General features: G+C 61.7%; 60 protein-coding genes, 1 tRNA gene and 1 riboswitch (2 of these 62 cut by a window edge). Of the genes, 33 read left to right on the forward strand and 28 right to left on the reverse strand.

Annotation, left to right across the window (positions count from 1 at the left end; all coding sequences use genetic code 11):
• The 3 genes from PO860_RS09535 to PO860_RS09545 all read left to right on the forward strand — a co-directional run.
• Positions 1-141 carry the 3' end of a peptide deformylase gene (locus PO860_RS09535; protein WP_272782524.1) on the forward strand. The gene continues 354 nt to the left of window position 1, outside the view, so only the last 141 of its 495 coding nucleotides appear in the window; the start codon falls outside the window, past its left edge; the stop codon is at positions 139-141.
• A gap of 106 nt (positions 142-247) precedes the next feature.
• Entirely contained in the window at positions 248-757 is a 510-nt protein-coding gene (locus PO860_RS09540; RefSeq protein ID WP_183607247.1) for a BON domain-containing protein, read from the forward strand.
• Between the two features lie 329 nt (positions 758-1,086).
• The gene (locus tag PO860_RS09545) at positions 1,087-1,452 is read left to right on the forward strand and encodes a hypothetical protein (protein WP_183607246.1); all 366 of its coding nucleotides are present in this window, start codon (positions 1,087-1,089) and stop codon (positions 1,450-1,452) included.
• A 61-nt stretch (positions 1,453-1,513) separates the two neighbouring features.
• Here PO860_RS09545 and PO860_RS09550 read toward each other — a convergent pair whose 3' ends face one another.
• Together PO860_RS09550 and lipB are read right to left on the reverse strand one after the other, a co-directional pair.
• Positions 1,514-2,158 carry a methyltransferase family protein gene (locus PO860_RS09550; RefSeq protein ID WP_183607245.1) on the reverse strand — a complete coding sequence of 215 codons (645 nt, stop codon included), beginning with the start codon at positions 2,156-2,158 and terminating at the stop codon, positions 1,514-1,516.
• Positions 2,159-2,429: 271 nt separating this feature from the next.
• Entirely contained in the window at positions 2,430-3,149 is a 720-nt protein-coding gene (gene lipB, locus PO860_RS09555; RefSeq protein WP_183607244.1) for a lipoyl(octanoyl) transferase LipB, read from the reverse strand.
• A gap of 184 nt (positions 3,150-3,333) precedes the next feature.
• On the opposite strand from lipB, the gene PO860_RS09560 reads away from it, so the two are divergent.
• The 8 genes from PO860_RS09560 (at position 3,334) to sugE (ending at position 10,027) form a co-directional block, all read left to right on the forward strand.
• Positions 3,334-3,418 (forward strand) — tRNA-Leu (locus PO860_RS09560).
• 98 nt (positions 3,419-3,516) lie between these two features.
• Positions 3,517-4,467 carry a DMT family transporter gene (locus PO860_RS09565; protein WP_183607243.1) on the forward strand — a complete coding sequence of 317 codons (951 nt, stop codon included), beginning with the start codon at positions 3,517-3,519 and terminating at the stop codon, positions 4,465-4,467.
• Positions 4,468-4,564: 97 nt separating this feature from the next.
• Positions 4,565-5,269 (forward strand): hypothetical protein, encoded by a 705-nt coding sequence (locus PO860_RS09570; protein ID WP_183607242.1) that lies wholly within the window; start codon positions 4,565-4,567, stop codon positions 5,267-5,269.
• Positions 5,270-5,344: 75 nt separating this feature from the next.
• On the forward strand, positions 5,345-7,354 hold the full coding sequence (locus tag PO860_RS09575; RefSeq protein ID WP_273882776.1) for an acetyl-CoA carboxylase biotin carboxylase subunit: 2,010 nt from the start codon (positions 5,345-5,347) through the stop codon (positions 7,352-7,354).
• 112 nt (positions 7,355-7,466) lie between these two features.
• Positions 7,467-8,594: an S-(hydroxymethyl)glutathione dehydrogenase/class III alcohol dehydrogenase gene (locus PO860_RS09580; protein WP_275038259.1), complete on the forward strand. Its 1,128-nt coding sequence runs from the start codon at positions 7,467-7,469 to the stop codon at positions 8,592-8,594.
• Positions 8,594-9,055, forward strand: a complete 462-nt coding sequence (locus tag PO860_RS09585; RefSeq protein ID WP_275038260.1) for a GNAT family N-acetyltransferase — start codon at positions 8,594-8,596, stop codon at positions 9,053-9,055. The genes PO860_RS09580 and PO860_RS09585 overlap by 1 nt, the downstream gene beginning before the upstream one ends.
• Before the next feature lie 10 nt (positions 9,056-9,065).
• A complete protein-coding gene (locus tag PO860_RS09590) occupies positions 9,066-9,533 on the forward strand; it encodes a YaiI/YqxD family protein (protein ID WP_183607238.1) in 468 nt (155 codons plus the stop codon).
• 179 nt (positions 9,534-9,712) lie between these two features.
• Positions 9,713-10,027, forward strand: a complete 315-nt coding sequence (gene sugE / locus PO860_RS09595; RefSeq protein ID WP_275038261.1) for a quaternary ammonium compound efflux SMR transporter SugE — start codon at positions 9,713-9,715, stop codon at positions 10,025-10,027.
• Between the two features lie 42 nt (positions 10,028-10,069).
• Here the strand turns inward: sugE and PO860_RS09600 are convergent, their stop codons facing one another.
• From PO860_RS09600 to crcB, 7 genes are all read right to left on the reverse strand, one after another.
• Positions 10,070-10,462, reverse strand: a complete 393-nt coding sequence (locus PO860_RS09600; RefSeq protein WP_183607237.1) for a DoxX family protein — start codon at positions 10,460-10,462, stop codon at positions 10,070-10,072.
• A gap of 139 nt (positions 10,463-10,601) precedes the next feature.
• A complete protein-coding gene (locus tag PO860_RS09605; protein ID WP_183607236.1) occupies positions 10,602-12,134 on the reverse strand; it encodes an acyl-CoA carboxylase subunit beta in 1,533 nt (510 codons plus the stop codon).
• A 141-nt stretch (positions 12,135-12,275) separates the two neighbouring features.
• On the reverse strand, positions 12,276-12,734 hold the full coding sequence (locus PO860_RS09610; RefSeq protein WP_183607235.1) for a calponin homology domain-containing protein: 459 nt from the start codon (positions 12,732-12,734) through the stop codon (positions 12,276-12,278).
• Positions 12,735-12,801: 67 nt separating this feature from the next.
• The gene (locus PO860_RS09615) at positions 12,802-13,587 is read right to left on the reverse strand and encodes an ATP12 family chaperone protein (protein ID WP_272782518.1); all 786 of its coding nucleotides are present in this window, start codon (positions 13,585-13,587) and stop codon (positions 12,802-12,804) included.
• A gap of 9 nt (positions 13,588-13,596) precedes the next feature.
• Positions 13,597-14,250 (reverse strand): HAD-IA family hydrolase, encoded by a 654-nt coding sequence (locus PO860_RS09620; protein WP_183607233.1) that lies wholly within the window; start codon positions 14,248-14,250, stop codon positions 13,597-13,599.
• Complete coding sequence (locus PO860_RS09625) at positions 14,247-15,239, reverse strand: RluA family pseudouridine synthase (RefSeq protein WP_183607232.1); 993 nt, start codon at positions 15,237-15,239, stop codon at positions 14,247-14,249. Before PO860_RS09625 ends, PO860_RS09620 begins: the two co-directional genes overlap by 4 nt.
• Before the next feature lie 94 nt (positions 15,240-15,333).
• Entirely contained in the window at positions 15,334-15,711 is a 378-nt protein-coding gene (crcB, locus tag PO860_RS09630; protein ID WP_275038262.1) for a fluoride efflux transporter CrcB, read from the reverse strand.
• A 121-nt stretch (positions 15,712-15,832) separates the two neighbouring features.
• On the opposite strand from crcB, the gene PO860_RS09635 reads away from it, so the two are divergent.
• Positions 15,833-16,099 carry a hypothetical protein gene (locus PO860_RS09635; protein ID WP_097619630.1) on the forward strand — a complete coding sequence of 89 codons (267 nt, stop codon included), beginning with the start codon at positions 15,833-15,835 and terminating at the stop codon, positions 16,097-16,099.
• A gap of 73 nt (positions 16,100-16,172) precedes the next feature.
• On the opposite strand, the gene PO860_RS09640 is transcribed toward PO860_RS09635, so the two are convergent.
• Both PO860_RS09640 and PO860_RS09645 read right to left on the reverse strand, forming a co-directional pair.
• The gene (locus tag PO860_RS09640; protein WP_275038263.1) at positions 16,173-17,192 is read right to left on the reverse strand and encodes a copper chaperone PCu(A)C domain-containing protein; all 1,020 of its coding nucleotides are present in this window, start codon (positions 17,190-17,192) and stop codon (positions 16,173-16,175) included.
• Between the two features lie 73 nt (positions 17,193-17,265).
• Complete coding sequence (locus PO860_RS09645; protein WP_183607228.1) at positions 17,266-17,646, reverse strand: hypothetical protein; 381 nt, start codon at positions 17,644-17,646, stop codon at positions 17,266-17,268.
• A gap of 157 nt (positions 17,647-17,803) precedes the next feature.
• A riboswitch (glycine riboswitch) is annotated at positions 17,804-17,896 on the forward strand.
• A gap of 158 nt (positions 17,897-18,054) precedes the next feature.
• Here PO860_RS09645 and gcvT point away from each other — a divergent pair.
• The 4 genes from gcvT to PO860_RS09665 all read left to right on the forward strand — a co-directional run bounded on the left by gcvT (position 18,055) and on the right by PO860_RS09665 (position 22,818).
• Positions 18,055-19,191 carry a glycine cleavage system aminomethyltransferase GcvT gene (gene gcvT, locus PO860_RS09650; RefSeq protein WP_273883763.1) on the forward strand — a complete coding sequence of 379 codons (1,137 nt, stop codon included), beginning with the start codon at positions 18,055-18,057 and terminating at the stop codon, positions 19,189-19,191.
• 22 nt (positions 19,192-19,213) lie between these two features.
• Positions 19,214-19,576, forward strand: coding sequence for a glycine cleavage system protein GcvH (gene gcvH / locus PO860_RS09655; RefSeq protein WP_183607226.1), 363 nt, complete (start codon positions 19,214-19,216; stop codon positions 19,574-19,576).
• Positions 19,576-22,440 (forward strand): aminomethyl-transferring glycine dehydrogenase, encoded by a 2,865-nt coding sequence (gene gcvP / locus PO860_RS09660; protein ID WP_275038264.1) that lies wholly within the window; start codon positions 19,576-19,578, stop codon positions 22,438-22,440. Before gcvH ends, gcvP begins: the two co-directional genes overlap by 1 nt.
• A 132-nt stretch (positions 22,441-22,572) precedes the next feature.
• On the forward strand, positions 22,573-22,818 hold the full coding sequence (locus PO860_RS09665; protein WP_183607696.1) for a DUF982 domain-containing protein: 246 nt from the start codon (positions 22,573-22,575) through the stop codon (positions 22,816-22,818).
• 143 nt (positions 22,819-22,961) lie between these two features.
• Here PO860_RS09665 and PO860_RS09670 read toward each other — a convergent pair whose 3' ends face one another.
• On the reverse strand, positions 22,962-23,924 hold the full coding sequence (locus tag PO860_RS09670; RefSeq protein ID WP_275038265.1) for an SDR family NAD(P)-dependent oxidoreductase: 963 nt from the start codon (positions 23,922-23,924) through the stop codon (positions 22,962-22,964).
• Between the two features lie 134 nt (positions 23,925-24,058).
• On the opposite strand from PO860_RS09670, the gene PO860_RS09675 reads away from it, so the two are divergent.
• The 3 genes from PO860_RS09675 to PO860_RS09685 all read left to right on the forward strand — a co-directional run bounded on the left by PO860_RS09675 (position 24,059) and on the right by PO860_RS09685 (position 26,344).
• On the forward strand, positions 24,059-24,643 hold the full coding sequence (locus tag PO860_RS09675) for a TetR/AcrR family transcriptional regulator (protein WP_275038266.1): 585 nt from the start codon (positions 24,059-24,061) through the stop codon (positions 24,641-24,643).
• A 187-nt stretch (positions 24,644-24,830) separates the two neighbouring features.
• Entirely contained in the window at positions 24,831-25,871 is a 1,041-nt protein-coding gene (locus PO860_RS09680; protein WP_273880792.1) for a glycoside hydrolase family 25 protein, read from the forward strand.
• Between the two features lie 167 nt (positions 25,872-26,038).
• Positions 26,039-26,344 carry a flagellar basal body rod protein FlgC gene (locus PO860_RS09685; protein ID WP_183607221.1) on the forward strand — a complete coding sequence of 102 codons (306 nt, stop codon included), beginning with the start codon at positions 26,039-26,041 and terminating at the stop codon, positions 26,342-26,344.
• 63 nt (positions 26,345-26,407) lie between these two features.
• Here PO860_RS09685 and sufA read toward each other — a convergent pair whose 3' ends face one another.
• From sufA to PO860_RS09725, 8 genes are all read right to left on the reverse strand, one after another.
• A complete protein-coding gene (sufA, locus tag PO860_RS09690) occupies positions 26,408-26,797 on the reverse strand; it encodes a Fe-S cluster assembly scaffold SufA (RefSeq protein ID WP_183607220.1) in 390 nt (129 codons plus the stop codon).
• 93 nt (positions 26,798-26,890) lie between these two features.
• Positions 26,891-27,271, reverse strand: a complete 381-nt coding sequence (locus PO860_RS09695; protein WP_003559708.1) for an SUF system Fe-S cluster assembly protein — start codon at positions 27,269-27,271, stop codon at positions 26,891-26,893.
• Between the two features lie 12 nt (positions 27,272-27,283).
• On the reverse strand, positions 27,284-28,525 hold the full coding sequence (locus PO860_RS09700; RefSeq protein WP_273880794.1) for a cysteine desulfurase: 1,242 nt from the start codon (positions 28,523-28,525) through the stop codon (positions 27,284-27,286).
• Between the two features lie 12 nt (positions 28,526-28,537).
• On the reverse strand, positions 28,538-29,812 hold the full coding sequence (sufD, locus tag PO860_RS09705; protein WP_275038267.1) for a Fe-S cluster assembly protein SufD: 1,275 nt from the start codon (positions 29,810-29,812) through the stop codon (positions 28,538-28,540).
• A gap of 24 nt (positions 29,813-29,836) precedes the next feature.
• A complete protein-coding gene (gene sufC, locus PO860_RS09710) occupies positions 29,837-30,592 on the reverse strand; it encodes a Fe-S cluster assembly ATPase SufC (RefSeq protein ID WP_183607217.1) in 756 nt (251 codons plus the stop codon).
• 80 nt (positions 30,593-30,672) lie between these two features.
• Entirely contained in the window at positions 30,673-30,918 is a 246-nt protein-coding gene (locus PO860_RS09715) for a hypothetical protein (protein ID WP_275038268.1), read from the reverse strand.
• Between the two features lies 1 nt (position 30,919).
• Positions 30,920-32,389, reverse strand: coding sequence for a Fe-S cluster assembly protein SufB (sufB, locus tag PO860_RS09720; protein WP_183607216.1), 1,470 nt, complete (start codon positions 32,387-32,389; stop codon positions 30,920-30,922).
• 167 nt (positions 32,390-32,556) lie between these two features.
• Positions 32,557-33,723, reverse strand: a complete 1,167-nt coding sequence (locus PO860_RS09725) for a cysteine desulfurase family protein (protein WP_275038269.1) — start codon at positions 33,721-33,723, stop codon at positions 32,557-32,559.
• A gap of 216 nt (positions 33,724-33,939) precedes the next feature.
• Here PO860_RS09725 and PO860_RS09730 point away from each other — a divergent pair, with 216 nt between their 5' ends.
• Complete coding sequence (locus PO860_RS09730; protein ID WP_275038270.1) at positions 33,940-34,617, forward strand: alpha/beta hydrolase; 678 nt, start codon at positions 33,940-33,942, stop codon at positions 34,615-34,617.
• A gap of 145 nt (positions 34,618-34,762) precedes the next feature.
• The gene (locus PO860_RS09735; RefSeq protein ID WP_273883772.1) at positions 34,763-35,938 is read left to right on the forward strand and encodes an acyltransferase family protein; all 1,176 of its coding nucleotides are present in this window, start codon (positions 34,763-34,765) and stop codon (positions 35,936-35,938) included.
• Here PO860_RS09735 and PO860_RS09740 read toward each other — a convergent pair.
• On the reverse strand, positions 35,935-36,456 hold the full coding sequence (locus PO860_RS09740; protein ID WP_273883773.1) for a GNAT family N-acetyltransferase: 522 nt from the start codon (positions 36,454-36,456) through the stop codon (positions 35,935-35,937). The genes PO860_RS09735 and PO860_RS09740 overlap by 4 nt on opposite strands.
• Positions 36,453-37,571 carry an anhydro-N-acetylmuramic acid kinase gene (locus tag PO860_RS09745; RefSeq protein WP_273883774.1) on the reverse strand — a complete coding sequence of 373 codons (1,119 nt, stop codon included), beginning with the start codon at positions 37,569-37,571 and terminating at the stop codon, positions 36,453-36,455. The genes PO860_RS09740 and PO860_RS09745 overlap by 4 nt, the downstream gene beginning before the upstream one ends.
• Positions 37,572-37,701: 130 nt before the next feature.
• Here PO860_RS09745 and tyrS point away from each other — a divergent pair, with 130 nt between their 5' ends.
• Positions 37,702-38,958, forward strand: a complete 1,257-nt coding sequence (tyrS, locus tag PO860_RS09750) for a tyrosine--tRNA ligase (protein WP_183607211.1) — start codon at positions 37,702-37,704, stop codon at positions 38,956-38,958.
• Positions 38,959-39,036: 78 nt separating this feature from the next.
• Here the strand turns inward: tyrS and PO860_RS09755 are convergent, their stop codons facing one another.
• Both PO860_RS09755 and PO860_RS09760 read right to left on the reverse strand, forming a co-directional pair.
• On the reverse strand, positions 39,037-39,321 hold the full coding sequence (locus PO860_RS09755) for a hypothetical protein (RefSeq protein ID WP_273880800.1): 285 nt from the start codon (positions 39,319-39,321) through the stop codon (positions 39,037-39,039).
• Between the two features lie 147 nt (positions 39,322-39,468).
• Positions 39,469-42,867: a YhdP family protein gene (locus PO860_RS09760; RefSeq protein WP_273883775.1), complete on the reverse strand. Its 3,399-nt coding sequence runs from the start codon at positions 42,865-42,867 to the stop codon at positions 39,469-39,471.
• 124 nt (positions 42,868-42,991) lie between these two features.
• On the opposite strand from PO860_RS09760, the gene PO860_RS09765 reads away from it, so the two are divergent.
• From PO860_RS09765 to PO860_RS09785, 5 genes are all read left to right on the forward strand, one after another.
• Positions 42,992-43,465 (forward strand): peroxiredoxin, encoded by a 474-nt coding sequence (locus PO860_RS09765; RefSeq protein WP_183607208.1) that lies wholly within the window; start codon positions 42,992-42,994, stop codon positions 43,463-43,465.
• The gene (locus PO860_RS09770) at positions 43,462-44,289 is read left to right on the forward strand and encodes a ferritin-like domain-containing protein (RefSeq protein ID WP_275038271.1); all 828 of its coding nucleotides are present in this window, start codon (positions 43,462-43,464) and stop codon (positions 44,287-44,289) included. The genes PO860_RS09765 and PO860_RS09770 overlap by 4 nt, the downstream gene beginning before the upstream one ends.
• Before the next feature lie 105 nt (positions 44,290-44,394).
• On the forward strand, positions 44,395-45,708 hold the full coding sequence (locus PO860_RS09775; protein WP_275038272.1) for a M23 family metallopeptidase: 1,314 nt from the start codon (positions 44,395-44,397) through the stop codon (positions 45,706-45,708).
• Positions 45,709-45,865: 157 nt separating this feature from the next.
• Positions 45,866-47,383 carry a DEAD/DEAH box helicase gene (locus PO860_RS09780; protein WP_272782499.1) on the forward strand — a complete coding sequence of 506 codons (1,518 nt, stop codon included), beginning with the start codon at positions 45,866-45,868 and terminating at the stop codon, positions 47,381-47,383.
• Between the two features lie 7 nt (positions 47,384-47,390).
• On the forward strand, positions 47,391-47,816 hold the full coding sequence (locus PO860_RS09785) for an NUDIX domain-containing protein (RefSeq protein WP_275038273.1): 426 nt from the start codon (positions 47,391-47,393) through the stop codon (positions 47,814-47,816).
• On the opposite strand, the gene PO860_RS09790 is transcribed toward PO860_RS09785, so the two are convergent.
• Both PO860_RS09790 and PO860_RS09795 read right to left on the reverse strand, forming a co-directional pair.
• A complete protein-coding gene (locus tag PO860_RS09790) occupies positions 47,817-48,134 on the reverse strand; it encodes a TfoX/Sxy family protein (RefSeq protein WP_183607203.1) in 318 nt (105 codons plus the stop codon).
• Positions 48,135-48,165: 31 nt separating this feature from the next.
• Positions 48,166-48,660 (reverse strand): flavin reductase, encoded by a 495-nt coding sequence (locus PO860_RS09795; protein WP_183607202.1) that lies wholly within the window; start codon positions 48,658-48,660, stop codon positions 48,166-48,168.
• Positions 48,661-48,843: 183 nt separating this feature from the next.
• On the opposite strand from PO860_RS09795, the gene PO860_RS09800 reads away from it, so the two are divergent.
• The 5 genes from PO860_RS09800 (at position 48,844) to purB (ending at position 53,289) form a co-directional block, all read left to right on the forward strand.
• Positions 48,844-49,926, forward strand: coding sequence for an ABC transporter substrate-binding protein (locus tag PO860_RS09800; protein ID WP_272782496.1), 1,083 nt, complete (start codon positions 48,844-48,846; stop codon positions 49,924-49,926).
• 67 nt (positions 49,927-49,993) lie between these two features.
• Complete coding sequence (gene rpe, locus PO860_RS09805; RefSeq protein WP_275038274.1) at positions 49,994-50,671, forward strand: ribulose-phosphate 3-epimerase; 678 nt, start codon at positions 49,994-49,996, stop codon at positions 50,669-50,671.
• A complete protein-coding gene (locus tag PO860_RS09810; protein ID WP_097619599.1) occupies positions 50,668-51,396 on the forward strand; it encodes a DUF2259 domain-containing protein in 729 nt (242 codons plus the stop codon). The genes rpe and PO860_RS09810 overlap by 4 nt, the downstream gene beginning before the upstream one ends.
• Positions 51,397-51,425: 29 nt before the next feature.
• Positions 51,426-51,911, forward strand: a complete 486-nt coding sequence (locus PO860_RS09815; RefSeq protein WP_183607199.1) for a hypothetical protein — start codon at positions 51,426-51,428, stop codon at positions 51,909-51,911.
• Positions 51,912-51,981: 70 nt separating this feature from the next.
• Complete coding sequence (gene purB / locus PO860_RS09820; protein WP_097619597.1) at positions 51,982-53,289, forward strand: adenylosuccinate lyase; 1,308 nt, start codon at positions 51,982-51,984, stop codon at positions 53,287-53,289.
• Positions 53,290-53,401: 112 nt separating this feature from the next.
• Here the strand turns inward: purB and PO860_RS09825 are convergent, their stop codons facing one another.
• On the reverse strand, positions 53,402-53,881 hold the full coding sequence (locus PO860_RS09825) for a low affinity iron permease family protein (RefSeq protein ID WP_183607197.1): 480 nt from the start codon (positions 53,879-53,881) through the stop codon (positions 53,402-53,404).
• A gap of 102 nt (positions 53,882-53,983) precedes the next feature.
• Positions 53,984-54,787, reverse strand: a complete 804-nt coding sequence (locus tag PO860_RS09830) for a DUF2189 domain-containing protein (protein ID WP_097619595.1) — start codon at positions 54,785-54,787, stop codon at positions 53,984-53,986.
• Positions 54,788-54,964: 177 nt separating this feature from the next.
• Between PO860_RS09830 and PO860_RS09835 the strand changes: the two genes are divergently transcribed.
• On the forward strand, positions 54,965-55,011 hold the start of the coding sequence (locus tag PO860_RS09835) for an RBBP9/YdeN family alpha/beta hydrolase (RefSeq protein WP_097619594.1). 508 nt of this gene lie beyond the right edge of the window; only the first 47 of its 555 coding nucleotides appear in the window; the start codon lies at positions 54,965-54,967; its stop codon lies beyond the right edge, outside the window.

Here is a 55,011-nt window from a genome sequence, read left to right on the forward strand (position 1 = left end):
CACGAGGAAGCCGCCGAAGGTTTCCACGCCATCTGCATCCAGCACGAGGTCGACCAGCTCGACGGCATTTTCTGGCTGCAGCGCCTCTCCCGGCTGAAACGCGACCGTCTCGTGAAACGATGGGAGAAGGCCCAGAACTGACAATCAGAGCGGACTATCACGGCTGACAATCCCTCTGCACACCGAACCATTCGCCGCGGACGGCGTTTCCAGCAAAGAACCCGCAAAGAAACGAGGAGCGACCGCCATGGTAGAGATCGGTGACAAGACGAAGTTTGCCCGGGAGAAGCCTGAGCTTTCCCGGGAGGAAGATTATCGTGACCTCGAGGAACGAAATCTCGACGACGGCTGGCCCTATGCCGACGGCGTCGGCGCCGACCCGTCCAACCGCCCCTATGGCGAGACGGCGGCAAATTTCGACAGCGACCCCAACAAGGGCTTCCGGATCGACGGCACGGATGAAGATGGCAACGAGAACCGCCTCAAGGATTCGCTGCGCCCCGATAGCATCGACCGGGATGAAAGCGACGACCTCGAAGCACGGGTGAACGATCACCTCGAAAACATCCCCGAGGTCGACATCGACAGCCTCGAGGTTCACGCAGATGGCCACGTCGTCACCCTGGAAGGTTCGGTGGAGACGATCGGTATTGCCCGCAAGGTCGAACTCAGCGCGCTTTCGGTCGAGGGCGTGCGCCATGTCCGCAACAAACTGCAGCTGACCGGAGTCGACGCGCATATCCCGAACGAGGACTGATTCACCCACAAGATACGGATATTCCGCGGGAGGCACCCAATGCCTCTCGCCCACCTCCGTCAATTCCGTCCGCCAACATTACCAAAAGTTAACAATTTCAGATTGCATCACAAGATGCTTTTACAGACGCCATATTTTGTCATTTTGCTTAGGCGGCTTCTGTAACGTGAACGTCAATTTCGTTGACAACACTGTGATTTCATTTGGACAAAAGGTCGCGGCCACGCCGCCGTTTGTTCACAAAATTGCCTGAATTGGGGCGCGAACTTGGATGTGCCGAGGGTTAGTTTATGTTGTGAAATTCAACAACAGATTGAGGAGATAGACCCATGCGCATCAAATTTGCCCTTGCCGCGTCGCTGTTCGCCGTCAGCCTTGCAGGCGCTGCCTTCGCCCAGCCGACCTATTCCGACGACTATACCAACGACAGCGACGGTTTCTCCCCGAGCCCGGTGTCGAAGCCGGCCCCGGTCCACTACAGCAACCGCAAGGCCCCGGCCTATTCCAGCGACTACACCAATGACAGCGACGGCTTCGCCCCGAGCGCCATGGCAGCTCCTGCCGTCGACAAGACCGCCACGGCGAGTATCGCCCCCCTGCCTCCGTGCCACAGCATGATTGGCCCGAAGGGCTCCCACACCAAGGGTGCCGACAGCGGCGCCTCCCGCACCGAAGCATGCCGGGCAACGCATTGATCCGACATAAGAGAAGGGCCGGAAATCGGCCCTTCTCTTTTTCAATTACTTGTTCGCCGCTTCAGAAGAGAAATGGAACGAGGCGGTAACGGGTTCTGCCCATGAAAGCCTGGTAAGCAGGATCTTGGCTGAGCAGACGCTCCTCCGCCAGGAGGCGGAAACATTGTGCGGTCAGCGCCGTCGCATAGATGGCAAAATTCCAAAGGCTCGGATGCGCCAGGAAGAAGCCGATATGTGTCATCAGATAACCCGCATACATCGGATGGCGGACAAATTTGTAGGGCCCGCCGATCTTGATCCCGCGATTGGCCGGCACAAGGCCGAAGCTTCGCCGCAATGACAGCTTTGCCGATATCTGCAACACAAAACCGAGCGCCATCACTGTCCCGCAGAGTGCGAGCGGTGCAAGCGGTTGTGTCGCGGAGGGGACGACAAGCAGCGGGAAGAGCGTGCCGATGGCGGTGACCATCCAGTCAAACACACGAAGCGACGCATTTTTCGTCGGCCGGCGCGTCAGGATGAGGAAGGCGGCGGCTCCTTCCGAAACGATCAGCAGGAAGTCGATGATCGCTCGATTGTCCTGCATCTGCGGCAGAATACGCAAGACGATCGCGACAAAGAAATAACCGATGACGACTTTTTCGATGATATCGAGAACGAAATACACATCGAAGAACGACCAGCTTGCCGTTGTCTTTTTTTTCATTGTTCGCAAGTCTTCCGCATCATAAGATTGTGATAACCTATATCTGCGCAATCGCTAATTATCGGTTAAGGCGTGTGCTGACGGGGCGGCGGTTCTTGCTGGCCGATCCTCACGGCAGAATGCGGCAGCAGTGACTGGCCAACGGGTTTCTGCAAGCGATATCAACGCCGTGCGCCTGCCCATTCCGCCGCGACGCATTGGCTCCTGCAAGGCCGAAGCCGGCCATTTCTTCAGATGCAGATTGCCGGAGACAGGTCGCCGTCCTGAACAATCAGGTTTCGCCGGTCGTTTCGCCGAAAACCGCCTCGAAGGCGGTGCGCAGCCGGATATCGACATCAGCCATCATCACAGGCAAGCCGAGATCGACGAGGCTGGTCACGCCATAGGCCGATATCCCGCAGGGCACGATGCCGCTGAAATGGTCGAGATCCGGATCGACGTTGAGCGACAGTCCGTGGAAGGTAACCCATTTCCGCAATCTTATGCCGAGGGCGGCGATCTTGTCCTCGGCCATCGTCCCATCGGCAAGCAACGGCTTTTCCGGACGGCGCACCCAGACGCCGACGCGGTCTTCACGCCGCTCGCCGCGCACATTCATCATGTCGAGCGTGCGGATGACGACATCTTCAAGGGCAGCGACGAAGGCGCGCACGTCCTGGCGTCTGCGCTTCAGGTCGAGCATCACATAGGCGACGCGCTGGCCGGGTCCATGATAGGTATATTCACCGCCGCGCCCCGTCGCAAAGACCGGAAAACGGTCTGGCTGGACGAGGTCGCCGGCATTGGCGCTGGTGCCGGCAGTATAGAGCGGCGGATGTTCGACGAGCCAGACGAGCTCGTCTCCGCCATCCGATATCATCGCCACCTCGCGCTCCATCGTCTCCACGGCCTCCTCATAGGCAACGAGGCCATCGGCGATGCGCCAGCGTACCGGCCGAGTGCCGGGTTGGGGAAGCATGGAGAATTCGAGATCGGTGCGAAGCATGGCCATTCCTTGCCGCTCTCCCCGAAATGCCTGCGAAATTGGAGGGCGGCAGGACAGCTATATGGACCCGTTCCGGGAGCAATTCAAATGCGATGACCGGTTTTTAAAAAAACTGTCATACCGCCCTTGTGCACCCCAAATGCTTTTGCTACATGCTGCCCCGCCGACGCAAATCGGCACCTACCACGATGCGGTCGTGGCGGAATTGGTAGACGCGCAGCGTTGAGGTCGCTGTGGGGCAACCCGTGGAAGTTCGAGTCTTCTCGACCGCACCATTTCCCTTCAGGGAAACGCTTTCTAAGCGACGATTTCGATTTCACCCTCGAAGTTATTTGCGGTTGCTCGGCTTGATCGCCAAGCCATCTCATGGTTGATGGCGTCATCCCCGCAAGAATCGGCAGCCATGTCAGAGCCCCATCAAAATTCCCTGCAGGGCATGGCCATCATGTCGGGCGCCATGCTCATCCTGCCGACCATGGATGCGATCGCCAAATACATGGCGACCTTCGAGGCGATGTCGCCGGGTCAGGTGACCTTCTACCGATTCTTCTTCCAGATTGCCTGCACCCTGCCGATTCTTTTCGCCCTTTTCGGGCTGAAGGCGCTCTCGGCCAAACGGCCATGGATGAATCTGCTGCGCGGTGTGCTGCATGGTGCTGCAAGCCTGCTCTTCTTCGTCGCCGTCAAATACATGCCGCTCGCCGATGTCTTCGCCATCTATTTCGTCGAGCCCTTCATGCTGACCGCCCTGTCGGCGCTGTTTCTCGGTGACAAGGTCGGCTGGCGGCGCTGGACGGCGATCGTCGTCGGTTTCGGCGGCGCGATGATCGTCATTCAACCGAGCTATGAAATCTTCGGCCTGAAGGCGCTGCTGCCGGTCGCCTGCGCCTTCCTGTTCTCACTCTATCTCTTCCTCAACCGCGCCATCGGCGAGGCCGATTCGCCGCTGACCATGCAGACGATGGCCGGCATCGGCGGAACGGTCTTCATGGCGGCCGCCCTTCTCGTCGGCAGCAGTTCCGGCAATGCCGATTTTGCCGTCTCCCTACCCTCCTCCGGCCTCGGCCTTGTCCTGCTTCTCGCCCTCGGCTCGATCTCGGGATATGCACATATGCTCGTGGTCCGGGCTTTCCGGCTTGCGCCGCTGTCGCTGCTTGCGCCGTTCCAGTACTTCGAGATCATCTCGGCGACCGTTCTCGGCTATGCGCTTTTCAACGATTTCCCGAGCTTTTCCAAATGGATCGGCATCTTCATCATCGTTGCTTCAGGGCTCTTCATCATCTGGCGGGAGCGGCTGCAGGCGCAATCGTTAAAATCTTCCTGACCCCGGGAATATCGGATTAACTCCTCTTCTTGAGGGATCGTCAATTCGCAGGCGATAAAACTGTCTCCGGCTTCATGATGAAGCCTGGAGCTAAAACATGAGCGAATTTCGTCTCGCTTTTCCGGCCTGTGTGGTGGCCGGCAAGCATCGGCTGACGGCCGAAGATATATTGCTATTGCGTAAACATGCTTTTCCGGAAGGCATCCGGACGTCCGACGATGTCGTGGCGATGTTGGCGCTGAATAATTCCTGCCCTGAAAAATGTGCCGCCTGGAACGCTTTCTTCGTAGAGCAGCTCGCCGGTTTCATCGTTCATTACACCTATCCGCAGGGCTCCCTTGATGAAATCAACGTCGCCTGGATCATGCGCATGTTCACGACCGACGGTGTCGTCAACTCGGCGCTGGAACTCGAGCTCATTCTCCACGTCATGGAGATTTCGGCCGACGTCCCGGGTGAATTGAGAGCGCTCGCCCTCGATCAGCTCCGTCTGGCGATCACCGACAATATCGGTGGCTACAAGCTGTCGCGTGCCGTCGATCGCCGGGGCATTACCCGCCAGGACGTCGATTTCGCGATGCGAATCTTCAGAAGCGTCGCCGAAAGCGGCATCATTCCCGTTTCCTCGGCCGAATACGGCGTGCTCCAGCAGATCGAGCAGGCAACCCTGCCCGGCGCCAATCATCCCCACTGGGCGGGGATCATGGCCGCCGTCGAGCTGCGTGACTATGCCGAGCCGCGGCGCAGCCGCTGGCTGCGAATCGTCGACGAGGAACCTGTCTGCGAAGCCGCTGTCGCCTGATGCTCCTCAAGCCTGATTGTGCGTTCCGGTGTTTTGTGCGTAAAACTCCGGAACGCATTTCTGGGTGGAGTCTCGATGTTCAAGAAAATCCTGATCGCGAATCGCGGCGAAATCGCCTGCCGCGTGATCAAGACTGCGCGCCGCATGGGCATTCGAACCGTTGCGGTCTATTCGGATGCGGATCGGGACGCGCTGCATGTCGAGATGGCCGACGAGGCCGTGCATATCGGCCCGGCCGCGGCGTCGGAGAGTTATCTGGTGGCCGAAAAGATCATCGCCGCCTGCAAGGCGACGGGTGCGGAGGCGGTTCATCCCGGCTACGGCTTCCTGTCTGAACGCGCCGCCTTCTGCGCTGAACTGGAAAAGCAGGGCATCGTCTTCATCGGCCCCAAGCCGAAGGCCATCATGGCAATGGGCGACAAAATCGAATCGAAGAAATTCGCCAATGCCGCCGGCGTCTCCACCGTGCCCGGCCATCTCGGCATCATCGAGGATGCCGCCAATGCGGAAGCGATCGCAGGTGGCATCGGTTATCCCGTCATGATCAAGGCATCGGCCGGCGGCGGCGGCAAGGGTATGCGCATTGCCTGGAACGAGGCCGAGGTGCGCGACGGCTTCGAGCGCGCCCGCTCGGAGGCGAAAAGCTCGTTCGGCGACGAACGCGTCTTCATCGAGAAATACGTTGTCGAGCCGCGCCATATCGAGATCCAGGTGCTGGCCGATGCGCATGGCAATGTCGTCTATCTCGGCGAGCGCGAATGCTCGATCCAGCGGCGGAACCAGAAGGTGGCGGAAGAGGCGCCCTCGCCCTTCCTCGATGAATCCACCCGCAAAGCGATGGGCGAACAATCGGTGGCGCTGGCGAAAGCCGTCGACTACCAGAGCGCCGGCACCGTCGAATTCATCGTCGACCGCGACCGCAATTTCTATTTCCTCGAAATGAATACCCGCCTGCAGGTCGAACATCCCGTGACCGAACTCGTCACCGGTATCGATCTCGTCGAGCAGATGATCCGGGTGGCAGCGGGAGAGCCCCTTCCCTTTGCTCAGAAGGACATCAGGCTCGACGGCTGGGCGATCGAGAGTCGGCTTTATGCCGAAGATCCCTACCGCAACTTCCTGCCCTCGATCGGCCGCCTGACGCGCTACCGCCCGCCGGCCGAAGGCCGGACCGGCAATGTCGTCATCCGCAACGATACCGGCGTCTTCGAGGGCGCCGAGATCTCGATGTATTACGATCCGATGATCGCCAAGCTCTGCACCTGGGCGCCGACGCGGCTGGAGGCGATCGAGGCCATGGGCAAGGCGCTCGACGGCTTCGTCGTTGACGGCATCGAACACAATGTTCCCTTCCTGTCGGCGTTGATGAAACATCCGCGCTGGCGCGAGGGCAGGCTTTCCACAGGCTTCATCGCCGAGGAATATCCCGATGGTTTTGCGCCGATGAAACCGGAGCAGGCGGAGGAGGCCGTGCTTGCCGCCATCGCCCTCTCCGCATCGCTGATCGAGGCGAACCGCCGCGAACGTTTCGCCGATCGTCTGCGCGCCGCATCGGGCGCGCTGCGCGAGGACTGGGTGGTCAAGATTGGCGACAACCACGTCGCTGCAAGGTTGCTCGACGGCCTTGTCACCATCCCCTTCGATATGGACATGTCGATAGAGGGCGAGAGCCAGAATATTGTCACCGATTGGAGACCTGGCGAACCTGTCTGGAGCGGCAAGGTCGGCGGTCGCGATATCACCGCACAGATTCGCCCCGTTCTGAACGGGTTGCGTATCGACTGGCAGGGGCTCTCTGTCATCGCCAAGGTGTTTTCGCCGCGTCATGCCGAACTCGACAGGCTGATGCCGGTGAAGCTGCCGCCCGATACCTCCAAGCTCCTGCTCTGCCCGATGCCCGGCCTCGTCGTCGCCATAGCGGTTGCCGAGGGCCAGGAGGTCAAGGCCGGCGAGACGCTGGCGATCGTCGAGGCGATGAAGATGGAAAACGTCTTGCGCGCCGACCGCGATCTCGTCGTTTCGAAGATCAATGCCGCGGCCGGCGAAAGCCTGGCCGTCGACGCCGTGATCATGGAATTCGCCTGAGAGGAAAAGACCGGCGGCCGGCCGTTTTCGCTTGAGCCGAGTTCGCCGACCATGCCAAGCTCAGCCCGATAAATCAGCTGGGAACCGACAAAATCAGCAGGGAGACAGGAAGATGGACGTTCGCGCCGCCGTTGCCGTTCAGGCAGGCAAACCGCTTGAGGTGATGACTGTGCAGCTGGAGGGGCCGAAGGCCGGCGAAGTGCTGGTGGAAGTCAAGGCGACGGGCATCTGCCACACCGACGATTTCACCCTGTCGGGCGCCGATCCGGAAGGCCTGTTTCCGGCCATCCTCGGCCATGAGGGCGCCGGCATCGTCGTCGATGTCGGCCCCGGCGTCACCTCGGTGAAGAAGGGCGATCACGTCATTCCGCTTTACACGCCGGAATGCCGCGAATGCTATTCCTGCCTTTCCCGCAAGACCAATCTCTGCACCTCGATCCGCGCGACCCAGGGCCAGGGGCTGATGCCGGATGGTACGAGCCGCTTCTCGATCGGCAAGGACAAGATCCACCATTATATGGGCTGCTCGACCTTTTCGAACTTCACCGTGCTGCCGGAGATCGCCCTTGCCAAGGTCAATCCCGACGCCCCCTTCGACAAGATCTGCTACATCGGCTGCGGCGTCACCACAGGCATCGGCGCGGTCATCAACACCGCCAAGGTGGAGATCGGTTCGACGGCGATCGTCTTCGGTCTCGGCGGCATCGGCCTCAACGTGCTGCAGGGGCTGCGGCTTGCCGGCGCCGACATGATCATCGGCGTCGACATCAACAATGACCGCAAGGCCTGGGGCGAAAAGTTTGGCATGACCCATTTCGTCAATCCGAAGGAGGTCGGCGACGACATCGTGCCCTATCTCGTCAACCTGACCAAACGCAACGGCGACCTGATCGGCGGCGCCGACTATACGTTCGACTGCACCGGCAACACCAAGGTGATGCGCCAGGCGCTGGAGGCCAGCCATCGCGGCTGGGGCAAGTCTATCATCATCGGCGTGGCCGGCGCCGGCCAGGAGATCTCCACCCGCCCGTTCCAGCTGGTCACCGGCCGCAACTGGATGGGCACGGCCTTCGGCGGCGCCCGCGGCCGCACCGACGTCCCGAAGATCGTCGACTGGTACATGCAGGGCAAGATCCAGATCGACCCGATGATCACCCACACCATGCCGCTCGAAGACATCAACAAGGGCTTCGAGCTGATGAACAAGGGCAAGAGCATCCGCGGCGTGGTGGTCTACTGATGGCTGCAGCCAACTACAGGGTCGATCTCAGGAGGCTCGACGAGCTCCCCGCGCGGGAGCTCTACGACCTGATGAGAATGCGCGTCGATGTTTTTGTCGTCGAGCAGAACTGCCCGTATCCGGAACTCGACGGCAAGGATATCGATGCTCTGCATTTGCGGCTGCTGGAGGGCGCTGAGCTCCTGGGCGCAGCGCGAATCCTGAAACCGTATGAGCCGCGGGATCCGTCAAAGATCGGCCGCGTCGTCGTCTCGCCTGCCCACCGCGGCAAGCGGCTGGGCGATGCATTGATGCGCGAAGCGATCACCGCCTGTGAGCGGCTTTATCCGGCAAGTCCGATCGCCTTGTCGGCGCAAGCCCATCTGCGCCGTTTCTACGAATCCTTCGGCTTTGTCGGGATATCGCAGGAATATCTGGAAGACGGCATTCCCCATATCGATATGATCAGACAGCCGGCATGAGGATTTCGCCATGATCTATGTCGACGCCGACGCTTGCCCGGTGAAGCCGGAAATCTTGAAGGTTGCCGAACGCCACGGCCTCGAAGTCACCTTCGTCGCCAATTCCGGCCTGCGCCCCTCGCGCGATCCGATGATCCACAACGTCATCGTATCCAACGCTTTCGACGCCGCCGACAACTGGATCGCCGAGCGCGCCGGCGCCGGCGATGTCGTCGTCACCGCCGATGTACCGCTCGCCGTGCGTTGCGTCGCGACCGGCGCCTTCGTCAGCGGCCCCACGGGACGCGTCTTCGACGAGACGAATATCGGTATGGCGAGCGCCATGCGCGATCTCGGCGCGCATTTGCGCGAAACCGGCGAGAGCAAGGGCTACAACGCCGCCTTCAGCCCGAAAGACCGCTCACGCTTCCTCGAAACCTTCGACCGCCTCTGCCGCCGCACCAAGAACCTTGCCGCGGAAGCCGGCGGGCAAGGCTGATCCCGTACCTTGAACCTGCAAAACCGGTGCGCAAGAAACGGGTGGTATGGCGGCCGTGCCGATTCCTACCTTGAAGTCAGCCGTCGCCTCGCGCATATAGGCGCTATCGCAGACGACTGCGGCATCCCAAGGATGCAACCGTCGCGGGGACGGCCTCGCTCTTGAACAAGGAGAGTCGCATGGCCTGGTTTCTGCTTTTTCTCGCCGGTCTTTTCGAATGCGGTTGGGCGATCGGCCTTAAATACACCGAGGGTTTCACGCGACCGCTGCCGACGACGCTGACTGTCATATCGATGGCGGTCAGCATCGTGCTGCTCGGCCTCGCGGTGAAGCATCTGCCGATCGGCACTGCCTACGCGGTCTGGACCGGCATCGGCACGGTGGGCACCGTGCTCCTCGGCATCTGGGTGCTGGGCGATGAGGCAAGTGTCTCCCGCCTTGCCTGCATCATGCTGATCGTCGGCGGTATCGCCGGTCTCAAGCTCACCGCCTGATATGAGGCTGAGGGGCGTCGCCGACGCCCCTCAGTTTATCGTTCAGGCTGACTTGCGGTTATCGACGGCAAAAGCGCCGGGACCGGAGAAGAACAGGTAGAGGAAGACGAAGCAGAACAGGATCGCGGCGTCGCCCTGGTTGACGGCCGGGAAGAAGCTGTTCGGGGCATGCGCCATGAAATAGGCGACGGCCATTTCGCCGGCGAGCAGGAAGGCGACAGGGCGCGTCAGCAGGCCAACGAGAATGAGGATGCCGCCAATAAGCTCGAGAAGGGCGGCAAACAGTATCAGCGGCGGCAGCGGGCCGGCCATCTGCGCAGCCGGGAAAGCGAACAGCTTCATCGTGCCGTGTTCGATAAAGAGCAGCGCGGTGATGATTCTGAGAGCGGCCAGCCCATAGGGGCGATAGGCAGAAAGACGCTCGAAACTTGACATTAAACCTCTCCATTTAAAACAATACGGCCGAGCGTTAGCCTGTCATCGACACGGATTGAACACACGGATTGCTGACAGCCGTTCACTTTTTCGACAGCAGGTAAACACGTGAGCTGGCGGTTTTATTCGCCCGCAAATGTCAGAGCGGGATGTTGTCGTGTTTCTTCCAGGGATTGGCGAGATCCTTATTGCGCAGCATCTTCAATCCGCGGGCCAGCCGCCGGCGGGTCGAATGCGGCATGATCACCTCGTCGACATAACCGCGCTCGGCGGCGACGAAGGGTGAAAGGAACCGGTCCTCGTACATTTTCGTATGCGCGGCGATCTTTTCCGGATCGGCAATATCCTTGCGGAAGATGATCTCGACCGCACCCTTGGCGCCCATCACGGCGATCTGCGCTGTCGGCCAGGCATAGTTGAGGTCGCCGCGCAGATGTTTCGACGCCATCACGTCATAGGCGCCGCCGAAGGCCTTGCGGGTGATGACGGTGAGTTTCGGCACCGTCGCCTCGGCATAGGCAAAGAGCAGCTTGGCGCCATGCTTGATCAGGCCGCCATATTCCTGCGCCGTGCCCGGCAGGAAGCCGGGGACGTCGACGAAGGTGACGATCGGAATGTTGAAGCAGTCGCAGAAGCGCACGAAGCGCGCCGCCTTGCGCGACGCGTCGCTGTCGAGCACCCCGGCCAGCACCATCGGCTGGTTGGCGACAAAACCGACGGTCGAGCCTTCGACGCGGCCGAAGCCGCAGACGATATTTCCGGCAAAACTTTGCTGGATCTCGAAGAAATCCCCCTCGTCCGCCACCTTCCGGATCAACTCCTTGATGTCGTATGGCTTGTTGGCGCTGGCCGGCACCAGCGTATCGAGCGACATATCGACATCTGTCACCGACTGATAACACTCGATCTCGGGCAGCGGCGCGGTATTCGAAAGCGGCAGGAAATCGATCAGCCGGCGCACCTGCAGCAAGGTTTCGACATCATTCTCGTAGGCACCGTCGGCAATCGACGAGCGCACCGTGTGGACCACGGCACCGCCGAGTTCCTCTGCCGTCACCGTCTCGTTGGTCACGGTTTTCACCACGTCGGGGCCGGTGACGAACATGTAGGAGGTGTCGCGCACCATGAAGATGAAATCGGTCATGGCCGGCGAATAGACGTCGCCGCCGGCGCAGGGACCCATGATCACCGAGATCTGCGGAATGACGCCGGAGGCAAGCACATTGCGCTGGAATACCTCGGCATAACCGCCGAGCGCCGCCACACCCTCCTGGATGCGGGCGCCGCCGGCATCGTAGATACCGATAACAGGCGCGCGATTCTTCAGCGCCATGTCCTGCACCTTCATGATCTTCTCGGCATGCGCTTCCGACAGCGAGCCGCCGAAGACGGTGAAGTCCTTGGCAAAGACGAACACCGTGCGGCCGTTGACGGTGCCCCACCCGGTGACGACCCCGTCCCCGGCAATACGGCTCTTGTCCATCCCGAAATCGGTGGAGCGATGTTCGACGAACATGTCGAACTCCTCGAAGGAGCCTTCGTCGAGGAAGAGGTCGATGCGCTCACGTGCCGTCAGCTTGCCGCGCTTGTGCTGGGCGTCGATGCGTGCTTCACCGCCGCCGAGGCGGGCTACGTCGCGGCGCCGTTCCAGTTCTTCGAGAATTTCCTTCATACGATCTCCTCACCGCAGCAGGCGGCAATCCGGCAGTAAATGCTAGAGCAATTCCGGGACAAGTGCGAAGCGGTTTTCCCGGAATTGCGTAAAAACAACAGGATAGAGCGGTTCTGCGCTTCCGTTAAAAGCTGAATCGCTCTATCGCCCGCGCCCGCTGAGTGAGAAAACCGAGCGAATCCTTGCTGCGACGTCCTCGGCCAAGATCTCGTCGGCAAGCTTGGGGTCGGCGGCGATGCTGGTCACGTCGAAGGCGCTGACGGCGATGACCGAGCCGTCCTCGACGGAGGCGGCGTCGATGCTGATCTTCGCGACATTGCGGTCCTTCTGAAAGCCGAGGCCTTTCTCGATGGACACCACGCGGATCGTCAGCACCACCCGCGGCAGCACAGTATCGCGCACGGTGACGTTGATCGCAGCGTTGACGCGGTCGTTGATGCCGGCAAGCAGCTCGGCCGGCATGTTCGGGCCGGAGACAACGACGGCGCTGCGCACGTCGTACATCGGGGCCTCCGGCTTCGTGGCCGAGAGGCTGGCGCAGGCCGTGAGCGCGACACAAAAGAGTGCGGCCCGGCAAAAACACGACCTCAGCCAATTCATTGCAAAATCCCGCACCACCCCGTTGGAGTCGCAGATTTCGTCATAATGTCCGAGAAGGCAATATGTTTCAGGCGCTTAGGGCGAAAAAAACCTCCGTCGCCGCCTTGAACTCGGCAAAGCGCTTGGCGCGGCGCTCCTCGGCTTCCTCGTCGCTGCCCCAATGCTCGATCGTCCAGTCCTCGTCGAGATGAGCAAGCGACCAGACCTCCTCCCTCGGCACCCGGCCGCAGGCAAAGGCGAGCGCCAGGATCGCCGAACCTGTGAGCGTGGTAACCGTGTGGAGTGCGGCAAGCGCCATCGGGCTATCAAATCTGGCGAGCGTGACGGCGAAGGCGGCAGTCGCTTCGCGCGGCTGCTCTTGCGGCATCACACCTTCGATGAGGATGAAGCGGGCGCCGAGATCGTTGGCCGCCCAGTCGACCACTGGATCCCAACGCTCGGCCTGGCGCTCGACCAGCGGTTCCGGCCCATCGGCGCGGTAGCAGATGAGATCGCTGGAGGAAAAGCGCAGGATATCCTCGAAGATCGCCTGCGCATTGGCGGTCACGCCGTCGAGTGCCGTGTTGACGAGCCGCGTCACCGGCATCGTCACGGGATTGATCTCTTCGCCCTGCGCCTGCCATTCGGCGGCGACAAGCCGAGCCAGCGCCTCCGTGGGAACCGCCAGAACCTGCCGAGCCGGCGTGCGCACCATCTTGCCGTCGAGCGTGATCGCAAAACCGTCCTCGTGCTCGGCAACCGAGACGTCGTTATAGAAACGCTTCGGCAGCGGCTTCTTCATCTGGATCTGCGCGCGGCGGATGGGATCGGGATGACTCAGGCCTTCGGAAAGGTCGTTCAGCAGATCGCGCATGGGTTCACCTCAGGAAAAATGACGCAATATCTCGTTGGGATGGTAAGCGATCGCATCGGCGCCGTTGGCGATCAGCTCATCCACGCTGGCATAGCCCCAGGCAACGCCGATCGCCTTGGCGCCGGCAGCCTTTGCCATCTGCATATCGTAAATCGCATCGCCGATGACAATGGCATCAGTGGCATTGATGCCGGTTTCGTCACAGCATTCCGTCACCATGGCCGGATGCGGCTTGGAAGGGCAATCGTCTGCGGTGCGCGCAACGATGAAATATGGGTCGAAGCCGTGCGTCTCCATCACGAGGTTCAGCCCGCGCCTGGATTTGCCTGTCACTGCGCCGATCAGCAGATCCTCGCGCCCGCTGATTGCGTCGATCATCTCGCGAATGCCGGGAAACAGCGGCTCCCTGTAGTCGAGATCCCTGCGCACGACCGAGAACAGCGATTTGTAATGCGCCGTCATATCGATATCTTCCGGCTCGACATGCGGCTTGCCCTGCATGCGGGCGATCGCGATATCGAGGGACAGGCCGATAATGGACTTGGTGTCCTCAAATCGCGGTTCCGGCTTGCCGAATTTCTCGAAGGTCCTACGCATGGTTTCGTGGATCAGGCCGGCGCTATCGACCAGCGTGCCGTCGCAATCGAAAAGCGCGAGTTTCATTCGCTGTCCCTTTCAGCGCCGGCAAGGTCGAGGCCGAGCAGATTCCAGGTCTGCACCATATGGGCCGGCAGCGGCGCACTGACGCGCAGCCGCCCGCCAGAGGGGTGCGGGATGTCGATGTGGCGCGCGTGCAGGTGCAGCTTCTTCTGGACGCCGCCCGGAAAATCCCAATTCGGATCATCGTCGAAATATTTCGGGTCACCGATGATCGGATGGCCGATATGCAGGGCATGGACGCGCAATTGGTGGGTGCGGCCGGTATAGGGCTCCATCTCCAGCCATGCGAGGTTCTGTGCCGCCGTCTCCAGCACGCGGTAGAAGGAAATCGCATGGTCGGCGCCGTCCTCGCCGTGTTTGGCGATGCGCATCCGGTCGCCATCGGCCGTCGGTTCCTTGACGAGCCAGGTCGAGATCTTGTCCTCGTGCTTGCGCGGCACGCCCTTGACCAGCGCCCAGTAGGTCTTCTTGGTGTCGCGCTCGCGAAAGGCCGCCGTCAGCTTCTGTGCGGCGCCGCGGGTGCGGGCGATGACGAGAACACCTGAGGTGTCGCGGTCGAGGCGATGCACGAGCCGCGGCTTTTCGCCCTTCGGGCTGGTCCAGGCTTCGAGCATCTGGTCGATATGCCGGGCGACACCGGAGCCGCCCTGCACCGCAATACCGGGCGGCTTGTTGAGCACGATGACCTTATCGTCCTCATGCAGCACCATGCGCGACAACAGTTCGAAATCGGACGAATGCTTGAGATCCCTACCGGCGATCGGTCCGGATTTGACCTTGGCATCGACATCCAGCGGCGGAACCCGCACCGTTTGGCCGGGCTGCACGCGCGCATCCGATTTGACCCGCCCGCCGTCGACACGCACCTGGCCGGAGCGCAACAGCTTCTGCAGCGGACCGAAACCGAGCCCGGGAAAATGCACCTTGAACCAGCGATCGAGCCGCATGCCGGCTTCGTCGGGTTCAACCTTGATATGTTCTATGCCAGCCATAAAAAATCTTTCGGAAATTGCAGCGCGGGCCTAGCCGGCGTTCTTGCCGCAGCCTTTAGAGCATTTTCACGCAAAACGGAAACCGGAAAAGAAATCAGGCCAACGCGCGCATGATAGCGAGGCCTGCGATGACGGCCGCCATCGAAAGTCCGACGCTCGCAGCGATATAAATGCCGCCGGCGACAGCCTCGCCGCGTTCGAACAGCGAGATCGCATCCAGCGAGAAGGCCGAAAAAGTGGTGAAGCCACCGAGCAAGCCGGTGATCAGCAACAGGCGCAGTTCCGCCGAGGCATTGAATTTCCGCGCGATCAGCTCGGCGAAGACGCCGATGACGAAGCAGCCGACGACATTGACGGCGAGCGTGCCCCAGGGAAAGGCCGGGCCGAGGAGCCGCAGCGACCACTGGCCGACATAATATCTGAGAACGGAACCGATAGCGCCGCCGACAGCGACGAGAAGAGCCTGGATCATCAGCCGGATTTATCGCAACTCCGCGGAGATTCCAATCGTGACGGAATGAATTCTTACCATCCGGTAAAATGCCGATGATTTTGTTATGATGGCGCCAAGATCATGCCGATACGGTGACGGCATGACCCAGCTCCTGTCCGTATCGGCCAACACCGCTGCCATTGCCTTCGAATCGCTGAGAATCCCTCAGCGTGTGGCAACGAGCACCGCTGCGCGTGATGCACGGCGCATTGCCGACCGGCAATTGAAGGCCGAAAACCCCGATCAAGCCGATGAGCCCTCCAGCATCATCCAGTCGACGGAGGTGGCGCTCGACCTGATGGCCAAGGGCAACCGCCAGCCGCAGGCCGGCCTGAAGCAGGCGCTGCGATCCTACGAAGATTTCTGACCACCGCCGTCCACACAAAAAGCCCGTGACTGAAATCACAGTCGCGGGCTTCTCTGTCTCAACAGCCGCTGCCCTACTTGCCCTGGGCCGACAACACCTGCAGCACCATGTCGACCTTACCGGCCTTTTCGAAGGTCAGCGTCACCGGAACCGTATCGCCCTGCTTGAACGGCGTCTTCACCTTCTGGAACATCAGATGCAGGTTGCCGGGCTCGAGCTTGACCGTCTCGCCGGCGGCAATCGCGATGCCGTCCTTCAGCTGTCGCATCCGCATGACATTGTCCTTGGTCTCCATTTCGTGGATCTGAACCTCGCCTGATGCGGGCGAGGTCACCGACACCAGCCTATCGTCCGTCTGACCATTGTTCTTCACCGTGAAGAAGCCGCCGCCGACCGGCTGGCCGGGCAGCATCGCCTTGGCGAAACCGCCGGAGATTTCGAGATCGCCGGCCTTGACCGTTTCACCGGCCGGAGCGGCAGCGCCCGCCATGCCGGTCATGTCCATGCCGGTTTTACCGGTCATGTCCATCCCGGCCATGTCGTCATGATCGTGGCCATGGCCTTCGCCGGCGACGACCTTCAAGAGCGGCGCCGGGCTTTTCAGGCCATGCGCGTCGCCGCCCTCCTTCGCCAGCTGATCCCAGGCTTGGACGGTATCGCCGCACATCTGCGTCACCGGAAAGGCGAGCGAAGTGCCGGCCTCAACACCCGAAACTTTCCCCTGGATGACGAAGGTGTCGTAAAAGTCGTCGGAGAGATTGCCGTTCTTCCAGCGGATCTCGACCGCACCTGTCTTCACCTTGTCGCCGTGATTATCATAGGTCCTCAGGTAATCGCCCTTGATCACCTCGAGCTCCCAGCCGGCCTTCGGCTGCGGCTTGGCGAAGACGAAACCTTCCGGCAGCTTGACCCGCACCTCGGTGGTCGCCTTGCCGTCGCAGCCATGCGGCAGCTGCAATGTGGCGAGAATGGTGCTGTCCTGCGTCGCCTGCTTGTCGAGGAAGGTCACATGTGCCTCGGCGCCGGCAAAGGCGGTCGCGGAAATAAGGACGGCAAGCCCGAATGTCTTGCCAAATGTCTTCATAGTCTTCATCGGATATCTCCTCGCCGGCCGCGGACTTCTCTCGGGCGGACCGGCATGCTGCGTCATGGGTTACGGAGGCAGATCAGGCGAGGACAGGAGGCGCACGGGAATTCGGCCGGATGACCGCACTTGCGTCGGCAACGGCTGAGGTTTCGATCGGCGAATTGATGAGCGAGCCGAGCTTGCGTTCGAGCCAGGAGCCCGCATCCGGCGTCGGCAGAATAACCGAGGCCGACAGTCGGCAGGCTTCGCAATTCGGCTTGAAAGCGACGGTCTTGCCGTCTGTGTCCTTCACCGTGACGCAGAGCGAGGCGAAGCTGCCGTCCGGCAGCAGATAGGCGGCGGCATCGTAGCCTTCGGAAGCAACGGCCAGCGGCGCCTGGTGGGCAAGACCGAGCAAAGCCAGGCTCAATGCGCAAAGCATGCGCAGAAAGAGCGTCGCTTTCAATTCGGTCCGCCGCATGAGATCCCCTTCAACAGCAGCCGCGATAGCCGGTTTCCCCAAGGAATGCAAAAGCAGATTTGCCGCAGTTTAAGGCCTTATTGGAATAAGACGACAAAAATTTGCTCGGTGACGACATTTGGCGCTTGCCAACTGCCGCAGCCGCCGGATAATTGCGCCAACCTTGTTGGGAGAATCCGGTGCTTTCGCCACCGGTGCCGAAGGAGCAACCGCCCCGGAAACTCTCAGGCAAAAGGACCAGCAAGGGGCAGACGGAACTCTGGAGAGAAGCGTTTACGAAACGCTCGCCGAAGGGATAACAATCTCAGGCATCAAGGACAGAGGGGGCTCAGGAGAGAAGTGCGCAGCCGCGCCTTCAGATTTGAGCCCGCGCCTTCCTGAAGAAGGCGCAAACCCCGGAGGCGTCTTTTGGACGATACTGCTGCCCTGAAGAAAACCCCGCTGCATGGCCTGCATCTCCAGCTCGGCGCCCGCATGGTGCCGTTCGCGGGTTACGACATGCCGGTGCAATATCCCGCCGGCGTGATGAAGGAACATCTTCATACCCGCACCGAGGCCGGCCTGTTCGATGTCTCCCATATGGGCCAGGTCATCGTGAAGGCGAAGTCGGGCAGCTACGAGGATGCAGCCCTCGCGCTCGAAAGCCTGGTGCCCGTCGACATATTAGGCCTTGCCGAAGGCCGCCAGCGCTACGGCTTCTTCACCGACGACAGCGGCTGCATTCTCGACGACCTGATGATCTCCCATCTCGACAATCATCTTTTCGTCGTCGTCAACGCGTCCTGCAAGGAAGCCGATCTCGCCCATCTGCAGGCCCATATCGGCGACCAATGCGACATTACCCTCTTGAACCGCGCTTTGATCGCGCTGCAGGGACCGCGTGCCGTCGAGGTGCTCGCCGAACTCTGGGCCGACGTCGCGGCAATGAAATTCATGGATGTGCGCCACTGCCGCCTGCACGACGTTTCTTGTCTTGTCTCGCGCTCCGGCTATAGCGGCGAGGACGGCTTCGAAATCTCGGTTCCATCGGACAAGGCTGTTGATGTCACCATGCGGTTGCTCGAGCATCCCGATGTTCAGGCGATCGGCCTCGGCGCCCGCGATTCGCTGCGCCTTGAAGCCGGTCTCTGCCTCTACGGCAATGATATCGACACCACCACCTCGCCGGTCGAGGCGGCGCTGGAATGGGCGATGCAGAAGGCAAGGCGCGGCGGTGGTGCACGCGCCGGCGGCTTCCCCGGCTCCGGCCGCATCCTTTCCGAACTCGAAAACGGCGCCGCCCGCCGCCGCGTCGGCCTGAAGCCGGAGGGCAAAGCGCCGGTGCGCGGCCATGCCAAGCTCTATGCCGATGCCGAGGGCAAGGTCGAGATCGGCGAAGTCACCTCGGGCGGCTTCGGCCCGAGCGTCGAAGGCCCCGTCGCCATGGGCTACGTGCCGGTCTCCCATGCTGCGGCCGGCACCCTCGTCTACGCCGAGGTGCGCGGCAAATATCTGCCGATCACCGTCAGCGCCCTGCCCTTCGTTACCCCGACCTACAAACGCTAAATCTTTCCAGAGAGGACGAACAATGCTGAAATTCACTGAAGAACACGAATGGCTGCAGATCGAAGGCGGCGTTGCGACGGTCGGCATCACCAATTATGCCGTCGATCAGCTCGGCGACCTGGTTTTCGTCGAACTGCCGGAAGTCGGCGCGACCTTCTCCAAGAACGGCAATGCCGCCACCGTAGAATCCGTCAAGGCTGCTTCCGACGTCTATTGTCCGCTTGATGGCGAGATCACCGAGGTCAATGCGGCCATCGTTGCCGATCCGTCGCTGGTCAATTCCGATCCTCAGGGCGCCGGCTGGTTCTTCAAGCTGAAGCTTGCCAATGCCGCCGACGCCGACGGCCTGCTCGACGAGGCGGCCTACAAGGAGCTCACTGCGTAATGACGACGCCGACAGAATTCCAGTTCACCGACTACCAGCCTTACGATTTCGCCAATCGCCGCCATATCGGCCCCTCGCCGGCTGAAATGACCGAGATGCTGAAGGTGATCGGCTATAACAGCCTCGACAGGCTGATCGACGCCACGCTGCCGCCCTCGATCCGCCAGAAGGCGCCGCTTGTCTGGGGCGCGCCGATGACCGAGCGCGAGGCGCTCGATAAGCTGCGCGACACCGCCAACAAGAACAAGGTGCTGGTGTCGCTGATCGGCCAGGGTTACTACGGCACGATCACACCGCCCGTCATCCAGCGCAACATCCTGGAGAACCCCGCCTGGTACACGGCCTATACGCCCTATCAGCCGGAGATCAGCCAGGGTCGCCTGGAAGCGCTGTTGAACTACCAGACGATGATCTCAGACCTCACCGGCCTCGACGTCGCCAATGCCTCACTGCTCGACGAGGCGACTGCTGCCGCCGAAGGCATGGCGATGGCCGAGCGCGTCTCCAAGTCGAAGGCCAAGGCCTTCTTCGTCGATGCCGACTGCCACCCGCAGACCATCGCCCTCATCCGCACCCGCGCCGAGCCGCTCGGCTGGAGCGTCATCGTCGGCAATCCTTTCACCGATCTCGATCCCGTCGATGTCTTCGGCGCGATCTTCCAATATCCCGGCACGCATGGCCACGTGCATGATTTCACCGGCCTGATCGCCCGCCTGCACCAGGCCGGCGCCGTCGCCGTCGTTGCCGCCGATATCCTGGCGCTGACGCTGCTGAAATCGCCCGGTGAGATGGGTGCCGATATCGCCATCGGCTCCTCGCAGCGCTTCGGCGTCCCGGTCGGCTATGGCGGCCCGCATGCGGCCTATATGGCTGTGAAAGACGCCATTAAGCGTTCCATGCCCGGCCGCCTCGTCGGCGTTTCCGTCGATGCCCGCGGCAACCGCGCCTATCGCCTGTCGCTGCAGACCCGCGAGCAGCATATCCGCCGCGAGAAGGCGACCTCGAACATCTGCACCGCCCAGGTGCTGCTCGCCGTCATGGCCTCGATGTATGCCGTCTTCCACGGCCCGAAAGGTATCAAGGCGATTGCCCAGCAGGTGCACCAGAAGGCCGTGCTGATGGCCAAGGGCCTGGAAAAGCTCGGCTATAAGGTCGAGCCGGACAGTTTCTTCGACACGATCACCGTCGACGTCGGCCACATGCAGGGGCTCATCCTGCGCGCCGCCGTCGCCGAAGGCGTCAATCTGCGCAAGGTCGGGGAAACCAGGATCGGCATGAGCCTCGATGAGCGCACGCGGCCCGCGACGCTCGAAGCCGTCTGGCGCGCCTTCGGCGGCAATTTTACCATTGCCGATTTCGAGCCTTCCTACCGCTTGCCGAAGGGCCTGCTCCGCACCAGCGATTACCTCACCCATCCGATCTTTCACATGAACCGCGCCGAAAGCGAGATGACGCGTTACATCCGCCGGCTCTCCGACCGCGATCTGGCGCTCGACCGCTCGATGATCCCGCTCGGCTCCTGCACGATGAAGCTGAATGCGACGGCGGAGATGCTGCCGATCACCTGGCCGGAATTTTCCGACATCCATCCCTTCGTGCCATCAGACCAGGCGCTCGGCTACCGCGAGATGATCGACGATCTGATCGAGAAGCTCTGCGCCGTCACCGGCTACGACGCCTTCTCCATGCAGCCGAATTCCGGCGCCCAAGGCGAATATGCCGGCCTGCTGACGATCCGAAACTTTCATATCGCCAATGGCGAGGGCCATCGCGACGTCTGCCTGATCCCAACCTCTGCGCATGGCACCAACCCGGCCTCGGCCCAGATGGTCGGCATGAAGGTGGTGGTCGTCAAGGTGCGTGAAAACGGCGATATCGATCTCGACGATTTCCGCGCCAAGGCTGAGGAGCATGCGGCAAACCTCTCCTGCTGCATGATCACCTACCCCTCGACGCACGGCGTGTTCGAGGAAACCGTCAAGGAAATCTGTGATCTCGTGCATGCCAACGGCGGCCAGGTCTATCTCGACGGCGCCAACATGAATGCCATGGTCGGCCTGTCCCGCCCCGGTGACATCGGCTCCGACGTCAGCCACCTGAACCTCCACAAGACCTTCTGCATCCCGCATGGCGGCGGCGGTCCCGGCATGGGCCCGATCGGGGTCAAGGCGCACCTGGCGGCGCACCTGCCTGGCCATCCCGAGACCGACGGCCGTTCCGGGGCGGTTTCGGCAGCGGCCTTCGGCTCGGCCTCGATCCTGCCGATCTCCTGGAGCTATTGCCTGATGATGGGCGGCGAAGGACTGACGCAGGCAACCAAGGTGGCGATCCTCAACGCCAACTATATCGCCACCCGGCTGAAGGGCGCCTATGACGTGCTCTACAAGTCGAAGACCGGCCGCGTCGCGCATGAATGCATCATCGACACCCGCCCGCTGGTCGACAGCGCAGGCGTCACCGTCGACGATGTCGCCAAGCGTCTGATCGACTGCGGCTTCCATGCGCCGACGATGAGCTGGCCGGTCGCCGGCACGCTGATGATCGAGCCGACGGAAAGCGAGACCAAGGCCGAACTCGACCGTTTCTGCGAGGCGATGCTGGCAATCCGCGAGGAAGCCCGCGCCATCGAAGACGGCCGCATGGACAAGGCCAACAACCCGCTGAAGAACGCCCCGCACACGGTGGAAGACCTCGTCGGCGAATGGGATCGCCCCTATAGCCGAGAACAGGCCTGCTTCCCGCCCGGCGCCTTCCGCGTCGACAAATACTGGTCGCCTGTTAATCGCGTCGACAACGTCTACGGCGACCGCAACCTGATCTGCACCTGCCCGCCGGTCGAGGCCTACGCTGAGGCCGCCGAGTAGCGCTCAAGCCTGAAGCTGTAGCGAAAGGCTGGACAATCCAAGCCCCTTCCGTCATGGGAGGGGCTTTCCCAATTCTGATAGAAATGTGCGAAAGAAGGTCACCTCATGCCCCAGGATCAAAGCGAAGCAAGAATGCAGGCGCCCTGGTCGAAGCCTGTGCTCATCGCTTTCGAAGAGCCAGGCCAATACGTGACCATCGATAACACCCAGGCCGCCTCCTGGGCGATGATCGAGGATTGGCCGACGGAAGATGGCGCCGCACTCGACCAGGCGCTACTGATCTGCGCCGACGTCATCAAGGGCAAGCGCACCGGCGAGGATGCACGCAAGGCATTCATCGCCGCCGCAGTCGAAGCGGACCTCGACATAAAGGCTTGAACGGCGGCGATCGACAAAGAACCGCTGGGATGGACGATGAACACGCGACGCCCGTGTGGCTCAACCAGGTTCGATGCCTGGACAGGGGGCACCGGTCCGGTCCCCTGCTCTCTTTCAGCATCAAAGCGTGCCGGTTTAAAGCGCTAGAAGCGCTCGCCGACCATATCCTCGCTTTTGACCCACAATGCTCTGGCGGTCTCGGGATCGAGCGCGTAGCTGCGCACGCCTTCGGAAATCGGGCTGACCTCCGCATCCGTCACCTCGGAGATATGGCAATTCTCGCAATATCTGCCGCCGACCGCGTCTGCCGGGGCGACGAAACCTGCCCAGACGGAGGTAGCCGCACCCTGAGGGATCGTCTTCCGCTGGAAGGGCGGCTTGCCCTCGGCGGCGAGTGCCGCGTTGATCTGCGCCATTATGCCTTCGATCATGCCCGGGTCGAGATGACGGCCAAGCTCGGTCTGGATGCCGCCGGGATGCAGTGCCGTCGCACGGATACCGCGCTCCTGGAGGCGCCGGTCGAGTTCCACCGCGAACAGGATATTTGCGGTTTTCGACTGGGCATAGGCCGCCCAGGGCTCATAGGCCTTGCTCTCGAAATTGAGGTCTTCGAGGCTGAAAGGCGCCATGCGATGGCCCGAGGATGCGACGATCACCACACGGCCGCCGGATTTGACGAGCGGTACGATGCGGTTGACCAGCACGAAATGACCAAGATGGTTGGTGCCGAACTGCGTTTCGAAACCATCGGCGGTGCGCCCGAAGGGAGCAGCCATCACGCCGGCATTGGCAATGACGACATCGCGGCCATCCGCGATGAGCGCATCGGCGCAGGTGCGCACGCTTGCCAGAGAGGCAAGATCGAGCGCGACGATATCGAGGCTGCCGCCATTGGCCGCATCGGCGCGCACGACTTCCGTTGCCGCTCTCGCCTTTGCAAGATCACGGGCCGTACCCACCACCTGCGCTCCGTGGGCTGCCAGCACACGCGCGGTTTCTACGCCGAGGCCGGCCGAAACACCCGTCACCAGCACGCGTTTGCCCTTGAGATCGACGCCGGCGAGCACCTCGTCGGTGGTCGATGTAGCGCCAAAAACTCCACTCATGATTATCTCCTTGATCATGGACGCACCGCTCCGGACTGGTGAACCATTGCCCACCGGCCTCAAATGGAATAAAAGGAGGATGCCTCCAGATAAATACGGAGGGTTCCTCCGTTTATCAAGGGGACTTCTCGTTAATGGCCGAAAAAAGTGACGGGCCCACCGTCCGAAAGCCGCGTGCGGATGCCGAACGCAACCGCCTTCTATTGATGGAAACGGCAAAGACCGTCTTTGCCGACAAGGGTTCCAGCGCCAGCCTGGAGGAAATCGCCCGCATCGCCGGCGTCGGCATCGGCACGCTTTATCGCCATTTCCCGACGCGCGACGCACTGGTTTCCGCCATCTACCGCAACGAGACGACGCAACTGGCCGCTACCGCCAAAAGCCTCGCCGAGACACATCCGCCTGTCGAAGCGCTTCGCCTGTGGCTGGTGCAGTTCGTCGATTATGTCGTGACGAAACGCGGCATGTCCGAGGTGCTGGACTCTTTGGTCGGCGGCACCTCCGAGCTCTATGCCGATTCTGCCGATTTGATCATAGGTGCCGTCAATCTGCTGGTGGATCGCGCGGTCGCCGCCGGCGAAATCCGTCTGGCCATGGACCCGCTCGATATCCTGCGCGCGCTGGCGGGCGGCGCAAGCATCAGCTGCGGCCCCGCCTGGCGGGATGCGGCAAGGCAACTCATCGATATTCTGATTGCGGGCATGCGAGCCGGTCGCTGAGGCTGTGGCGACGTCGACATGGAGAATTTCCGCGCCAAACTTCGATGCGCGGCGCGAACTCGGTCATCTCAGTTTTGAGGCATCGGTCAAATTTAACCTTTCTTAGCAAGTCTCTGTTAGCAATTCATAAAGGCGGCTTCCATCAACATGGATCACCGTCGATCCCTTGTTTTGCGTGCAGGTTCTCATGCGTCCATCGGCTGTGCCAGCAATCCTCCTCGCCGCCCTGATTCTTTCGGGATGCGCCGCCAGTTCCGGCGCCGAAGATGTGCTGACCCCTGTGCCGTCGCGGGAAACGACCAACGCCATCACCCAGCCGAGCGGCCCGATACCGGCTGCTGCCGTGGGTGATCCCGCGCCGCAGGCAAGTCCGCCGCAGCAGCCGTTGAGCTGGGCTGGGCAGGTTCCGGAGCCGCAGGCTCTCGTGCCCGCAGACAGGCCGGTCGGGATGCCGATGCCGACGGAAAGGCCGGTGGCGATGCTCATGCCCGCCAACCCGGGGATCGATCCCGACGTCGGTACGAAATCGCCGACACGCTCGCGAATTTACGGTCACCGCTTCCGCGACGCCAAGCCGATCAATTTCGGCTCCACGTCACCCAGAAAGCTAGCCGTGCACGGCGTCGACGTGTCGCGTTGGCAAGGCGAGATCGACTGGGAAACGCTGCGGCAGCAGGGCGCGAACTTCGTCTACATCAAGGCGACCGATGGTGGCGATCACCTCGACCCGATGTTCAAGAAGAACTGGCGCCGGGCCAAGGAAGCCGGTCTGAAACACGGCGCCTATCACTTCTTCTATTGGTGCCGGACAGCCGGCGAGCAGGCCGACTGGTTCATCCGCAACGTGCCGAGGGAAGCCAACGCACTTCCGCCCGTTATCGATGTCGAATGGAACGGCGAATCCAGCTGCAAGCGGCGCATTTCTCCCGCCCGCGTCCGGGAAAAAATGCAGGTCTTCATGGACAAGCTGGAACGCTATTACGGGCAGCGCCCGATCATCTACACGGCGCCGGACTTCTACCGCGACAATTTGAAGGGCCAAATGCTCGACTATCCCTTCTGGCTGCGCTCGGTGGCCGCTCACCCCTCCAAGGTCTATCCGGGCCGCAAGTGGCTGTTCTGGCAATATTCCGGCTCAGGCCTTTCCGATGGCGTCGACGGCAAGATCGACCTCAACGTCTTCAACGGCAATGAAAGCGACTGGCACGACTGGGTGGCGTCGCGATAGCGAAGCTGCTTCATGGTTCTGCGCCCCGCCTATCTTGTTCCGTGCCAATCCGGAACAGATGGATAGCAATACGCCCTCACCGATAGGTCTTTGCTAACGCAACGCCTTCAGCATTCTCTAAACCCTTGCATGTACAAGACTTTCATCCAGTTCTGGGGAAACGGCTGATGAGCATATCGGGCATTGCGAGCACTGCTCTTTCGGGAATGCGGGCACAGACGACGCGGGTCGGCGCGATTGCCAACAACATCGCAAACAGCAGCACGCCGGGTTATGCCAGGCTGAACACCAGCCTTGCCTCCGTTGAACCAGGCGGCGTCCAAGCGGTCGTCAGCCCGACGGCGTCGGATGTCGATCCCACCACCGAACTGACCGACCTGATCGAAGCCGAGCAGAGCTACAAGGCAAACGCCGTGGTCTTCGAGACGGGCGCCGACATGTGGGAAATGCTCATGAGCATCAAGCGCGACTGAACTCGCCCGATTTCACCGGAAACGTGCTGGCGGAAAATTTTCCGCCGGCCTGAAGGCTGTCAGTTAATGCGCCGGCTCACCCTGGCGCTGTGCGGCAAGGGCCGCGAGATCGGCAGGTTTCAGCTCGACGGATTCGCCGCAGCCGCAGGCCGATGTCTGGTTCGGGTTGGTGAAGGTGAAGCCGGAGCGCAGCGTGGTCTGCTCGAAGCCCATTTCGGTGCCGAGAAGATAGAGCACGGCCGATGGTTCGACCCAGACCTTGGCTCCGTCGCGCTCGATCAGATCGTCCTTGGCATTGGGCTCGGTCACCAGGTCGATGGTATATTCCATCCCGGCGCAACCGCCCTTCTTGATGCCGACGCGCACACCCTTGGCCTCCGGGCCAGAACTTTCGACGATCGCCTTGACGCGGGCCGCAGCCCCGTCCGTCATGCTCATGATTGCAAAGCCCATCGGCTCATTCTCCTTCCACAACCGGGGTCAAGATCCGGTGCTTCGTGATTCAAAATGTAGTCTTCCGAGGTAAACGGATCAATACCGGCTCTATCAATACCAGCCGACCGCGACCTGCGCCTCTTCGGACATACGGTCCGGCGTCCACGGCGGATCGAAAGTCATTGCGACCTCGACGCCCGACACACCTTCGACGGCGCCGACGGCATTTTCGACCCAGCCGGGCATCTCGCCGGCAACCGGGCAGCCGGGCGCTGTCAGCGTCATCATGATCTTCACCATCCGGTCATCCTCGATGTCGATTTTGTAGATCAGACCGAGTTCGAAGATGTCGGCGGGGATTTCCGGGTCGTAGACGGTCTTCAACGCACTGATGACGTCGTCGCTGAGCCGAGCCAGCTCATCGGCCGGAATGCTGGAATGCACGATGCCTTCGCGCACGTCGATCTTCTGTTCGCTTTCGTCCAGGCTCATCACGGACACTCCTCAAGCAAAGAACTTGCGCGCATATTCAAGCGCATCGGCCAGGGCATCGACCTCGGCGCGGGTATTATACATGCCGAAGGATGCACGGCATGTGGATGTGACGCCGAAGCGTTTCAAGAGCGGCATGGCACAATGCGTGCCGGCCCTGACCGCAACACCCTGCCGGTCGATCACCATCGAGACGTCATGGGCATGGATTCCGGCAAGCTCGAAGGAAAAGATACTGCCCTTATCGGGCGCCGTCCCGAACACCCGCAGCGAATTGACCGACTTCAGGCGCTCGACAGCATAAGCCGCAAGATCGGCCTCATGCCTGGAGATCGCCTCGCGACCAATCTTCTCCATGTAGTCGAGCGCATAGCCCAGCCCGATCGCCTGTACGATCGGCGGCGTGCCGGCCTCGAAGCGATGTGGCGGGTCGTTATAGGTGACGGTGTCCTCGGCGACTTCGAAGATCATCTCGCCGCCGCCCTGGAACGGACGCATCTCCTGCAGCCGCTCCTTCTTGCCGTAGAGTACGCCGATGCCGGATGGGCCGTAGAGCTTGTGGCCGGTCATGACATACCAGTCGCAACCGATATCCTGCACGTCGACGGGCAGATGCACCGCACCCTGGCTGCCGTCGATCAGCACCGGGATACCGCGCTCATGCGCGATCCGGCAGACTTCCTTGACGGGAACGATCGTGCCGAGCGCATTCGACATATGGGTGATGGCGACGAGCTTGGTGCGCTCCGTCAGGCTCTTCTCGAAATCCTCGATATGGAAGGCGCCCTCGTCGTCGACAGGCACCCAGACGAGTTTGGCGCCCTGCCGCTCGCGGATGAAGTGCCAGGGCACGATGTTGGAATGGTGCTCCATGATCGTCAGGACGATCTCGTCGCCCTCGCCGATTTTGGGCATGCCCCAGCCATAGGCGACGGTATTGATCGCTTCCGTCGAATTCTTGGTGAAGACGATATCATCAACCGAGGGCGCATTGAGGAAACGGCGGACTTTCTCGCGCGCTGCCTCATAGGCATCCGTCGCCGCATTGGAGAGATAGTGCAGGCCGCGATGCACATTGGCATATTCGTGGGCGTAGGCATGCGAGATGGCGTCGATCACCACCTGCGGCTTTTGGGCCGAAGCGCCGTTGTCGAGATAGACCAGCGGCTTGCCGTGCACCTTCTCCGCCAGGATCGGAAAATCCCGGCGGATGGCTTCGACGTCGTACTCAGTGGCCGGCACGATCTTGTCCATTGATGTATCCGATCAGGCGTGCTTTTCGAGCCAGGCCGAAATCACGCCTTCCAGCGCTTCGACCAGGGCCTCGTCTTCCAGTTCCTCGACGATCTCGGCGACGAACGCGTTGACCAGCATGGCCCGCGCGATCTTCTCCGGAATACCGCGCGCCATCAGATAGTAAAGATGATTGGCGTCGATATCGGTCACCGTCGCCCCATGGCCGCACTGCACATCGTCGGCGAAGATTTCGAGCTCGGGCTTGACCGAGAATTCGGCATCGTCGGACATCAGCAAGGTGTTGCAGGCCATCTTGGCATCGGTCTTCTGCGCATCGGGCGCCACCCGGATCATCCCCTGGAAGACGCCCTTGGCCCGGTCGAAGACGACGTTGCGGATCACTTCTGTCGAGCCGGTATGCGGCACGTCGTGGCCGAGCACCATCGTTACGTCGGTATGGCTTTCTGCCCCAAGCAGGTTGATACCGCGCAGGGTCAGATCAGCGCCCTCGCCCGTCACCTTGATATGCAACTCCTGGCGCACCAGCCTGCCGCCGGCGTTGATGACGAACAGCCGGAGCTTCGCATCGGCGCCGAGATCGACGCGGATCTGGCCGAGATGCGTATCGTCGCCCCCCTGCTGCTGCAGGATGATCCAGGTCAGCTCGGCGCCTTCGCCGACAGCAATGTCGCTGACGTGAGACACGAGCGCGGCATCGCCTGATACCGCAAGGTGACGCTCGATGAAGGTCGCCTTGACGCCGGCGCCGAAGGACACGGGAAGGCGCGTATGTGCCTGCCCGCCGGCATGGACGAACTGGATTTCAACGGGATTTTCAAGCTCGGTATCGGCAGGCACGTCGACGACATAGCCGTCGCGCACGAAGCTGCCGTTGATGCGGCCGACCGCGTCGTCGCTGCCGAGCGCATCGAGCCTGTCCGCGGCGGAGCCGTCGAGCAGACGTTCGGAATAGGCCGAAACGCCAAGACCGTCGACCGTCGCCTTCTGGTTGGAATGGCCCTGGATCACCGTCAGCACTGCGGAATCAGCAACGAGCGGCTCCAAAGCCTCCGAGCCGGCATCACCCGCCTGCGGCGGGACAGTGCGCAGAAGATTCTTGAGGTCGGTATAGTGCCAGGCTTCGATGCGGCGCGTCGGCAGGCCGGCCTTCTTCAGGTCGTCGAGAAGCTGGTCGCGCAGAGCCGTCACCGCACCGTTGCCCGGCAAATCGCCGATCTGATGGTTGAAGGCCTCGATCAGCGCCGTCTCGGCCGCAGTCAGGCGGCTCGTCGTCTGCATGTTCATGGACGTCGTCCTTTCCACCCGAACTCAGGCCGCCGCGCCGATGATGTCGGCATAGCCGTTGGCCTCAAGCTCATGCGCCAGCGTCTTGTCGCCCGACTTGATCACCTGGCCCTTGTAGAGCACGTGAACCGTATCCGGCACGATATAGTCGAGCAGGCGCTGGTAATGGGTGATGACCACGACCGCGCGATCCGGCGAGCGCAGCGCGTTGACGCCGTCGGCAACGATCTTCAGCGCGTCGATGTCGAGACCGGAATCGGTTTCGTCGAGCACGCAGAGTTTCGGCTCCAGCAGCGCCATCTGCAGGATCTCGGCGCGCTTCTTCTCGCCGCCGGAAAAGCCGACATTCAGCGGCCGCTTCAGCATCTCGGTATTGATCTGCAGCTTGCCCGCGGCATCCTTGACGCGGCGCATGAAGTCAGGCGTCGTCAGCTCGTCTTCGCCGCGCGCCTTGCGCTGCTCGTTCATCGCCACCTTGAGGAACTGCATGGTGGCGACACCCGGAATTTCGACAGGATACTGGAAGGCCAGGAAAATGCCCTTGGCGGCGCGCTCGGCCGGATCGAGCTCGAGAATGCTCTCGCCGTTATAGAGAATGTCGCCCTCGGTGACCTCGTAGTCGCTGCGGCCGGACAGCACATAGGAGAGCGTCGATTTGCCGGAGCCGTTCGGCCCCATGATCGCGGCAACTTCGCCGGCCTTCACCGTCAGGTTCAGACCACGGATGATCTCGGTGCCGTCCTCGGCGATGCGGGCATGAAGGTTTCTGATTTCAAGCATCTTTGTTTCCTGCGTTTTCTCTGCGCAGCTCATCAGAGCCTCGCATAATTTCTAAGGACATCAACATGTTGGGCTCGGTGCTATCGCCAAAAGAAACGGATGACACGGAAAACCGCGACCGTTACGAGCCAAAGCCATTCGAGAAATTCCGGGATCCCCTGAACGATCTTTCCCGGCTTTTCCATGCGCTGCTGGAGAAACACATAGGGCTGCTCCGGCGGCTTCTCGGTTTCATATCTCTGCTCGCGGGGGCGAATTTTCGCCAATATCTCTCCGCGCATATTCTCCAGACGTCCAAGAATGCGCTTCTTGTCCGTCTCGTTCATGTTAGCCGACCGAGCCTTCCAGCGAGATGCTAATCAGCTTCTGCGCCTCGACCGCAAACTCCATCGGCAGTTCCTGCAGGACTTCCTTGACGAAGCCGTTGACGATCAGCGCGATCGCCGCTTCGGTGGGGATACCGCGCTGCAGGCAGTAAAACAGCTGGTCCTCGGAAATCTTCGAGGTCGTCGCTTCATGCTCGAACTGCGCCGTCGAGTTCTTCGCCTCGATGTAGGGCACGGTATGAGCGCCGCACTTGTCGCCGATCAAGAGCGAATCGCACTGGGTGAAGTTGCGTGCGTTCGAAGCCTTGCGGTGGGCCGAGACCTGGCCGCGATAGGTGTTGTTGGAAACACCGGCCGCGATGCCCTTGGAGACGATGCGGCTCGACGTGTTCTTGCCGAGATGGATCATCTTGGTGCCGCTGTCGATCTGCTGGTGGCCGTTGGAGACGGCGATCGAATAGAACTCGCCGCGGCTATCGTCGCCGCGCAGGATGCAGGACGGATATTTCCAGGTGATCGCCGAGCCGGTTTCGACCTGCGTCCAGGAGATCTTCGAGCGGTCGCCGCGGCAATCGCCGCGCTTGGTGACAAAGTTGTAGATGCCGCCCTTGCCGTTCTTGTCGCCCGGATACCAGTTCTGCACCGTCGAATATTTGATCTCGGCGTCATCGAGCGCAACGAGTTCGACCACGGCGGCATGAAGCTGGTTTTCGTCGCGCTGCGGGGCCGTGCAGCCTTCGAGATAGGAGACGTAGGCGCCCTCTTCCGCGATGATCAGCGTGCGCTCGAACTGGCCGGTGCCCTTCTCGTTGATGCGGAAATAGGTGGAAAGCTCCATCGGGCAACGAACGCCCTTCGGAACGAACACGAAGGAACCATCGGTGAAGACGGCCGAATTCAGCGTCGCATAATAGTTGTCGCTCGTCGGAACGACGGAGCCGAGATACTTCTGCACCAGTTCCGGATGCTCGCGGATCGCTTCCGAGATCGACATGAAGATCACGCCGGCCTTCTTCAGCTCTGCCTTGAAGGTGGTGACCACCGAAACGCTGTCGAAGACGGCGTCGACGGCGATCCTCGGCTTCTCGACGCCAGCCAGGATTTCCTGCTCCTTCAACGGAATGCCGAGCTTTTCATAGACCTTCAGCAGTTCCGGATCGACCTCGTCGAGCGACTTCGGACCGGGCGTGCTCTTCGGCGCGGCGTAAAAATAGATGTCGTTGAAATCGATCTTCGGATAATTGACGCGCGCCCAGGTCGGCTCTTCCAGCGTCAGCCAGCGCCGATAGGCCTCGAGACGCCATTCCAGCATCCATTCCGGCTCCTGCTTCTTGGCAGAAATGAAGCGGATGATATCCTCGGACAGGCCCTTGGGCGCCTTGTCCATTTCGATGACGGTCTCGAAACCGTATTTGTACTGGTCCACATCGATCAGGCGGACCTGGTCGATTGTTTCCTGCACCGCAGCCATTTCATTCTCCAATCTCGCCGGATACAAGGTCCGGCAGCTTGTAGCGTCTGGGCAATTCACTTGCCCTTCTCGTCGGGCAAGTACTTAGCCTGATGTAAGAGGCCAAAAGGGACTTTTCAGCCCGATTGGCAAGCGGAAATTTGCGTTTCCGCAAGTTTGTGAGGCGGTCAGGCCGCCTCGCCCGCCAGCTTGCGCCGGCAGGCAATCTTCGCGAAAGCCGCAATCGCCCTGTCGACATCCTCTTCGGTCGTCGAAAAGCCGAGTGAGATGCGCAGCGCCCCGAGCTTGGCGTCGCGGCCCATCGCCGTCAGCACATGGCTTTCGCCGAGCCGACCGGACGAGCAGGCCGAACCCGCAGAAAGTGCCACGCCTTCGAGATCGAAAGCGATCTGCCCGGTCTCAGCCTTCAACCCCGGCAGGGTGAAGAAAATGGTATTGGCGACGCGCTCGCCGCCCTCGCCATGGATCATCACATCGCAGGCCACCTGGCGCATGCCGGCTTCCAGCCGCTCGCGCATGGCACCGATCGCCGCGTTGCGCGTCTCGAGTTCCTCTACCGCAGCCTCAGCCGCCGCGCCGAAGCCGATCAGCGCCAGTGAATTCTGTGTCCCCGAGCGGTGACCTCGCTCCTGCCCGCCGCCCTGGATCAGCGGCCGCGGCATCAGCGCCTCGCCGCGCGCAATGAGCGCGCCCGCACCCTTCGGCCCGCCGATCTTGTGCGAGGAGACGATCATAAAATCGGCGCCGATCCGGTTGATGTCGAGCGCGATGCGCCCGGCCGCCTGCACGGCATCGACGACGAAGAGCCCGCCATGGGCGTGCACGATCTTTGCCGCTGCCTCGACAGGCTGGACGATGCCCGTCTCGTTATTGACCAGCATGATGGCGACCATCGGCAGGCCGGCGGCCTTATCATGAGCGTCGAGCAATGCGCCGAGCGCGTCGAGATCGACGATGCCGGCTTCCGTCACCGGGATTTCCGTCATCTTCTCTCTGGCGAAGCGGCCGCCCTCGCGCACCGCCGGATGTTCGATCGCCGAAAAATACAGACGGCCGAGTTGAAGCGGCGTCCGGCCCATGCGGAAATCCGGCGTCAGCACCAGATTGGCGGCCTCGGTCGCGCCGCTGGTAAAGACCACATTGCCGGCGTCGGTGCCGACCAGAGCCGCCACTTTGCGCCGTGCGCCTTCGATCGCGGCGCGGGCGGCGCGGCCTTCGCCGTGAACCGAATTTGGATTGCCGAAAATGTCGATGGCGCGCATGATCGCCTCGCGCGCTGCGGGGTGCAGCGGCGCTGTGGCATTCCAGTCGAGATAAAGGCGTGGCGGCGCCATGATCTTCAGTCCTGCGCTTGACGAGCTTGCTTCAGCACCCGCGGCTCATTTTTCTTGAAATTTCCGCCGGGCTTGCCTTATGACACATTCCACGATGCGTGGATCGCCATGCAAGTTTCGAATTGTTCTAAACTGCGTTTTAGAAAAGCTGACAACACTAGTCAAGTCATGTTGTCGTCCAACGCAGCGCGAACGCGAAATAAACCCGGAGTACCAATGCCCGAAGTTATTTTCAACGGCCCAGCCGGCCGTCTTGAAGGCCGCTACCAGCCCTCCAAGGAAAAAAGCGCGCCCATCGCCCTGATCCTGCATCCGCATCCGCAGTTCGGCGGCACGATGAACAATCAGATCGTCTACCAGCTCTTCTACATGTTCCAGAAGCGCGGGTTCACGACGCTGCGCTTCAATTTCCGGGGCATCGGCCGCAGCCAGGGCGAATTCGACCATGGCGCCGGCGAACTCTCGGATGCAGCCTCCGCGCTCGACTGGGTGCAGAGCCTGCATCCCGATTCGAAGACCTGCTGGGTCGCCGGTTATTCCTTCGGGTCCTGGATCGGCATGCAACTCCTGATGCGCCGGCCGGAGATCGAGGGCTTCATGTCGATTGCCCCACAGCCGAACACCTACGACTTCTCCTTCCTGGCGCCCTGCCCTTCTTCCGGCCTGATCATCAACGGCGAGGCAGACAAGGTGGCACCGGAAAAGGATGTCAACGGCCTGGTGGAGAAACTGAAGACCCAGAAGGGCATTCTCATCACCCACCGCACCGTTGCCAACGCCAACCACTTCTTCAACGGCCAGGTGAAAACGCTGATGGGCGAATGCGAGGATTACCTCGACCGTCGCCTCAACGGTGAATTGGTGCCGGAACCGGCCGCCAAGCGGATCCGCTGACGCCATAACACGAGCCCGTCTTCTCCCTGTGGAGACGGGCCGTACACAACCCCGCCGGCTGTGCCAGAACAGATCACCTATCGTGTTGCAATATATATTGCAGTGCGGTAGGGTCCTCGCGATCCTAACTAAAGCGAGGTCCGCAATGACCAAGTCGTTCGGGGAAGTCCTGGATAAGTATAGGGGTATCGGTCCGGGGTTCGACTTTCTTCGAATTGGACTCGCCTTTTCTATCGTATTAACGCATTCGTTTTTGCTGACGCGGAATGATGCCTTCATCAGAGGGTCGGTATTCTGGTTCACCGAATACGCTCTTGTTCCGATGTTTTTCGCTTTGAGCGGATTTCTGATTGCCGGCAGCGCCCAGCGCCTGAGCCTGGGGAATTTTCTGATCAATCGCGGCTTGCGCATCGTTCCGGCACTTGCCGTCGATATCGTCGTTTGTTCGCTGATCATCGGACCGATCGTAACGATCGTCTATCACGCCGAATATTTTACCGATCCGCGGTTTTTCAAATACTTCCTGAATATCGTCGGCTGGATCCATTACGAGCTGCCGGGCGTCTTCCAGGATAATCCGAGCCAGCGTGTCAACGGCGCTCTCTGGACGGTTCCCTGGGAGATCTTCTGCTACATCATCATGTCATTCCTGATGATCACCGCCATCGTGAAGACGCGTTACAAGCTGCTCGGCGTGACGATCGCCTACATCGTCATCGGTCTCATCGTACAGAAGATGCCCTATCTGTTGCCCGGTTCAATCAAGCCGATCGCGCGCTTCCTGTTCATGAGCCGCGGCTCCCAGCTGATAACGGCCTTCATGATGGGCATCGTCGTCTTTCAGTTCAAATCGGTCGTTCCGCATTCCCGCTGGCTTTTCGCCGCCGCCTGCCTGGTTTGCATCGTCGCCATCCTCACCCTCGACAGCCGATCGATCGAGTCGGTGATCAACAGGCCGATCGTCATCACCTCGCTCGTCTACATCACGGTCTACATCGGCCTGTCGGAGGTGCCCATTCCGGCCTTTTTCAGGAAAGGCGACTATTCCTACGGCGTCTATCTCTATCATGATCCGTTCTTGCAGATCTGGATCAGCGCGTTCCCCTCAATCTTTCTCTACCCGAAATATGGTGCGCTGGCGCTCTATCTGGTCGGCCTGCCCTCGGCTCTCGCCGTTGCGGTGCTGTCCTGGCATTTCATCGAGAAACCCATCCTCGGCCTGCGCAAGAAATTCTCGTTCATCGCCCAGGTCAGGGGAGTCGAGGATGGCAATCACGCTGGGCACGGATCCAATGTCCGGCCAGTCGCCGTCAAAAGTTAGGGCTTCGCCAGCCGCATATCGGCGGTGAGTTCAAAAGCCGTGTCAAGCACTCCATCGATCAGGATCGGCGCGCGTTCGCGCATGCCGATCTTTTGGAGGACGCGCTGCGAGGCGATGTTTTCGGGATGCGTGAAGGCGATGAAGCCGGATGCCAACTGCCTGTCGAAGAACCAGTCGGAAAGCGCGATTGCCGCCTCGGTTGCCATGCCCTTGCCCCACGCTTCCTCGCGCAGGGAATAACCAAGTTCGAACTGCTCGCCCCTGAACTTTGAAATGCCGGCGCGACCGAGGAAACCGCCGTCCTCGGCGACGATCTTGTATTTAGTCGTGCCGTCGCGTGCCTGTTCCACGAACCAGCCCCGCTCTTCGGCCTTCTCCAGGCTCCATGGCGCCTGGCCGGGAAGATATCGGGTCGTCGCCATGGTCGAATGCAGCTGCTGCACCAGGGCCGCATCGCCTTCGTCCCACATGACAAAGCTGAGCCGTGGCGTCTTCAGTATGACCTGCTGCTGTCTCATGGCGTTGCCAGCACCCCACCGCTGACGGCGGCGCCCACCCCCGTCGTGCCGGGAAATGTCAGCGGCAGCCCGTCCAGCGAGCGCACGGCGAGATAGGCCCAGGCCTCGGCCTCCATCGCATCGCCGTCAAAGCCGGCCTGTTCGGCCGTCAATACCTTCGAGCCCAGCCTTTCGGCCATAGCCGAAAACTCCGCCATCACGGTGGCGTTCAGCCGCCCGCCGCCGCAGACGATATAGATCGATGGGTTCTCGGGCAGGAAGCCGGCAGATTTGATCATCGAGGCGGCGGCGATATGCGCCAGCGTGCGGGCGCCGTCCTCGAGGCTCGCCTCCTCGGGCCGCAGCGGCGCGAAATCGCCGCGATCGAGCGAACGGCGAACATTGCCGCGGAAGAACGGGCTTTGCAGATACCGTTCCGCGAGAGCGGCCACGACCTTGCCGCGCCCGCCGATCTCGCCGCCGGGATCATAAGTTTTGCCGGTCTGCATCTCCACCCACTGGTCGATCAGCGTATTGCCCGGACCGCTGTCGAAGGCCGCGATCCGGCCATCCGTACCAATGAATGTCAGATTGGAGATACCACCGATATTGACGAAACACACCGCCTGTCCCGCCTGCTGGAATTTTCCTGCGAGTGCCGCGTGATAGGCCGGCACCAGCGGCGCACCCTGCCCGCCATGAACCATGTCGTTGGCGCGCATGTCATAGACCACCGATATGCCGGTCCGGCGCGCCAATTCCCCCCCGTCGCCGATCTGGATCGTCAATCCTTCATCCGGGCGATGAAGCACGGTCTGGCCATGAAAACCGAGAACATCGACGGCATCGGCAGAAAGCTCGAAACGCTCCAGAAATGCCGTAACGGCAGTTGCATGCCGCAAGGTCAGCTCAAGTTCGATCCGGCGAAGCTCCTCCGGCCGTTCACGCCTGTCGCGAAGCGGCCGCGCCAGTTCCAGCGCTCGTTTCAGCCGCCGGCGAAAATCGGCGTCATAGGGCACGCCCATGAACGGCCCGCGCTCGATGAAGCCGCGGCCGTCGGTCCTGATCAGCGCGACGTCGATTCCGTCCATCGACGTTCCGCTCATCAGGCCGATCGCAGTCCTGATGACATCCATGAGGCTTGCCTCCCATGCGATTCCCGGATGCACTTTTATAAAAACAGTGCTAAACGCGCCGCGACAGATCAACAACAACGAACTTGCGCGAGCCCCACGGGTCGAACGCAGATATCAAGAGACGAAACCCATGTCCGAGTTCAAGTCCGATTTCCTCCGCACGCTGAAAGAGCGCGGCTTCATTCATCAGATCTCTGATGAAAGCGGCCTCGACGACCTGTTCGCCAAGGAAACCGTGACGGCCTATATCGGCTATGACCCGACGGCATCCAGCCTCCATGTCGGCCATCTCACGCAGATCATGATGCTGCACTGGCTGCAGGCGACGGGCCATCGCCCGATCTCGCTGATGGGCGGCGGCACCGGCATGGTCGGCGATCCTTCCTTCAAGGAGGAGGCCCGCAAGCTGATGACGATCGAGACGATCGAAGAAAATATCGCGTCGATCAAGCGCTGCTTTTCGAACTATCTCGATTACGGCAAGCCTGGCAACGCCGCACTGATGATCAACAATGCCGAATGGCTGCGTACGTTGAATTACCTGGAGTTCCTGCGCGATGTCGGCCGCCATTTCTCGGTCAACCGCATGCTGTCCTTCGACAGTGTGAAGACGCGCCTCGACCGCGAGCAGTCATTGTCCTTCCTGGAATTCAACTACATGATCCTCCAGGCCTACGACTTCGTCGAGCTTGCCAAGCGCTACGACTGCCGCCTGCAGATGGGTGGTTCGGACCAGTGGGGCAATATCGTCAACGGCATCGATCTCGGTCACCGCATGGGGACGCAGCAGCTCTATGCGCTGACCTCGCCGCTGTTGACGACGTCTTCGGGCGCCAAGATGGGTAAATCGGCATCCGGCGCGGTCTGGCTGAATGCCGATCTGCTGCCTGTCTATGACTTCTGGCAATATTGGCGCAATACCGAAGACGCCGATGTGCCGCGCTTCCTTAAGCTCTTCACCACTCTGCCGATGGATGAAGTCGCCCGGCTTTCGGCGATCGGCGGGTCGGAACTGAACGAGGTCAAGAAGATCCTGGCGACCGAAGTCACCGCGATCCTCCATGGCCGCCCGGCCGCTGAACAGGCCGCCGAAACGGCGCGCAAGACCTTCGAGGAAGGTGGCCTCTCGGAAAACCTGCCTTCGGTCGACGTGCCCGCCTCCGAACTCGACGCGGGCATCGGCCTGCTGTCGCTGATCGTCCGTGCCGGCCTTGCCGCGTCGAATGGCGAAGCTCGCCGTCACGTCCAGGGCGGCGCTGTCCGCATCAACGACGAGGCGGTCAGCGACGAACGCAAGATGATCGGCAGCGGCGAAATCACCGCCGACGGCATCATCAAGCTCTCGCTCGGCAAGAAGAAGCACATCCTGATCCGCCGCGCGGCGTAAACGGCCTCAATTCCGAACAGATACCAAAGCCGGCGTCCACGCCGGCTTTTTCTTTGTTTAGCCACGGCGGCGAGATGATCATTCAGCTCTTTGCTGGTTTTCAGCGTCATTCCGTTTGGTCTCTCGAACAAGATAGCCCGGCGGATTGACGTTTGAAGCCGGTTTCACCCGCGACCACCAACTGATCGAGAAGATCGGCGGCGTCACCGTCGCGTCGAGGGGAACCGCAAGGATATGGCCGGAGCGGATGCTCTCGGGCGGCTTTGGCCGCGCGCCCTTCTCCGCAGAATACGAAGCCTGATGGCCGATCGAGACGACGATCATCACGACCGATGAGAAAGAGACTGTCCGGGAGCACTGCATGGCATTCTCCGACGGCCGTTGTTTCCGGGCTGAGACCGCAGCATACATCAGAATGCACTAAAATACGCCCTTCAGCGATACCGAAATTGCCGGCAGGTGGAGGCCTCGACCATCTCCTCAGGTGAAAACTCTCCTGCCTTGGCTGCTTCACTGGAATTCGAAGATCTGCCGGAAAACACCGGGCGCGATGATCGACAACGGGTTGATCTGCAGGTTCGGCTGGTCGAACTTGCCCGTCAGCTTGAAGGTGATGCCGATCAGGCCGCGGTCGCTGCCGTTGCCGAGGATGACGCCGATCAGCGGCAGTTCAGCAAAGAGCCGGTTGAGGCCGTAGGCCGGCATGAAGGTGCCGGTCATGTCCATATTGCCCTTGCGGTCACGCACGATGCCTTGGAAGGTTGCGCCGATCTGGTCGCCGCGCAGCACGCCGTTCTCGATGCCGACCATACCATTGCGCGAGACGACACGGGCAAAGCCACGCTGGAAGCGCTGCGACGAGGTATCGATATCGCGCTTGACGGCTTCGTTGAGGCTGCGCTGCTCGCTTCCCACAGGCGTCGAAACGATCGAGCGCAGGCGTTGTTCGTTGACGATCGCGAAGCGGCGGACGTCGAGCGAACCATCCCAGCCGCCCTCTGCCCCCAGCCGGATCGCCAGATTGAGCAGGCCGCCCTGCATGTGCTGGTAGAGGTCGGCGAAACGCGACACCGCGCCGGCATCGCCGCTGGTGATGTTGATGACGCCGCCGTCCTTCATCTGGCTGACCACGGCCTCGCCGCTGTCGGTAACGGCGGAGAAATTGAGCGTCTGCAGCTTGTCGCCGCGCAGTGATATCTGCGCCTGGAAATTGCCGATCTTCTCGTCGTTGAAGCCGATGACGTTTTTCAGCCTGGCGCGCACCGATACGCCGGTGTCGCCGGCATCGCCACCACCATCGCCGTCAGAGCCCGATTTCAACCGCGCGATGACAGGCCGTGCATCGGCGCTGTCGCCGGAGACCGAGACGTCGAAATTGCCCTTGCTGCGTTTCACCGACAGGGCGAAATCGTCGAGCGAGGAGAGCTTGACGCTGTCGAAATCAGCCGAGATCAGCCCGCCTTTGCCAATGTTCAGCGATCCGTTGGCACCGAAGCCGTCGCCCTTCAGCCGGAAGTTCTTGATCTCGGTATTGTCGGCCGGGCCGGAGGTTTCGAATTCGGCCGTGGCCGCAATGCCGCTGCCCTTCGACCAGCCGATCCACGGCAGGTCGAGTTGCGACTTGGTGAGGTCGAGCTGGACGTCCTGCCGGTCGTCGTCGATCCGCGTCAGCACCATCTTCACGCTGCCGCCGATGATGCCGGAAAGGCCGGGTATCAGCTTGTTGCGCTGGTCTTCGGACAGCGTCGCGGTGATCACCCGCTGCCGCTTCGCGCTGTCGGATGCCTCGACCGGCTCAGTAAGATCGATATCGGCCGGGACGCCGTCGATCTGGGCCTTGGCGTCAAGGGTGATCTGTTTCGGATTGCCGTTCAGCGTGCCGTCGAGATTGCTGATCGTGCGGCCGGAAAACGGCTTGGCAAGATCAATATCGGTGAGCTTCATTGCCGCCGTCCATTCGGCCGGCGGTGGGTTCTGCGAGGAGAGCAGGCCGAAATGCGCCTTCACATGCGCCTCGATCCGCCCCTTGAGATCGTCGGGCGTAAAGCCGGCGCGCTGCAGCACCCGCACCGGCCGGTAGGTCAGAAGCTCGCCAACGGCGTCCGCTGCCCCGGAGACCGCGAGATCGATATCCGCCATCAGCGGCTTGTCGTAGGTGGCAGGCATGATGAACGTCCCCTGCCCGAGACCGACGGAACGGCCGGAGGGGAAATAGGACGTGCCGCTCTTGATCGCGATCGTCGCGACGGGGCCGGTCAGGTCGAAATGGGCTGACGTGTCGCGGATCGGCGGAATGTCGCCGGCGACGTTCATCCGCGCGCCCGCGATGTCGAAGCCGATGCGGATCTGGTTGGCGTCGAGCTTCAACCCCCTGCCGCCGGCCGCCTCGTCCAGCCTGCCGAAGGGAATGAAGACTGATATGGCGGCGTTGGTGACGGTGCCGCCGAAGAGGTTGCCGTGTACCCAGGTGCGCACCTTGGGCGCCATCCAGAAGGGCCAGAGCTGCTTGATCGCCGTCGTCTGCAGTTGTGCTGACTGGCCGGCAAAGCTGATCTCCGGCGATTTGTCCCCGAGCTTGACATCAAGTGATCCGTAAAGCGCGCCGAGTGGGCTGGAGACAGTCATGTTGGGAAACTGGAATTCCCGCCCAGCGACCATGTAGCGACCGGTCGCCTGGATGTCGAAGGAGAGCGGCTGCTCGCCGGAGCCGCCTGGGGCTGCCGTGCCGCCGCTGACGAGGAGGTCGATGCCGAAGCCTTTGCCGGCCTGCGGATCGAGCTTGTCGAGATCGATGAGCGCACCGTTGATCGGGACCGTGGTCGCGCCGAACCGGGCGTTCGACCGGGCGATTTCGAGCGTCTGCTTGTCGAAATCGTAGACGAGGTTGATTTGCCCGCCCGACAGTTCCTGCGGATCGCCATCCGCATAGATCAGGCCGGCACCGATGTCGACCGTCGCCGCCAGCGCCGGCTGCACGCCATCGCGCCCCCGGGTGGCCGACACCGTGAGGTCGGCAAAGGCGTTGAGCCCCTGGCGTATGGCGCCCTGATCGTTGCGTTTCAGCCCGAAGGGCGTGAGGTCGGCATGCCTCAGCGTCGCCACGACCTTCGACACGTGGCCGTCTTCCTTCTCGGCCAGCACGTCGAGCTCCGCCACCTCACCGTTGAGCGCGACTTCGCCGGTCAATTGCAACGAGGACGGGCCGGCATGGGCAAAGACGAGATTGTCGATGACGAGCGACAGCGGACCGTTGGCGGTATCGGCAAGCTTGATGTCGATGCCGGAGATGCGCACCGAATTGGTCGAGCCGCGGGTCACGATACTGTCGAATATGTCGAACTGCGAGAAGATCTTCTCCATCGCCGCCGGCATAGCGTCGATGCGCAGGTCGTCGAGCTTGACGGGATTGCCGGACGGCAGAAGCGCGGTATCGAGCGCGATATCCTCCGCCTCGATGTCCGCGACGGCGATGCGGCCGCGGAAAAGCTGCAGCGGATCGAGCCCCAGGCGCACCGAACCCGTCGTCGACAGGTGCTGGCCACTCTCCTGGTCGATCATGTTAACGTTGCGCGCTTCAAGCGCCAGCCGAAAGTCCGAGGTGAAGCGGATGACGGTGGAGCCGACCTCGGCACGGTAGCGCGGTCCGGCCACGCTATTCAGCGCCGCCTGCGCCTGCTGCGACAGCGGCTTGTCGAACATGCCGCTCTCGACGGTGAAGACGATCGCCGCGAGAATAAGCAGAATCAGCCCCAGAAATCCGAGCGTCAGCTTCGCCGTGCGTCGCATTGGCGAACGCGGCGGCGGGCAATGGACGATGATCGGATCCTCGGCCTGGGCGGACGGCAAGCGGTCCAGCGCAACGATATCCTTCTTGCGAAACGTGACCTTTTCGCCGCGGATGGCTGACATGCGCCTTCGGGCTCTCCCTTTAAGTGAGAATTGAACCCGGCCATGCTGGACGGGTTTCCATCCACTATATAATTCGGGGAGAGAAAGTGTCATCCACAAACCCGGCAAAAGAAAGGTTTTCCCTATGGCGGTTCCCGGCATCGGCGCCACGGCTCCTGATTTCAACCTTCCCCGCGACGGCGGCGGCCGTGTCTCGCTGGCCGAATTCCACGGCAGGCCGCTCGTCCTGTTCTTCTACCCCAAGGACGACACGACCGGCTGCACCGCTGAATCATTGGCTTTTACCGCGTTGGCAAGCGAGTTCGAGGCGGCCGGTGCTGCTGTCATCGGCATGTCACCCGATTCGGCTGCCTGCCATGACAAGTTCATCAGGAAGCACCGCCTTTCGGTGGCGCTTGCGTCGGACGAGGAAAAGACCACGCTGCAGGCCTATGGCGTCTGGAAGGAAAAGAGCATGTACGGCCGCAACTTCATGGGCGTCGAGCGCACCACTTTCCTGATCCGCCAGGACGGCACGATCGCCACCATCTGGCAGAAGGTGAAGGTGCAGGGCCATGCCGAAACCGTGCTCGAGGCCGTGCGGAATCTGGCGGCGTGACCGGGCATCTCGCGATAACATCGCTGCGCGGCGGCGCCATCGAGGCGATCTCTTCCGCCGATCTCGACCACAAGACGGCGCTTGCGCAGGAAAGCGCCACCCGCTGGTTTGAACGCCGGGTGTCGCTGCGCTCGCCGCTCGATCCCGCCCTGCCCGAGAGGCCCGGCCATCCTGACAGGCCGGTGCTGACGCCGCCGACCCAGGTCGAAAAGCGCTCGCTGCATACGCTGAAAGGCCGGATCGCCCTGCTCCATGCCATCGCCCATATCGAGCTCAATGCCGTCGATCTGGCGCTCGATATCGTTGCCCGTTTCGCGACAGAGCAGGTGCCGAACTCCTTTTTCGACGGTTGGATGCAGGTCGCCTTCGAAGAGGCAAAGCATTTCCGCATGGTGCGCGCCCGCCTCAAGGATCTCGGCGCCGATTACGGCGATCTTCCCGCCCATGACGGGCTCTGGCAGGCAGCCCATTCGACGCGCAACGATCTGACGGCAAGGCTCGCCGTCGTGCCGCTGATTCTCGAAGCCCGCGGCCTCGACGTCACGCCGTCACTGCAGGCAAAGATGCGCCAGACCGGCGATCTCGAAAGTGCCGCTGTTCTCGACGTCATCTACAACGACGAGAAAGGCCATGTCGCCGTCGGCGCCAAATGGTTCCGCTTTCTTTGCGCGCGAGAGAAGCGTGACCCGGCAAAGGCCTTCCAGGAGCTGGTGCGCGCCAATTTCCGCGGGCCGCTGAAGCCGCCCTTCAATGATCTCGCCCGCGCCGAGGCCGGGCTGACGCCGTCCTTCTACCGCGCGCTGGCATCGATCAGCCACGCGTGAAGTCCCTGAAATTTATGATCCGGCGAGTGCAATGAAAGCATTCATTAACCATAAGCGTGTCTAATTTTCCGAAAGAGGCGTAGAGCATCAATCGGGAGAGCCTGCGTGAACAGCGGACATCAGCACCGGGTATTCGGCAGGCCGGCGCAGGAACATATCCTCATCCTGGCCAGCGGCGACAAGGTCCGTCACATGACGGTCCGGCCATGGATGGCAGCCCTTGCCTTCTGCCTCGTCGGCGTCTTCTCGATCGGCTACCTCTTGGCCACCTCCTATCTCGTGCTGCGCGACGATCTGATCGGCGCCACCATGGCGCGGCAAGCCCGCATGCAGCACGACTATGAGGATCGCATCGCCGCCCTTCGCGCTCAGGTCGACCGCATCACGTCCCGCCAGCTTCTCGACCAGCAGGTGGTCGATGATAAGGTGGACAAGCTGATGGAACAGCAAATGGCGCTGACCTCGCGCCACGGCAAGCTCGACAATCTGCTCGACCGGGCCGAAAGCTCCGGCCTGACCGACAAGGACAGCGCCCCGTCTTCACCCGTCCAGTCCTTTGCCCCTGACATCAAAGACAAGCGCGCTTCGCTGAGCGGCGGCGGCATCGAGGCGATCGAGAAACAGTTGGCGAGCGGCCCACCCGCCGATGCGACGCCCGACAACTCGACGCTTGCCTACGTGCCGTCCGCTGAAACCGTCGGCGACCGCGCCGACCGGATCTTCTCCAAGGTGACGCTGTCGCTGAAGGGTGTCGAACAAGACCAGCGCAACCGCGTCGAGCAGTTGACGAGCGATGCCGGCAATGCCGCCAATGCCATTGCGACCGTGCTGACCCGCTTCAAGATCCCGATGCCGGCAGAGACCGCTGCTAGAAAAGACGATGATGATGCCGTCGGCGGCCCCTATGTCGAGCCTGAAAGCAACGACGACTTCAACAATTCTCTGGTTGCGCTCGACGGCGCCCTGACGAGGCTCGAAGCGGTGCGCAGCGCTGCCGAATCCCTGCCCTTCCGCAATCCCGCCGTCGGCAAGGAAGTGACCAGCCCCTTCGGCAATCGCCGTGATCCTTTCCTCGGCCGCCTCGCGCTCCATTCCGGAATCGACTTCCGCTTTTCGCCGGGCGAAAGGATTCGCCCGACCGCCCCCGGCAAGGTGATTGCGGCCGGCTGGACCGGCGGCTACGGCAACATGGTCGAAGTCGATCACGGCAACGGCATCTCGACGCGCTACGGGCATATGTCAGAGGTGCTGGTCAAGGTCGGCGACACGGTCGGCCGCAACGACGTCATCGGCCTTGCCGGCAGTACCGGCCGCTCGACGGGGACGCACCTGCACTATGAAGTGCGCCAGGACGGCCACGCCGTCGATCCAGTATATTTCATGAATGCCGGCCTTAAACTCGCCACCTATATCAAGTAATGGCCGTCAGGTAACCATCGCTTCACTCTACACGGGGTGCGGCCTCTCTATTTCTTGACTTGCCGGCCATTCAGGGTTATGTCGCGCTGCATTGCGGCATGCAATCCCGCCGACTCGTTCAGAGCTCGGCCGAACCGGAACGGAAACAGTTTTCCCTTTGACGACATTCGCTGACCTTGGCTTGAGCCAAAAAGTGCTATCCGCTGTTACCGACGCGGGCTACACGATCCCCACGCCTATTCAGGCGGGAGCCATTCCCTTTGCGCTCGAGCGTCGCGATATTTGCGGCATCGCGCAGACGGGCACCGGCAAGACGGCATCCTTCGTTCTGCCGATGCTGTCGCTTCTGGAGAAGGGGCGCGCCCGCGCCCGCATGCCCCGTACGCTGATCCTCGAGCCGACGCGCGAACTCGCCGCCCAGGTCGCCGAGAATTTCGAAAAATACGGCAAGAACCACCGCCTCAACGTTGCCCTGCTGATCGGCGGCGTTTCCTTCGAGGACCAGGACCGCAAGCTCGAGCGCGGCGCCGATGTGCTGATCTGCACGCCCGGCCGCCTGCTCGACCATTTCGAGCGCGGCAAGCTGTTGATGAGCGGCGTCGAGATCCTCGTCATCGACGAGGCCGACCGCATGCTCGACATGGGGTTCATTCCCGATATCGAGCGCATCGCCAAGATGATCCCGTTCACCCGCCAGACGCTGTTCTTCTCGGCAACCATGCCGCCTGAGATCCAGAAGCTCGCCGACCGTTTCCTGCAGAATCCCGAGCGCATCGAGGTGGCAAAGCCCGCATCGGCGGCAAAGACCGTGACGCAGCGCTTCGTCGCCTCGCACGGCAAGGATTACGAGAAGCGCGCGGTTCTGCGTGAACTCGTCCGGGCCCAGACCGAACTCAAGAACGCCATCGTCTTCTGCAACCGCAAGAAGGATGTGGCCGATCTCTTCCGGTCGCTGGAGCGCCACGGCTTCTCGGTGGGCGCCCTGCATGGCGACATGGATCAGCGCTCCCGCACCATGACGCTGCAGAGCTTCCGTGACGGCAATCTCCAGCTGCTGGTTGCGTCCGACGTCGCAGCCCGCGGCCTCGACATTCCCGATGTCAGCCACGTCTTCAATTTCGACGTGCCGATCCATTCGGAAGATTACGTTCACCGCATCGGCCGCACCGGCCGTGCCGGCCGCTCAGGCGCCGCCTTCACGCTCGTCACCAAGCGCGACACCAAATTCGTCGATGCGATCGAAAAGCTGATCGGCGAAAAGGTCGAATGGCTGAGCGGCGATGTGAACTCCCTGCCGCCGGCAGAAGAAAGCGCCGACAGCGAGCGCCCGCGGCGCAACAGCCGCGAGCGTGGCGCAAAGGGTGAACGAGGCGAGCGGGATCGCGCACGCGGGCGCGGCAATCGCAGCGCCGCGGGTCATAAATCTGATAACGACATACAGGATACTGACGTCCAAGTGATTCAGGCAGCACCAGTAAAGGCCGACATCGTGAAGAACGAGCGCAAAGCAGAGCAGAAGCCGCAAAACAATGCGCGCAACAGCCGGCCTTATCCGGCAAACGACGACAGCCGCGACCGCCGCCGCCATCGCGACCATGATGACGGCCCGACCCCGGTCGGCTTCGGCGACGATATCCCCGCCTTCATGCTGATCGCCGGCAGCGCCAAGGTCTGAGCATCCAATGGCCAGGCCCGGTCTCGATTTTCGGGGCTTCGGCGTCGGCCTGGTGATTCTGCGCGACGCCAGGATCCTTCTCTACAAGCGCATGCGCCCGCCTGAAGCCGGCTACTGGAATATCGTCGGCGGCAAGGTCGATCATATGGAGCCGGCCGAGCAAGCCGCACGCCGCGAGGCCGAAGAAGAAACCGGCCTCAAGATCGGCCGCATCGAGCGCATCGGCATGACCGAGCAGATCATCGATACTGACCGCCAGCACTGGATTTCGCTTCTCTATCTCGCCCGCGATGTCGAAGGTGAGCCGCAATTGACCGAACCGGACAAGCTGTCGGATTTCGGCTGGTTTCCCCTGACAGATTTGCCGGAACCGCTGTCAGCCTTCACCAAGGCGGCAATAGCAGCCTTGCCGGCGAGCAAACGAAGCGAATAGTCATTCGGCGCGAAGCGATGCCTCATAGGCAAGCCGCACCCATTTCGCCATCAGATCGGGATCGTCATAGGCCTCGTCGGGGATCGACCAGTAGGGCATTTTCACCGGCTTGCCCTTCTTGCCCTCATAGGTCCACTGCGTGGCGCCGGCGGCGACAAATTCCGGGGCGCTCGTCTCGTCCGCCTTCAGCAGCATCTCGTCGCGCACTTCGAGCGCGATGATGCGCCCGAGATGATAGATGCCCTTGCCGCCGAACATGCGCTTGACCGTGACGGGGCCAAGCCCCTGAAACATTTCCTCGATCCCGGCATTGTCCATTCTGTTCCTCCCGAAATTCCGGCCGCCCCGATCAAAGCGCGTGATAATCCCGGTTCATATAGATGAGCGCCGGATGCTTTTCGCTGAAGCGGACGGCCGCAACCTCGCCGAAGATGACATTGTGCGTCGGCATTTCCTTGATGTCGGTCACCCGGCAATCGAAAGCAGCGAGCGCATCGGCGAGCACCGGCGCGCCGGTGACGAGCGTCTCGAAACGGGCGCTGGCGAAACGCTCGTCATCGGCAAGCGACGTGCGCCCGGAAAAGGCGTCGGCAACGCCCTGATGATGGGCGCCCAGCGTGTTGAGCACGAAGATGCCGCTGCGGAAAAAGATCTCGTTCTTCGGATTGGTGTTGTTGAGGCAGATCAGCACCGAGGCCGGATTGTCCGAGACCGAGCAGGCGGCCGTGATGGTGACGCCGCGGCGCAAGCCTTCCATAGCCGTCGTCACGAGCTGCACATGGCCGGCATAACGGCTCATGGCGTCGCGATAAAGGCCGGGGTCGATATGCTGCCTGTTCAACACCTGCTTCTCCGTCCGCGGTTTTACATGCCTGCAGCGTCTTGCTATCGCGCCAATATGGCGAGCATCGGTTACCTTTTCTACAATAGGAGGGGTGAAAAGCGCTGCGTTACGCTTGTTTTTCTTTGACGATTGCGGCCTTGCGGATAAAAGGGCATGGACGATGGCTAGGGATCTCCGCCTTTCATGATCAACCTGCGTGGCATAGCAGCCTTTCTGACGCTGCTGGGAGCGGCGGTGCCGGGCCATGCGGCCGGCGTGACGATCGGCGTTGTCGCCCCTCAGAACGGTTCGCTCGCCCTGCTCGGCAGCCAGATTGCCGCCGGCGCCGGTTTCGAGATCCAGCAGTCCGGAAACACCCTCGTCGCCGTCAACGAGACCTGCGAGGAGAATAGCGGTGCCGCGGTTGCCGATGCGCTTGTCAATGCCAAGGTGCAGGTCGCAGTCGGCTTTCTCTGCAGCGAGACGCTGGAAGGCGCGCTGCCGAAGCTGAAGGACGCCGGCATCCCCGCCATCACCGTCTCGGTGCGCTCCCGCATCCTGATGGAGGATGCGCTGAAAAACGGTTGGCCGCTCTTCCGCCTGGCGCCCGCCGACGGCACCGAGGCGGCAAAGGTCATCGAGGTGATCCTCAAGGACTGGGCGGCCGATCCGATCGCCCTGATCGAGGACGGCACCATCCATGGCCGCGAACTGACGGAAGCGGTGCGCAATGCGCTGGAGCAGAACGGCCTGAAGCCGGTCTTTACCGACACCTATCGGCCGGGACAGGAGCAGCAGATTGCCCTTGTCCGCCGTTTGAAACGGGCCGGTGCTACCAGGGTTTTCATCGGCGGCGACCGCAACGATGTCGCCGTCATCGCCCGCGACGCCAAGGCAGAGAACATCCCGCTCTCCATTCTCGGCGGCGATGCCATGCGCGCCGCCGACCAGCCGCTGCCGCTTGGTACAGGCGTGCGCGCCGTCGCCCTGCCGGAATATGCCCTGCTTCAGGAGGGCGCAGCTGCGGCCGAGACGCTGCGCGGCAAAGGCATCGAGCCGGAAGGTTATGTCCTGCCGTCGCTGGCCGCGGCCCGCATTGCCGGCCAGGCCGCGGAAGCCGCCGCTGCGGCAGGCAAGCCGCTGCAGGAGACGCTTCTCGGCACGACATTCCAGACGCCGGTCGGCCCTATTGCCTTCACCGACGCGCATGAGCTTTCGCAAAACCCCTACCGCCTGCTCGAATGGCGGGGCAACGGCTTTTTTCCACCTGCCGGGCCGACGCAATGAGCGGCGGCGCGCCAGCCTTGAATCCGGCCGCCACGGTCAAATGGCAGCCCATACGGAGTGAGATTTGATGACGCTGCCCATTCGCATTGCCCCTTCGATCCTCGCGGCGGATTTCGCCAGGCTCGGCGAGGAGGTGCGCGACGTGACGGCCGCCGGCGCCGACTGGATCCATCTCGACGTGATGGACGGGCATTTCGTGCCGAATATCTCCTTCGGCCCCGACGTCATCAAGTCACTGCGCTCCTATACATCAGCCACTTTCGACTGCCATCTGATGATCTCGCCGGTTGACGATTATCTCGAAGCCTTCGCCAAGGCGGACTGCGACCGGATCACCGTCCATGCCGAAGCCGGGCCGCATCTGCACCGCTCGCTGCAGACCATCCGCAATCTCGGCAAGAAGGTCGGGGTGACGATCAACCCGGCGACACCGCTCAGCGCCATCGAGAACGTGCTCGACGATGTCGACCTCATCCTGATCATGTCGGTCAATCCCGGTTTCGGCGGACAGAAGTTCATTCCGGCGATGGCGGCCAAGATTGCCGCGGCGAAGTCACTGATCGGCGACCGGCCGATCGAACTTCAGGTCGACGGCGGCGTCACGGTGGAAACGGCGCCGGCGATTGCGCGCGCCGGCGGCAACGTCCTCGTCGCCGGCTCGGCCATTTTCAAGGGCGATACGGTCGAGGATTATCGCCGGACCGTCGCCGATCTGCGTCAGGCAGCCGAGGGGGCACGAACATGATAAAACGTCTGATTATCGGCGGCGTGTTTGCCGCCACACTTGCCGGCCTGCCCGGCCTGTCACTTGCCGGCGACATCGCCAATATCCAGCCGCTCGGCTTCTCGGCCGACGGCAAGGTCTTCGGATTTCAGGAATTCGGCATCAAGGAGGAGAGCGGCAATGTCCCCTACTCCAACACCTATTTCGTCGATACCGACAGCGGTCAGTATATCGAGGGCACGCCCTTCCGCACCGAACTGACCGATAAGGATGCCAATCTTTCCAAGGCGCGGCGGCAGAACCTGACGGCGGCGCGCAGCCAGATGGACAAATACGATCTCCTGACCAATCCCGGCCTGATCGCGGCCTTCAATCCGCCGACCGAACTCGGCTCGCCGACGAAGACGATCCGCTACACCACACTTGCGACCGATGGTCCGCCGAAATCGCCCTATACGCTCTCGCTGGGTGAGATGCCGGTGCCGACATCGAAGGACTGCACGGCGCTCGACAAGCGCGTCATCGGTTTCAGCCTGCAGATGATCGAGAAGGAAGGCGCTCCGAACCGCCAGGCCGCGCGCCAGGCAACGACGGTTCCGGCCGAGCGCATCTGTTCGGTAGAATACCGGATCGGCGGCGCCATGGTCTACCAGCCGGAGGGCGCAAACCCGGTTCACATCGCCCTGGTCCTCGCCTTCGATGCGGCAAGAAACGGACGCTGGATCGCCGTTCCGGTTCATCCCTGAACCCGGATTGCCGGAGACGGATTGCCAGGATGGATCGTCTAAGAGCTGCAAAGCCGCCCTACCCCGATCTGATTGCCGGCGCGTTGCTTTGGGGCATGCAGATGCTCGCCGCCGCCATGCTCGGCCTTTATCTCCGCAACGGACTGCAGACGAGCCGGCTGGCCGAGATCGCCGCACTTTATTTCCTCGGCGGCCTGCTCTCCTGGCCCTTCGCCCTGCCGGTCGCCCGCTTCTTTGCCTATGACCGAGCGCCGGAAGCGCGTTTTGCCGCATTTTTCGTGACGTTGACCGCGGCGACGATCCTGATGACTGCCTTTCTCTTCGCCATGGAATACCGGCTCTTCTATTCGCGCTGGCACGCCCCCTTCGGCAGTTTCGTCTGGGCCTTCCAGTTCGTCTTCACCAGTATCAGCGCCGTCTACCAGTTCCTGGTGATCGGCCTGCGCCTTTTCCTGCCGCTCGGCCTCGTCTGCCTTGTCGTTAGCAGCTATCATCTTGCCAAACGCATGCGTTGAGATTGCCGCCGGTCTTTGCTACAGGGGCGCTAACCTCGATGAATCCTCTTTGAAGTGAAGGCAGCCGCCCATGATCCCGCGTTATTCCCGGCCTGAAATGGTCGCCATCTGGTCTCCCGAAACCAAGTTCCGCATCTGGTTCGAGATCGAGGCGCATGCCTGCGACGCGCTGGCCGAGCTCGGCGTCATCCCGAAATCGGCGGCAAAGACGATCTGGGAAAAAGGCGGCGCCGCCACCTTCGACGTCAACCGCATCGACGAGATCGAGGCCGTCACCAAGCATGACGTCATCGCCTTCCTCACCCATCTCGCCGAGATCGTCGGCCCGGATGCGCGCTTTGTCCATCAGGGCATGACTTCGTCCGACGTGCTCGACACCTGCTTCAACGTCCAGCTGGTACGCGCCACCGACATCCTCATCGCCGATCTCGACCGCCTGCTCGCAGCGCTGAAAACCCGCGCCTTCGAACACAAGGACACCGTCACCATCGGCCGCTCGCACGGCATCCATGCCGAGCCGACGACCTTCGGCGTCAAGCTGGCGCTGGCCTATGCCGAATTCGAGCGCTGCCGCCAGCGCCTCGTCGCCGCCCGCGAGGAAGTCGCGACCTGCGCCATCTCGGGCGCCGTCGGCACCTTCGCCAATATCGATCCGCGCGTCGAGGAACATGTCGCCGCAGCACTGGGCCTGAAGGCCGAGCCGGTCTCGACCCAGGTCATCCCGCGTGACCGCCACGCCATGTATTTTGCCACCCTGGGCGTCGTCGCCTCGTCGATCGAGCGGCTGGCGACCGAAATCCGCCACCTGCAGCGCACCGAGGTGCTGGAGGCCGAAGAATATTTCTCGCCCGGCCAGAAGGGCTCTTCGGCCATGCCGCACAAGCGCAACCCGGTTCTGACCGAAAACCTGACCGGCCTTGCCCGCATGGTCCGCTCCTACGCCCTGCCGGCGATGGAAAACGTCGCCCTCTGGCACGAGCGCGATATCTCGCATTCCTCAGTCGAGCGCATGATCGGCCCCGATGCCACAGTCACCCTCGATTTCGCCCTGTCCAGGCTTGCCGGCGTCATCGAGAAGCTGCTGGTCTATCCCGAGAATATGGAGAAGAACCTCAACAAATTCCGCGGCCTCGTCCACTCCCAGCGCGTCCTCCTGGCGCTGACCCAGGCCGGCACCTCCCGCGAGGATGCCTATCGCCTCGTCCAGCGCAATGCCATGAAGGTCTGGGAACAGGGCAAGGATTTTTTGGAGGAGCTGCTGGCGGATGCGGAGGTCCGCACGGCGCTTTCGGAGGAAGACATCCGGGAGAAGTTCGATCTCGGCTACCATACCAAACACGTCGACACGATCTTCCGGCGGGTGTTTGGCGAGGCGTGAACGATCTGCAATAAACGATACGGCGGCGCCCTTGCAGGCGCCGTTTTTCTGCCGGCATACCTCTCCGTCAGAATCTGTCGGGTGGCTTTTCCCCTTAGTCGCAGCCTGATGTTCAGCTTTTCTCAAGCGGCCGCTGTTTTTGCTTCGGCGCTTTAGCAACCACAGAACGTTTGCGTGCCTCCGCCTTTTTCAACGGCGCCGCTTTCACCACTTCCTCTGTCCTACATACCTCCGTCTCGCCCCGGCCCTTGGCGGCCTTGGCGACCAACTCGTCGAGACGCTTCAACTCCTCTTCATCGAGATTTTCGATGCCGATGAAACGGTTCTCGGCATGGCTCGTCAGGATGATTTCATTGAGCTTGGCCTGGATCGCCCTTGTGTCACGCGTCTGGGCGTTCTGCAGCACGAAAACCATCAGGAAGGTGACGATCGTTGTGGCGGTATTGATGACCAGCTGCCAGGTTTCCGAATAATCGAAGAAAGGGCCAAGTAAGGCCCAGAGGATGACGGCGGTCAGCGCCAGAATGAAGATGACGGGTTTGCCTGCCCATTCCGATGTCTTGGTCGCGAAGTGGGCGAACAGATGCTTCATCGTAACCTCTGAATCCTTCCTCGAACTCCGCTTTCTAAAAACGCCGAGGCCGGCTTGAGGTTCCCCCGGGGATCCGAGATTCCCGGGGGCACGCACTTGCGATTACGCGGCTTCCCGCGCAATCAGCTTGCGATAGAGATGCCAGGTCGCATGGCCGAGGATCGGGATGACGAGCGCAAGCCCGGCAAAGACCGGGATCGTACCGATGACGAGCAGCGCTGCGACGATGAGGCCCCAGAGCAGCACCGGCACCGGATTGGCGACCGTGGCGCGGATCGAGGCGACGACGGCGGAAACGGCACCGACATCACGGTCGAGCAACAGCGGAAAGGTGATGACTGAAATCGCCAGCACGACGAGCGCAAAGACGAAGCCGATCAGATTGCCCCAGATGATCAACTGCATGCCTTCGGGCGTGCCGAAGACCTGGCGGAAGAAATCCGCCATGCTGCGCGGAAACACTTCGCCGAGCAGATTGCTGTAGAGAGTCTGCGCCGTCACCAGCCAGACGACGAAAAGGCCGCAAAGCATCAGCCCGACCGCGATGATCGATGGCAGCGCCGGCGAATGGCGCACGTCGAGCGCATGCGTCCAGGACGTGTCGAGGCCGGCCTCGCGCCGGCGGCTGATTTCATAGAGGCCAATCGCTGCAATCGGGCCGATCAGCACGAAACCCGCCATAAGCGGGAAGACCATCGGTAGGAGGTTGGCGCCCGAGGTCCACAGCGTCAGGAAGACGCCGGCGATCGGATACATCAGGCACAGGAACACGTAATGGGACGGTTTCTCCATAAAATCCTCGTATCCGCGCTTCAGCGCGTCGAAGACGTCGGCGATACCGATGCGATTGACCACGGGCCGCGCGAAGCTTTCGCCAGCACCCGTCATGACATGAAATGCCGCCATGGCTTTCTCCTCCTCAGCCGAGACCTGGTCGGCGGCGGACGCGCATCGGCGGGCAAGCCGACACGAAATCCGCAACCGGCACTGGAGCAATATAGCAAAGCTCAGCGCCCGTGTCGCTCTCTCCCTTTCACATCCCCTCTTGACATCTTGGGCAAGCTTTCTCACATCGGCGGCACTATGAAAGCCTCAGACGCAGATATCCTCATCATCCCCGGCTACACCAA

Origin of the sequence: Rhizobium binxianense (genome assembly GCF_028994275.1) — a bacterium.
Taxonomy (GTDB): Bacteria; Pseudomonadota; Alphaproteobacteria; order Rhizobiales; family Rhizobiaceae; genus Rhizobium; species Rhizobium binxianense.

What these genes read in the sequence shown, in the direction of transcription:
- PO860_RS09645 (WP_183607228.1), bottom strand. Translation starts at nt 17,646, where the DNA reads ATGCGGCGGACCGAATTGAAAGCGACGCTCTTTCTGCGCATGCTTTGC.
- PO860_RS09565 (WP_183607243.1), top strand. Translation starts at nt 3,517, where the DNA reads ATGGCGTCATCCCCGCAAGAATCGGCAGCCATGTCAGAGCCCCATCAA.
- PO860_RS09760 (WP_273883775.1), bottom strand. Translation starts at nt 42,867, where the DNA reads ATGTCAGCCATCCGCGGCGAAAAGGTCACGTTTCGCAAGAAGGATATC.
- PO860_RS09670 (WP_275038265.1), bottom strand. Translation starts at nt 23,924, where the DNA reads ATGAGTGGAGTTTTTGGCGCTACATCGACCACCGACGAGGTGCTCGCC.
- PO860_RS09605 (WP_183607236.1), bottom strand. Translation starts at nt 12,134, where the DNA reads ATGAAGGAAATTCTCGAAGAACTGGAACGGCGCCGCGACGTAGCCCGC.
- PO860_RS09745 (WP_273883774.1), bottom strand. Translation starts at nt 37,571, where the DNA reads ATGGATGTCATCAGGACTGCGATCGGCCTGATGAGCGGAACGTCGATG.
- PO860_RS09785 (WP_275038273.1), top strand. Translation starts at nt 47,391, where the DNA reads ATGGCCAGGCCCGGTCTCGATTTTCGGGGCTTCGGCGTCGGCCTGGTG.
- sufB (WP_183607216.1), bottom strand. Translation starts at nt 32,389, where the DNA reads ATGGCTGCGGTGCAGGAAACAATCGACCAGGTCCGCCTGATCGATGTG.
- PO860_RS09680 (WP_273880792.1), top strand. Translation starts at nt 24,831, where the DNA reads ATGCGTCCATCGGCTGTGCCAGCAATCCTCCTCGCCGCCCTGATTCTT.
- PO860_RS09675 (WP_275038266.1), top strand. Translation starts at nt 24,059, where the DNA reads ATGGCCGAAAAAAGTGACGGGCCCACCGTCCGAAAGCCGCGTGCGGAT.
- purB (WP_097619597.1), top strand. Translation starts at nt 51,982, where the DNA reads ATGATCCCGCGTTATTCCCGGCCTGAAATGGTCGCCATCTGGTCTCCC.
- PO860_RS09545 (WP_183607246.1), top strand. Translation starts at nt 1,087, where the DNA reads ATGCGCATCAAATTTGCCCTTGCCGCGTCGCTGTTCGCCGTCAGCCTT.
- PO860_RS09550 (WP_183607245.1), bottom strand. Translation starts at nt 2,158, where the DNA reads ATGAAAAAAAAGACAACGGCAAGCTGGTCGTTCTTCGATGTGTATTTC.
- PO860_RS09540 (WP_183607247.1), top strand. Translation starts at nt 248, where the DNA reads ATGGTAGAGATCGGTGACAAGACGAAGTTTGCCCGGGAGAAGCCTGAG.
- PO860_RS09715 (WP_275038268.1), bottom strand. Translation starts at nt 30,918, where the DNA reads ATGAACGAGACGGACAAGAAGCGCATTCTTGGACGTCTGGAGAATATG.
- PO860_RS09830 (WP_097619595.1), bottom strand. Translation starts at nt 54,787, where the DNA reads ATGGCGGCATTTCATGTCATGACGGGTGCTGGCGAAAGCTTCGCGCGG.
- crcB (WP_275038262.1), bottom strand. Translation starts at nt 15,711, where the DNA reads ATGATCCAGGCTCTTCTCGTCGCTGTCGGCGGCGCTATCGGTTCCGTT.
- PO860_RS09815 (WP_183607199.1), top strand. Translation starts at nt 51,426, where the DNA reads ATGGATCGTCTAAGAGCTGCAAAGCCGCCCTACCCCGATCTGATTGCC.
- PO860_RS09765 (WP_183607208.1), top strand. Translation starts at nt 42,992, where the DNA reads ATGGCGGTTCCCGGCATCGGCGCCACGGCTCCTGATTTCAACCTTCCC.
- PO860_RS09735 (WP_273883772.1), top strand. Translation starts at nt 34,763, where the DNA reads ATGACCAAGTCGTTCGGGGAAGTCCTGGATAAGTATAGGGGTATCGGT.
- PO860_RS09810 (WP_097619599.1), top strand. Translation starts at nt 50,668, where the DNA reads ATGATAAAACGTCTGATTATCGGCGGCGTGTTTGCCGCCACACTTGCC.
- PO860_RS09575 (WP_273882776.1), top strand. Translation starts at nt 5,345, where the DNA reads ATGTTCAAGAAAATCCTGATCGCGAATCGCGGCGAAATCGCCTGCCGC.
- gcvP (WP_275038264.1), top strand. Translation starts at nt 19,576, where the DNA reads ATGACGACGCCGACAGAATTCCAGTTCACCGACTACCAGCCTTACGAT.
- PO860_RS09625 (WP_183607232.1), bottom strand. Translation starts at nt 15,239, where the DNA reads ATGGCTGGCATAGAACATATCAAGGTTGAACCCGACGAAGCCGGCATG.
- PO860_RS09610 (WP_183607235.1), bottom strand. Translation starts at nt 12,734, where the DNA reads ATGAATTGGCTGAGGTCGTGTTTTTGCCGGGCCGCACTCTTTTGTGTC.
- tyrS (WP_183607211.1), top strand. Translation starts at nt 37,702, where the DNA reads ATGTCCGAGTTCAAGTCCGATTTCCTCCGCACGCTGAAAGAGCGCGGC.
- lipB (WP_183607244.1), bottom strand. Translation starts at nt 3,149, where the DNA reads ATGGCCATGCTTCGCACCGATCTCGAATTCTCCATGCTTCCCCAACCC.
- PO860_RS09790 (WP_183607203.1), bottom strand. Translation starts at nt 48,134, where the DNA reads ATGGACAATGCCGGGATCGAGGAAATGTTTCAGGGGCTTGGCCCCGTC.
- PO860_RS09685 (WP_183607221.1), top strand. Translation starts at nt 26,039, where the DNA reads ATGAGCATATCGGGCATTGCGAGCACTGCTCTTTCGGGAATGCGGGCA.
- sufC (WP_183607217.1), bottom strand. Translation starts at nt 30,592, where the DNA reads ATGCTTGAAATCAGAAACCTTCATGCCCGCATCGCCGAGGACGGCACC.
- PO860_RS09570 (WP_183607242.1), top strand. Translation starts at nt 4,565, where the DNA reads ATGAGCGAATTTCGTCTCGCTTTTCCGGCCTGTGTGGTGGCCGGCAAG.
- PO860_RS09725 (WP_275038269.1), bottom strand. Translation starts at nt 33,723, where the DNA reads ATGGCGCCGCCACGCCTTTATCTCGACTGGAATGCCACAGCGCCGCTG.
- PO860_RS09695 (WP_003559708.1), bottom strand. Translation starts at nt 27,271, where the DNA reads ATGAGCCTGGACGAAAGCGAACAGAAGATCGACGTGCGCGAAGGCATC.
- PO860_RS09600 (WP_183607237.1), bottom strand. Translation starts at nt 10,462, where the DNA reads ATGTCAAGTTTCGAGCGTCTTTCTGCCTATCGCCCCTATGGGCTGGCC.
- PO860_RS09585 (WP_275038260.1), top strand. Translation starts at nt 8,594, where the DNA reads ATGGCTGCAGCCAACTACAGGGTCGATCTCAGGAGGCTCGACGAGCTC.
- PO860_RS09635 (WP_097619630.1), top strand. Translation starts at nt 15,833, where the DNA reads ATGACCCAGCTCCTGTCCGTATCGGCCAACACCGCTGCCATTGCCTTC.
- gcvH (WP_183607226.1), top strand. Translation starts at nt 19,214, where the DNA reads ATGCTGAAATTCACTGAAGAACACGAATGGCTGCAGATCGAAGGCGGC.
- PO860_RS09825 (WP_183607197.1), bottom strand. Translation starts at nt 53,881, where the DNA reads ATGAAGCATCTGTTCGCCCACTTCGCGACCAAGACATCGGAATGGGCA.
- sufD (WP_275038267.1), bottom strand. Translation starts at nt 29,812, where the DNA reads ATGAACATGCAGACGACGAGCCGCCTGACTGCGGCCGAGACGGCGCTG.
- PO860_RS09580 (WP_275038259.1), top strand. Translation starts at nt 7,467, where the DNA reads ATGGACGTTCGCGCCGCCGTTGCCGTTCAGGCAGGCAAACCGCTTGAG.
- PO860_RS09620 (WP_183607233.1), bottom strand. Translation starts at nt 14,250, where the DNA reads ATGAAACTCGCGCTTTTCGATTGCGACGGCACGCTGGTCGATAGCGCC.
- rpe (WP_275038274.1), top strand. Translation starts at nt 49,994, where the DNA reads ATGACGCTGCCCATTCGCATTGCCCCTTCGATCCTCGCGGCGGATTTC.
- PO860_RS09740 (WP_273883773.1), bottom strand. Translation starts at nt 36,456, where the DNA reads ATGAGACAGCAGCAGGTCATACTGAAGACGCCACGGCTCAGCTTTGTC.
- PO860_RS09800 (WP_272782496.1), top strand. Translation starts at nt 48,844, where the DNA reads ATGATCAACCTGCGTGGCATAGCAGCCTTTCTGACGCTGCTGGGAGCG.
- PO860_RS09665 (WP_183607696.1), top strand. Translation starts at nt 22,573, where the DNA reads ATGCAGGCGCCCTGGTCGAAGCCTGTGCTCATCGCTTTCGAAGAGCCA.
- PO860_RS09730 (WP_275038270.1), top strand. Translation starts at nt 33,940, where the DNA reads ATGCCCGAAGTTATTTTCAACGGCCCAGCCGGCCGTCTTGAAGGCCGC.
- PO860_RS09755 (WP_273880800.1), bottom strand. Translation starts at nt 39,321, where the DNA reads ATGCAGTGCTCCCGGACAGTCTCTTTCTCATCGGTCGTGATGATCGTC.
- sugE (WP_275038261.1), top strand. Translation starts at nt 9,713, where the DNA reads ATGGCCTGGTTTCTGCTTTTTCTCGCCGGTCTTTTCGAATGCGGTTGG.
- PO860_RS09640 (WP_275038263.1), bottom strand. Translation starts at nt 17,192, where the DNA reads ATGAAGACTATGAAGACATTTGGCAAGACATTCGGGCTTGCCGTCCTT.
- sufA (WP_183607220.1), bottom strand. Translation starts at nt 26,797, where the DNA reads ATGGGCTTTGCAATCATGAGCATGACGGACGGGGCTGCGGCCCGCGTC.
- PO860_RS09615 (WP_272782518.1), bottom strand. Translation starts at nt 13,587, where the DNA reads ATGCGCGATCTGCTGAACGACCTTTCCGAAGGCCTGAGTCATCCCGAT.
- PO860_RS09590 (WP_183607238.1), top strand. Translation starts at nt 9,066, where the DNA reads ATGATCTATGTCGACGCCGACGCTTGCCCGGTGAAGCCGGAAATCTTG.
- PO860_RS09700 (WP_273880794.1), bottom strand. Translation starts at nt 28,525, where the DNA reads ATGGACAAGATCGTGCCGGCCACTGAGTACGACGTCGAAGCCATCCGC.